Source organism: Acinetobacter sp. YH12251 (genome assembly GCF_013417465.1).
Lineage (GTDB): Bacteria > Pseudomonadota > Gammaproteobacteria > Pseudomonadales > Moraxellaceae > Acinetobacter > Acinetobacter amyesii.
In genome coordinates this window covers 1-57,671 of sequence record NZ_VPDZ01000005.1, presented here as the reverse complement: position 1 = coordinate 57,671, position 57,671 = coordinate 1, and the positions used below count along the sequence as shown (strand labels likewise).

The window sequence follows — 57,671 nt, the reverse complement described above, 5'->3', positions numbered from 1 at the left end:
AAACTTGGGTGAACATCTCACGGTGATGCTGCACAAGATTACTAATTAGGTCTTTATGGGTTGTACTGGTATTGAGCTCATGCTTAACACCATCTAACACGGTAAGTACTACTCGATCAGACAGTTCTTCCATCACCACACGATAATAAAACAAAGCTTTCTTTTGCCATGCCGATGGCACGATCTGATAACCCATTTCATATAGTCGATACGCAATCACGCCCGCACGAAATAAACGCAGGAAACGTAAATGCGGCACAATGGCTAAAATTTCGTACCAATGAATAAACGGGAAGAAGAACCAACGTTGATGGTGCTTGTTGATGATAGCAATCGCCCAACGTACCAACAATTCTACAATCAAAAAGATAATGAACCACGCTTCGGTAGTAATCACCCATGGATGTAAATGTTCACGGTAAAAACTCAGCACATCGGGCAGGTGGATACTGTTAAAGAACCAACTGCCAAGATTGCTCATGAGGAAAAAGTTCATGCACAGGCAGAACAAGTTAAAAACAATAATAAACACCATGAAAATGTCATAAATCAAAAACAGTTTGAATGACCAACTGTTTGGATTGACATGATGATATTTAGATTTCTTGTTTTGCGGCATGCTGTTCTGCGACATAAAACTTCTTCTTAATTATTCAGTAACTGAGTATTTAGCTTTCATACGAGTAATGAGTTGGTCTTTCTCCGTCCACAGCTCATCTACCCAATGCTGAAATTTTTCACGGAATTCTGCATCATCTTCATAGTTTCCGCCATGCACCCACGTTGGAATTTCAATTTTACGTAAATCCACGGCGATACGCGGAACTTCACCGAGCCAAAATTCGCCATAACCTGGTGCACCATTTGGATAGACGATGGTCATATCTACGAGAGCATCAACTTGATCCCCTAAAATATTGAGTGCCAGTGCTAAACCACCCGCTTTCGGCTTAAGAAGGTTTTGATACGGTGATTGCTGTTGCGCATGTTTTTCAGGGGTAAAGCGAGTGCCTTCCAAATAGTTCAGCAGGGTAAAAGGCTGGCTCAATAACTGTTCACAAGATTTACGCGCTTCTTCCATATCTCGATATTTAAGTTCAGGATTTTTCGCGATTTGTTCTTTGCTGTGTCGTTTCATCATTGGGAAGCCTAAAATTTTAAAAGCTTGTCCAACAAATGGAATGAAAATGAGTTCCCATTTGGTAAAGAAACGCGTCAGTGGCATACGAGTTAAACCAAAATATTGGTTGACTGTCGTATCGACCCAACTCTGATGGTTACAGGTCATGAGATAGCGACCATGCAAATTTAAGTCGAGGCCTTCATCGATGGTGATATCCCATTTTGTGTTGGGTAAAACGTGATCAATTAACCAGTTATTGACCGTGAGCCAACTGTTGGTAATTTTTATGTTGGTTTCATCAACCTTTTTTGATTTTTTAAAGAGTTTGATTAGACCAAGGGCTAAAACAGGAGGACCATGGAAAAAAGTACTGCCTGTCATAACAGAACCGACGGTAAGTCCTTTGCTAATTTTTTTTAGTGTCGGTTGCTTATTTGTTTGAGATGACATATAAAAAGTCCTAGCGGAAATTGTCCAAATAATGATTGATTCTAGTAAATATAGTTCGAGTTGATTAAATAAAAAAGGGCATCTGCAGAACTGTGAAGAAATTGTGATGGAATTAACAAATAAATCTCGTATTCATATTACAAATTGTAACTAAACGTTTTATTATTAACAAAAAATCAATGGTTCAGCCATTTGTTTTACTTCATCATTTCAACCATACAACAAAACACAAAGAAGGAGGCATGCAATGCGTGCACTAGTAATTTCGGCAGTAGTTGGGGCAATGGCACTTACTGGTTGTCAAAACATGGAATATGACAAAGCAGCAATCGGTACTGGTCTAGGTGCTCTTTTAGGCGCTGGTATTGCTTATTCTAATGCTGATAAAGACAAAATGGGTCAAGCAGCTGCAATTGGTGCTGTAGTTGGTGGTGGTGCAGGTCTTCTTCTTGATAAGAAAGAAAAACGTCTTAAACAAGAATTGGCTGGTACTGGTGTTGACGTAGGTCGTAATCCAGATGGTTCGATCAACCTTGTTATGCCATCAGTAACTTTCGCAACTAACTCTTCAACTATTCAATCTCAGTTCCAATCTGCATTGAATGATGTTGCTAAAGTATTGCGTGAAGACGGTACTGCAAACAAACTTGCAATCGTTGTACACGGTCACACAGATAACACTGGTACTGATGCGATCAACAACCCACTTTCTCAAAACCGTGCAAACTCAGTGAAAAACTACCTAGCGTCTCAAGGTATTTCTTCAACTCGTATTACTGCACGTGGTTACGGTTCAACTTCTCCAGTAGCGGATAACTCAACTGCTGCAGGTCGTGAACAAAACCGTCGCGTAGAAATCTCAGTTTACGAAACTAAATAAGTTTTAGTTCGAAACGAAAGGCCACCCTCGGGTGGCTTTTTTTATGGCATTTTTAATGACCGATAAAATACATTTTGCATTAGGCAAGATCGTTTCAGATGACTATAATCATCCTCGAATTAATAAGAGGAAAGACTATGTCACTGGCAAGTCAGTTGAACGACAAGCAACTTGAAGCAATGAAATACACTCAAGGACCCTTGTTAGTACTTGCAGGGGCAGGTTCAGGCAAAACATCGGTGATTACCCGTAAAATTGCCTACTTGGTGAAGCATTGTGGTATTCCTGCGCACCGTATCACCGCGATGACCTTTACCAACAAAGCTGCGCGTGAAATGAAAGAGCGTGTGACGAAGCTGATGAGCCGTGAAGAGGCAAAAGGGCTGTCGGTTTCTACATTCCATAACTTCGGGCTAAACATGCTCCGTTTGGAATTAAAAAATACACCGCTAAAAAATAACTTTTCAATTTTAGATGCAGATGACTGCAAACGCATTTTGATGGACTTAATGCATCGCGACAATTTATCCGGTGCAGAAAGTAAAGAGCTGATTGCCAAAGCCATGAAAATGATTTCAGATTGGAAAAACGATCTGATTCCACCTGAGCAAGCGCATACCACCTGTGAAACAGCAGAAGACGTTCAGTTTGCACATCTGTATCAACTGTATGAGCGTAATTTACGTGCCTACAATGCTGTGGATTTTGATGATTTGATTGTCATGCCGACGCGCTTATTACAAGAAAATGCAGAAGTGCGTGATCGTTGGCAGAATCGAATCCGCTATTTATTGGTCGACGAATATCAAGATACCAACACCGCGCAATATATTTTGGTGAAATTACTCGTGGGTGTCATGGGACAGTTCACCGCGGTAGGTGATGATGACCAATCGATTTATGCATGGCGTGGTGCTAAGCCTGAGAATATGGCTTTATTGAAGGAAGATTTCCGTAATCTGAAAGTGATTAAGCTTGAGCAAAACTATCGCTCGACCAGTCGTATTTTAAAAGCTGCCAATACAGTTATTGGCAATAACCCACATATTTTCGATAAAAAGCTTTGGTCAGATAAAGGCCATGGTGAAGTGATCCGCGTGATTACTTGTCGTAATGACGATGATGAATCAGAACGCGTCGTAAAAGACTTGATTACACACAAGCTGATGAACGGTAAAAATTGGAAAGACTACGCCATTTTATACCGTGGTAATTTCCAAGCGCGTGCTCTAGAGACACAGCTACGCCAAATGCAGATCCCGTATAAATTATCGGGTGGTCAGTCTTTCTTCGCTCGTGCTGAAATTAAGGACTTGATGAGCTACTTACGTTTGATCATCAACCCTGAAGATGACAGTGCATTTTTACGAATTATCAATACGCCAAAACGTGCGATTGGTCCTGTGACTTTGGAAAAGCTTGGCTTATTTGCGCAGGAAAGTAATTTATCCTTACTCAGTGCAGCAGGTGACCAGCGCTTAAGCATGGCGATTCCGAAAAAAGCCACAACCCAATTGGCCGAATTTGCGGACTTTATTTCGACCTTTACTCGTGAATTATTAGAAGATGATGAACCTGTTCCGATCATTCGTCGCATGATGATTGAAGCAGGTTATATCGACTATGTTAAAGAATCTGCAGCTACACCTGCACAGGAAAAAACCAAACTGGATAATATTGAAGTGCTATATAGCAGTATTCAAAGTTTGATAAACCGCGCTGAAGATGTAGATGAAAAGAACATTGAAAGTGTGATTCGTAAAATGGTGCTGCTCGATATGTTAGAACAGCAACAAGAAGAAGAAGACACCGATAAAGTCAATTTGTTAACACTTCATGCGTCGAAAGGTCTGGAATTTCCATTCGTTTATTTGATTGGTCTGGAAGAAGAAATTCTACCGCATAAAAACTCCATTGCTGCCGACACGGTTGAGGAAGAACGTCGACTGATGTATGTGGGGATTACTCGTGCACGTCAAGGTTTAACCATGACTCTTGCAGAGCAGCGTAAAGCCGGTGGTCAAATGCGACAAATGACACCAAGCCGTTTCTTGGACGAACTGCCACAAGATGAATTGGAGTGGTTAGGGCGCAAGAAAAAGCTGGCAGGGGATATCGATCCTAAACAGCAAGCACAGCATTATTTAGAAAATTTACGCGCGCTGATTAAGCGTTAAAGCTTAAAGCGTGGAATATTTTATTTATTTTTTGAAATTCGTTTTATTGAAACAGGAATGAACCATGAAAGTTCAAGTTAAAGTTCTCGACACACGTTTAGGTACGGAATGGCCAATGCCAACTTATGCAACAGCAGGTTCGGCAGGTCTAGATCTACGTGCATGTGTAGAAGAAACCACCGTGATTGAACCGGGTCAAACTGTTCTGGTAAAAACAGGCCTATCGATTTATATCGAAGATACGCAGTATGCAGGTTTAATTCTGCCACGTTCAGGCTTAGGTCATAAACACGGAATCGTGTTGGGTAACTTGGTTGGTTTGATTGATTCAGATTACCAAGGTGAATTGATGGTATCTGTTTGGAACCGTAGCCAAACTGCATTTAGCCTAGAGCCGGGTGAGCGTTTAGCACAATATGTTTTAGTGCCAGTTGTACAAGCTCAGTTTGATATTGTAGATGAGTTTGAAGCCACTGAACGTGGTGCAGGCGGTTTTGGTCATACAGGTAAAAACTAATCAGCGCGAGACTTTTGCTCCAGTGTGTTGACAAGTAAATGCCTACAATCAAGTAGCGAATAAAAAACCATCCTCGTGATGGTTTTTATTTATATCATTTTATTTAAATTTTAATTTATTCAAATTCAAATCTATATTTAGAGTATTTTGGATCTTATTAGGATTTTTAATTCTGATGAGTTTACTTGGTTTATATTTTAGGGGGTGAGGGTAAAGAATAATTAGAATTTTGTGTGTTGGTTTAAATTTGATCGATTTACTATATTTATACACATTTAAATAAATAATCAAAAATATTTGAAAAGTAAAATATTTAAGACTAAATGATAAATTGATATTTTTATTAATGTAAGGTATTGATTTAATTTTAAAAATAAATTATTGGATAAATGTGAGTGTAATTTTTAGATCAGTATTTAAATATTATTAATTGATTGTTAATTAAATTTGTTATAAAAAAGCTACACTTTTTTTCAGGATTTTATCCTTTAATTAAAAGCTTAAATTCTCAATAGAATTTTAGATTTTTTAATTAATAAAGATGTAATTAGAAGAACATAGTATGGGTTCACTGTTTAGTCACTTTCCGCAACATATTTTTCGTGCATATGACATTCGCGGGAAAATATCGCTCTTAAATGCTGATTTAGTTCAGTCAATTGCTTGTGGCTTAGTCAAACAATATTTAGATGTAGGGCAAAAGAGACTTGCCATTGGCTATGATGCGCGTTTAACCAGTCCAACCTATGCAAAAATAATTCAAAAAGTCTGCCATGAGGCTGGCCTTGAAGCGGAAATTATTGGCTGCTGCTCAAGCCCGATGTTGTATTTTATTGCGGGACAATTTCAAGGCAATGGCATTATGGTGACGGCGAGCCATAATCCAAAATCAGATAATGGTATCAAGTGGATTATCAAAGGTGAGCCACCTTGTCCAGAGATGATTCAACACGTTGCAGTCGAAGCACGAAATTGTTTTTCATCGGAACGTGTGCATTTGATGACTGAAATTGAGCCACACGAAATCAAGCCTGAATATTGTTTGGCCTATCAGAAATTTATTTTAGATGACATTCATTTACAGCAACCACTTAAAGTTGTGATCGATGGCATGCATGGTTCAGCTGGGCATTGTGCAGCCTTATTATTAAATAAATTAGGCTGTGAAGTTTTGGCATTACGTTGCCAAGCCGATGGACATTTCCCTGATCATGCTCCAGATCCATCACAGCTCAAACATTTAACTCACCTTCGCCAAGCTATAAAGCAACAACAAGCCGATATTGGCATTGCTTTAGATGGTGATGGTGATCGTTTAGTGCTGATTGATGAATCTGGCAAAGTGGTTTCTGCAGATCGATTATTGTGTTTATTTGCTGAAATTTGTTTGACTCAAAAACCACATGCAGAAGTGGTATTTGATGTGAAATGTTCAACAATGATTCGAGATACCGTGTGCGATTTAGATGCGCAGCCTGTCATGATTCGAACGGGCAGTAGTTTCTTGCGAAAATATATTTCCCAATCTAAAGGCAAAGCGGTTTTTGGCGGAGAGTACGCAGGGCATTATGTTTTTAATGACGGCCGCGGCGGCGGTTATGACGATGGTCTATATGCTGCACTAAGAGTTATAGAATATATTCAGGCTCAAGAACTGACATTGTCAGAAGCTTTGGCGAAATATCCGGAGCGCTTTAGTACCGAAGATTTATATGTCAGTACGCATCAGCATGATCCAGCGGAAGTTTTAAAGCAGGTTGAAGCCAATTCTGCGCGAATTCCGGCACAAATCAGTAAAATTGATGGAATACGCCTTGATTTTGATGATGGATTTGGCATCATTCGAGCATCGAATACAGGTGAGTATTTCACTTTACGCTTTGATGCCAACTCATCAGCACGCTTAAAAGAAATACGAGATCTGTTTGTTTCCATGTTAGTTGAGCACTATCCAGACATTGCTCATGACATTCCAGATGCTCAATAAGGAGAGGCAAATGCCACATCAACATACTGGCATCGACAAAGCACAAATCCTGACGGAAGCTTTGCCGTATATTCAACGTTTTGCGGGTAAGACGCTGGTAGTGAAGTATGGTGGTAATGCCATGACCGATCCTGAGCTTGAGAGTTCATTTGCACGTGATATCGTATTGCTGAAAACGGTTGGTCTAAACCCGATTGTGGTACATGGCGGTGGTCCACAAGTGGATTCATTCCTCAAACAATTAGGCCGTGAGTCTGATCGTATCGACGGTATGCGCGTGACTGATCCTGCAACGATGGAAGTTGTCGAGATGGTCTTGGGCGGCAGCGTGAACAAATCGATTGTGAACTTAATCAATAAACACGGTGGCCGTGCAATTGGTTTAACGGGTAAAGATGGTAATTTGATCCGTGCGCAAAAATTATTGATGGAAAAAACTGCCGAAGATGGTTCAGTAAAACAGATTGATTTAGGTCTAGTTGGCGAAGTGGTTGGTGTGAAAACTGACGTACTTGAAATGTTTACCCAAAGCGATTTTATTCCTGTGATTGCACCATTAGGTGTAGACGAAGACGGCAATACCTATAACATCAATGCTGACTTGGTTGCAGGTAAAGTGGCGGAAGCATTGGGTGCGGAAAAGCTAATTTTATTGACCAATATCACGGGTGTTTTAGACGAAAATAAAAATCTGCTGACTGGGTTAACAACCCAAGAAGTCGATCGTTTGATTGAAACTGGCGTGATCTATGGCGGCATGATTCCGAAAGTTGGCTGTGCATTAGATGCAGTCAAAGGTGGCGTAATCAGCGCACATATTGTTGATGGTCGTGTACCTCATGCAACATTACTTGAAATCTTTACAGATCATGGTGTGGGGACTTTAATCACCAATCGAACCAATGTGAAAAAAGCTTAAGATACTTAGCATTTTTTGATATAAAAAAGCCTCTTTTGAGGCTTTTTTATTATTTATCAGTTGGCTAAGTGACATTTGAAAAGATCAAATAAAGTATTTGCCCTGTTGGATTATAAAAACTCTTATAATGGCGCCGATTTTAGATTTACAACAACTAAAACTGTCATGCACAATAGAGAAATCATAGATTTACTGCAGAAATGATCGATATGTGCCAGCTGCTCGGAATGAATTGTGCGACTCCTACCGATATTACTTTTTCGTTTCGGGGATTTTCGCAGCGAGCAGGAATTACCTCAGATCATTGTGATGGCTTTGGTATCGCTTTTTTTGAAGATAAAGCATGTCGTTTATTTGTCGACAATCAATCTGCTGTAGAGTCTCCGATTGCTGAGCTGATCCGAAACTACCCGATTAAATCTCGCAATGTGATTGCACACATTCGTAAAGCGACACAAGGCAAAATTAATCTTGAAAACTCACATCCATTTAGTCGTGAATTGTGGGGCAGACAGTGGATTTTTGCGCATAATGGCGACCTGCATGGCTTTCAGCCCGAGCTCACGGGGCGCTTCACTCCCGTCGGCAATACCGACAGTGAATTGGCCTTTTGCTATTTGCTTGAGCAAATGGTGAAACGTTTTGGTTATACCGAACCAACACTCGATCAGGTGTTTGACCTGTTATTAGAAATCTCTCCGAAAATTGCGGAACATGGCACCTTTAATTTTTGTTTGTCGAATGGGCAGGCGCTATTTAGTTATGCGATTACCAAGCTGCATTGGTTGGTTCGAGAGTTCCCATTTCAACCTGCACAGTTGATTGATATTGATGTTGAAGTCGATTTTAGTGAAGTCACCACGCCTGAAGACCGTGTTGCCGTGATTACCACTGAACCCCTAACGCAAAACGAAGTTTGGACAGCATTTGAGCCGGGTGAAATGATTTTATTTCAACATGGCCGTCCGATACGTGCTGCAAAGACGGTTGTTGAACGTTTAGAACGTGAGCGGCTGGACCCATCTTTAAAACGCGTCACGCGTGCAGATCAGTATTAATTTTGAATGAAAGATATTCATTATAAAAATGAATATCTTACACTTTATTGAATTAAGGGTATTTTCTAAGATATTGAATTGATTAAAAAATATCTTAGCTTTATACTCGGGATTAAATAAAATAACATAATAAAAACAATTGATTACATTATAAATAGCAGTATTTCAATTAAAACCAACCTTTTTACTTCATTTTTATTTAAGTCCTTTAATTATATGATGAAATTTACGTGATAAGTCCTTCATATTTATAGGTGGTCGTAATGAAAATGAAATGGGTTCCAGAATACAATACTGGTATCGATGTGATTGACGATCAACACAAACGGATTCTTGACTACATCAATGAAATTGATGGCATTGACGCAAATACAGATCGTGATCGTGTAAAACAAATTCTGGAAAACATTATTGATTACACGCAATCACATTTTACCTTCGAAGAATCTTTACAAGAAGAAGCGGGTTATAAATATCGTGTGCCACATAAACGCGTACATGATTTATTTATTAAAAAAATTGAATCTTACCGCGACCGTTTTGAAATGGGGCATGCGATTGAAAATGAATTACATGAAGTGCTTTCAAAATGGCTGATTAACCATATTCAGCACGATGATGCTGATTATGTCGGTGCGGTTAAAGAAAATATGATGGGTATCATCAAAGAAAAAGAAAAGAAAAAAGGCAAAAATTGGTTTGCACGTTTCTTTTCATAACCTCAAAAAATGAAATAAAAACAATTAAAATCTAATAATATTATTTGCGCAGCAAATCACCTTTAAGGTGATTTGCTTTTTGTTTTTGATTTTCAAGGCACAGCAAGGCAAAATAGCGCTAGAATTTTCAAAGGAATTTGTCATGCAGGACAATGCGATGTCGAAATGGTTATCGCCACTGATGGCGTTCTGTTTATCTTTTATCATTATTGCAACTTTAGCACCGGTAACAGGTATTCAAATTGAACGTCAGCTAGATTTCTGGCTGTTGTGGCTAGGTACAATGCTTATTTTAGCTTTACCGCTATGTTATTTGGAAATTGCTTTAGCAAAACGTTCAAAAATTACAGCAGTTCAAGCACTGTCTTCGCTAACACGTGATGCGGATGCTTCACCCAAATGGCGTGTAGTCGGTTGGCTTGCCGTAGTATTTATTCCATTTTTAGCAGGTGCCATGCTTTCAGCCGCGTCGCAATATGTGGCAATTTTTACAGCTAATGGCTTTGCCTATAGCATTATTTTGGCTGTCCTTGCGGTCATTGCATTTGCATTGTCGTTTGTACCACGCCAATTTTTAGTGATTTTGACCGCTATTGGTGTGATTGCTGCAGTGGTCTTGGCGAATGTTATGGGAACGGCATTGCCAGAATGGAAAATGACTACACTCGAATTTAGTGAGTGGGGCAATGCAACTGTCTTGGCGCTCGTAGCAAGTGGTTTGGGGATGGGCTTGTACTGGCAGTCAAGTTTGCCAGCCGTGAAGCAACAAGAGATTGCAAGCAAAACGGTATTTCCAATTTGGATCGCTCAACTCTTGGCAGTGATTGCTTTTGCCTTTTTCGCAGCAAAAGCACAAGTACCTGCTTTAGCACTGGTTGTGGGTTTGGTTGCTGCTTCAGCATTGCTGATTCAAATGGCACGTGAACAATTACAACAACGCCAATTGGCCGTAGTGGTGCAATGGGCGATTTTATTGGTTGCGGTTTTTGTATGGGCACTGAGCACTGTTGTTCCAGTATTTAATATTGCCTTGTTGATTTGGGGCTTAATTATTTGTCTGATTTATGCGATTTTCGCAGGTTGGATTATGAAGATTAGTCATCTACGTAAGTCAATGAACTTCAGTCATGAAACCTTTTATAATATTTGGCGTATTGCCGTACGTATCGTAGTGCCCTTGTCAATAATATTGGCATTGGTGGCTGTGATTGGGCAGTTATTCTAATGACCGCTCAGTTACAAGTATGGGTCGCTTATGCGAGCGTGGAACAGCAGATATTAATTCCGCTGAGCTTTAATCCCGGTATGACGGTTGAAGATGCTATTGTGCAAAGTGGCATTCGAAAACAAGTGGATTTACCAGAAGTATTAACACTAGGAATCTTCGGGGCGCGTGTAAGCGATTCATCTCAGTTACTTGAAGCAGGTGATCGCGTCGAAATCTATCGTGCATTAACCATTAATCCGAAAGATATTCGTCGTAATCGCGCCAAGAAAAATCCCGTCGGCCGTTATTGTCGAGGCAATCGTTTCAAGCAATTGTACTTATAAAAAAAACCCCTAAATTTAGGGGTTTATTTTTATCTTAAAGCGACTATAGTGGTGGCGCAGTTAAAATCGCTTCTTTAGAACCTGGTAAGCCCGGTTGAGACTCTGGAATGGTTTCTAAGCCTTCAATTTTTTGAACGATACCGTTTTGGTCAAAGAAGATTTTTAAGTGTTGACCATGTGCAGCAGGAATCTTGGCTTTTTTAGCATATGTTCCTGGGGTATACTTATAAATGTAGTCCCAACGTAACGGATTCATTGGATCGGCAACAGTTGGACTACCTAGCAAAAAGCGAACTTGTTGGTGGCTCATTCCCACTTGAATTTTAGCCGCTTGTGCTTGAGTTAAAGGTGTACCTTGTGGAATATCAACTTTATAAACGCCCAAGGTTGAACAGCCTACGAGCAATGAAGTGACGAATAACGTCAGCATGATTTTTTGCATTTTGCTAAACTATCCCAAATTAATTATGATGCATTTGATCCAAGGATAGATCATACTGCATCTACACTTTGTTGCATATTCCAACTTTAATTTTGTTGAGAGACCTTTTTTCATGCCTATTTCAAATCAAGATTTACGTAAAGCTGGACTTAAAGTTACACTTCCACGAATTAAAATATTGGAATTGCTTGAAAATTCAAGACAACATCACTTAAGCGCAGAAGATATTTATAAGACTTTACTTGAACAGGGTGAAGATGTGGGTTTAGCAACTGTGTATCGCGTGTTAACACAGTTTGAAGCTGCAGGTATTATTCAACGCCATCATTTTGAAAACAATCATTCTGTTTTTGAGATTATGCAAGAAGATCACCATGACCATATTGTGTGTCAAAACTGCAATAAAGTGGTGGAATTTACTAATGATGTGATTGAGCATGAGCAACATCAAGTGGCAGAAAAATTTGGTTTCCAACTTACAGGTCACTCATTAAATCTTTATGGCTATTGTGATGCGCCTGAATGCCAAGAAGCATATCGTAAAAAATAATCCAATGCGGATGAGAATGAATAAAAAACAGACTTCATATGAAGTCTGTTTTTTATTTCCGAAAGCGTTTAAGCAAAATTAATGTTGACCATCAAAGGTAATATTTGAATTTGCACGCAGTAAATGCTCACCGCCTTCTTCAGACAATTTAATTTGTAGACGCAGGTCGTTCGGTGAATCGGCATGTTTGAGCGCATCTTTGTAGCTAATTTGCTTGGCTTTATAAAGGTCATATAAAGCTTGGTCAAAGGTTTGCATACCCAGTTCACGAGAACGCTTCATCAGGTCTTTAATTTCGTGCACTTCACCCTTACGGATTAAATCTGAAATTAAAGGTGAGTTGATCAAAATCTCAATGGCAGCACGACGTGAATTACCATCAATGGTTGGAATCAATTGCTGCGCAACCATTGCTTTTAAATTCAAAGACAAGTCCATGAACAGTTGACTATGACGATCCGCTTCAAAGAAGTGAATGATACGGTCGATGGCCTGGTTGGCGTTGTTGGCGTGCAGAGTAGCAAAAACCAAGTGACCCGTTTCAGCAAAGGCAATCGCATAGTCCATGGTTTCACGTGAACGAATCTCACCAATCAGAATCACGTCAGGTGCCTGACGTAGCGTATTCTTTAAGGCAACTTCGAAAGAGTCGGTATCAATACCCACTTCACGTTGGGTAATGATACAGCCTCGGTGTTGGTGTACAAATTCAATCGGGTCTTCAATTGTAATGATATGACCTTTGCTATTTTCATTACGATAGCCAATCAAAGATGCCAAAGAGGTTGATTTACCTGTACCCGTTGCACCTACGAAAATGATAATGCCACGCTTGGTCATCGCTAATTCTTTTAAAATCGGCGGTAATTTCAACTCATCCATCGTTGGAATAACGGTTTCGATACGACGCAGCACCATACCTGGCTGGTCACGTTGTTGAAAGGCGCTGACACGAAAACGAGCAGATTTACTGGTATTACTAATGGCAAAGTTACATTCGCGCGTTTCGGCAAATTCCTTACGCTGTTTGTCAGACATAATAGAATGTAAGATTTGACCGACAGTCGGGCCCGGTAGCTTAGTCGAGCCAATTGGCAAAATTTGCCCATTGATCTTAATCGAGGGTTCAACATCGGCTGTAATAAACAAATCCGATGCTTTTTTCTCCACCATATAATCAAGTAAGCCGTTAAAATCCATAACGATCGCCCCAGAAAAATAAAAAAATTACAAGAAAGATTCGGGTTGTTTCGCTGCAGTCCGTGCAGTTTGCGTACTAATAATGCCTTTTGCGACAAGGTTTTTTAAGCTTTGATCGAGTGTGGTCATACCGTAGTTAGCACCCGTTTGAATCGCAGAATACATTTGCGCGACTTTGTTTTCACGAATCAAGTTACGGATCGCAGGAATACCGATCATGATTTCATGCGCAGCCACACGACCGCCACCATTTTTCTTGAGTAGGGTTTGTGAAATTACGGCTTGAAGTGATTCGGATAACATGGCACGAACCATATCTTTTTCTTCAGCAGGGAATACGTCAATCACACGGTCAATGGTTTTTGCGGCAGAGGTTGTATGTAGTGTACCGAAGACCAAGTGACCGGTTTCAGCAGCTGTCAGCGCCAAACGAATGGTTTCAAGGTCACGCATCTCACCGACTAAGATAATATCCGGGTCTTCACGCAGTGCGGAACGAAGTGCTTCGTTAAAGCCGTGCGTATCACGGTGTACTTCACGTTGGTTGACCAAGCATTTTTTTGATTCGTGTACAAATTCGATCGGGTCTTCGACCGTTAAAATATGGTCATAACGGTTGTCGTTAATGTAATCAACCATCGCAGCAAGCGTGGTTGATTTACCCGAACCTGTTGGACCGGTCACCAATACGATGCCACGTGGATATTCACAAATATCTTTGAAGATTTGGCCCATGCCAAGATCTTCAATGGTTAGTACTTTTGAAGGAATGGTACGGAAAACGGCACCAGCACCACGGTTTTGGTTAAATGCGTTCACACGGAAACGAGCCACACCAGGTACTTCAAATGAAAAGTCAGTTTCTAATTTTTCTTCGTAATCACGACGCTGTTTATCGTTCATGATGTCGTAAACCAATTTGTGCACTTCTTTATGTTCAAGAGCAGGTAGGTTGATACGACGAACTTCACCATCCACACGAATCATCGGTGGCATACCAGAAGATAAATGTAAATCCGAAGCGTTATTTTTGGCAGCAAAGGCCAATAGTTCTGTAATGTCCATAAAATCCCCGAGATAAAAATTAAATCTTAATTATTTTGATAGAATAATAAGGCTTTCCCACAGCTTAACCAACACTTAGTTGCAGGGCAATGCAAAAAAAGATGAATGAAATGAGAACCCCGTCAATGAATAAACTTCAAGAAGCACGAAATCAAGTCTTGCAGCAAATTGAGCAGGCTTGCCAACTTGCGGGTCGACCACAGCAGTCGGTTGAATTGTTGGCTGTATCTAAGACGCATCCTACTGAAATGCTAAGAGAAATGTATACAACGGGGCAACGCTCATTTGGTGAAAATTATCTGCAAGAAGCGCTTGAAAAAATTGAGGTTTTGGCAGATTTAGAGATTGAATGGCATTTCATTGGTCATGTACAGCGCAATAAAACCAAACATTTGGCTTCAAACTTTGCTTGGGTGCATGGGGTAGACCGTTTGATTATTGCGGAGCGTTTATCAAGCCAGCGAGAAGCGACTCAAGCGCCTTTGAATATTTGCCTACAAGTCAATATTGACGCGCAAGATACGAAGGATGGCTGTCAGCCGAATGAAGTAGCAGATTTGGTCGCACAGATTTCTACGCTACCGAATTTACGCTTACGTGGACTGATGGTGATTCCTGCTCCAAACAATCCGCAAGCGTTTGCTGATGCCAAAATGCTCTTTGAACACGTCAAAGCACAGCATGCGAAACCTGAAGATTGGGATACATTAAGTATGGGGATGTCAGGCGATATGACTGATGCGATTGCTGCGGGTTCAACGATGGTTCGCGTGGGGACAGCATTGTTTGGCGCACGTGATTATTCAAAATAGGACAGAAGATTCAGCCTGCTTTCAAAAACTAGGCTTATAAAGTGTAAGCACAGCAGATAAATTTTCACAATAGATGAAACCTATGGGTTCAAAGTGAGCCTTTTAATTTGAACTTTCCATTAAAGTTGAGTACAAAATAATCAGGATGTTTTTGATATTGAAGTAATTCACACTTGGACAAATAGGGAAGTTCATGACGGCATATTATCAGTTGATTCAACGCGACGTAGATGCGCAAGGCTGTGTCACGGCACATTACCATTCGACCAATTTAGCACAAGGTGCATGGAATGCACATGAGCAACACATGGCACCAGCTACAGGCATTATTTGTGCTGAATTAGACCGTTTTTCACCACGTCATGATATGCGTATCGGGCGCATTAGCCTCGATATTTTGGGCTTAATTCCTGCTGGCGAGTTTGAAATAATCACGCAAGTGATTCGTCCGGGAAAAACTATTGAACTGATTGAATCTGAAATGCGGGCTCAGGGCAAAACCTGCATTGTGGCACGCACTTGGCGCATGATGACGCAAAATAGCCAGTCCGTGAAAGGTTTGGAGGATGCTGATGTGACTGGGCCAGAAACTGCGCCGATTTGGGACGGTATCCGTCAGTGGCCGGGGGGATATATTCAGTCGATTGAAGCAAGAAGCCATGGGCGCCGTGCAGGTCAAGGCATTGTGTGGCTGAGAACACAGCATGACATGGTTGAAGGTGAGCCGACTGCTGATTTTGTCCGTTTAATGGGCATGGTTGATACCGCCAATGGTATTGTTCCGCGTCAGGATTGGCCATTTGGCTGGGGCTTTCCAAATCTGGATCTACAAATCCATTTGCACCGTTTACCACAGGGACAGTGGTTAGGTCTGGAAACCGTGCAGCAGTATGGAACGGATGGTGTTGGTTTGAGTAGTTCTGTATTGCATGATGTCCATGGCCCATTTGGGCGTAGTGAACAGATTTTAACGCTACGTCCACTCGGGACGTAATGATCTAGAGAATCAAAAATTATAAAGCCTGCTTTAAGCAGGCTTTTTTTAAGATACGATTTGGATGGTGCTTGCACCTGCTCCGACAGGATTGACTTGAATTTGCACAGGGATTCGTTCGTGCATTTCTTGAATGTGAGAAATTAGCACGACTTTACGCCCTTGGTTTTGTAGCTGATCCAGAGCATTCATCACCATGTGCAGACTTGAAGCGTCTAGCGTACCAAATCCTTCGTCAATAAATAGGCTTTCAATTTTTGTTGTACCTGATGCCATGCTCGCAATGGCTAAGGATAAAGCGAGCGCGGTTAAGAAAGACTCACCGCCTGAAAGCGAAGAGACCGAGCGGGTTTCACCATCCATATCATGATCGACAATGGCTAGGCTTAATGAGTTTTCAAGGCGCTTTAAGGTATAGCGCTGTGAAAGCATCGCCAATTGCTGATTGGCATATTCAATTAAAATATCGAGGTTATATTGCTGTGCCAAATCACGGAATTTCTTGCCCGTTGCATCGCCCATTAAGCTCGAAATCTTATTCCAACGATGTTCCTCAGATTGGATCTGTTGAATCTGATCGGTAAATTGCTGCTGTTTTGCTACATTGCGTTGATGTACTTCGAGTTTGAGTTTCACTTCATCACGCTGTTCCATCACTTGGGTTATTTGTTCAACCAAACTTTGTAATTGTGAGAGTAGTGCTTCAAATTCGATTTCAGGCTGCAGCATTAAGTGCTGCTGTAGTTGCTCATCCAATGTTTTCTTAGCAGACTGAGCATCGCTATATGCACGTTCAGCCGAGCTAATTTGCTTTTTCAGTTGCAGCTCTTGCTCATGTGTAATTTCACTGAGCTGCTGTAACAAGGCGTCATTAAAATCAATATGCAGCGCTAACCACTGTTGAATACTCAACGCGGCTGCATTTTGTTGAGTTTGCAACTGTAGTTGCTGTGCTTGATATTTTTGCAGTGTTGCTTGTGCCGTATCAAAGGCTTGGCGTCGCTGCTCAAATTGTTGACGTACCGTATTAAACTGAGTCTGCAGCTGTTGTCGGTTTTGCTCAAACTGTAATAACCATTCATGCGGTTTTTCAACAGTTACTTGAGTCATGGTAAAAATAGCTTGGATTGCAAGATCGCTATTTTGTTTACCTTCTTCTAACAGTGTCGAAATGCGTTTTTCAGTTGCAGCAATATTCTCTAGACTGAATTTACTGCGCTGTTTTGCCTGTTCCAGCTGCTGTGTTATTTGATTCAGCTGAGCATTTAGTTCATTACGTTGTTTTAAGGTGTTAAGACGTTGCTGTAATTGAATATAAATTTCTTCAGCAGCGGTGCGGGTTGACTGCTGCCATGCGTATTTTTCAGTGTCATCCAATAAAGACAAAATAGGTTGAATATTTTGTTCCGCATGCTGTATTTCTGTCAGCTGCTTTGTCGTGTGCTGAATGTATTGAGTCAAAGTATGGCTGTTTTGCTGCGCCTGTTCATGGGTTTTTAAATCAGCTTCTGTTTGCTGCAAAGATTGCTGTGTTTGTGCAATATGATGCGTTATAGCCGTTTCAAGCAAGCTCAAATCTGAGTGCAAATCGTATGGAATATTCAGTGCATTAAGTGATTGCTCAAGCTGGGTTTGGGCATTGCTCTGTTGCGTGCTGATTGAGGTGAGTTGCTGTGCATTGGCTTCAAAGGCAGTGGACTGCTGTGTGCATTTTTTTTGCAGTTGCTGCCACAGATCAAACGTTATTTTTTCCTGCGCTAGTGCTTGCTGTTCCTGCTGTACTTGCAGTTTCAATAGTTCATGGGAAAGCACATCTTGGTTATATGTATAAGGGTGCTCGGTGCTGCCACAGACCAAACATGCTTCACCTGCAACCAGATTTGCTCTGAGCTGTTCAATATTTTCTGCATGCAGTAATCGCTGCTGCTGCAGTAAAGTTTGCAAATTCTCTCGAGCTGCTTTTTGTGCATGAAATTCAGTTTCAGCCATGCTGCATTGCTGCTGATTCTGTGTGAGATCACTTTGCAGTTGGTGCTGGTCTTGCAATTTTTGCTGATGTTCAACATGAATGGCGTGGTAATGCTGCCAATGACTCTTGGTGATATCTAATTGATTGATGCGATTTAATAAGTCTTCACGCGCTGTACGCAAGCCCGTAATTTTCGAGTTAAGTGCTTGGTCTTGCCCAAATTGCTGAATGAGCTGGTCAAGTTGCTGTTGTTTTTGTGCCACTTGTTGCGTGGCTTGAGCGACATCACCATATTGCTGCTCAAATTGCGCATAACTTTGAATAAAACGCTGTAAAGGGCTGAGATGTGCAGACAGTGCTTCATCCAAAATTTGAAAATGTGCTGTTTGCGAGAGTAGGGTATTTTGCTGCGCTATATTTTGTTCTAACTGCTGCTGTACTTGTAACAATTGCTGTTCGGCTTGAAGCAGCGGGGCATGCTGATCTTGCAGTTTTTTGAGTTCATCTTTTACAGCAATTAGCTGATCGCCTAGCACTCGGCGGTCGGCAATTCGCGCACGTACTAAATCAATTTGATCTTGATGATCAACTTCAAATTGGTGCTGCTGTTTTTGCTGTAGATCAAGTTGTTTAAATTGAGTTTTTTCATGATTAAACTTAATTTCAATTGCGCTGAACTGCTGCTGTGCTTGAGCCAATTGAGGCTGCAGCGTTGCTATTTCAGTACTTAAATTCTTGCGTTGAATGATGCTTGGACGGATTGAGGCGAATTTTTCCAGTTGCTGCAATTGCTGCTTCTGCGGCTGCAGTGCATCGAGTTGCTGCTGTTGAATAGCCAAATATTGCTCACGTTGCTGAATATCCGCAATCAGTTTATCTTTGTGTTGAAACCATTGCTGCTGTTTGAGCAATTGCTGCTTTTCACTTTCGAATTTTTGGTAAGACTCTGTATGACTTTGAAAATTCGCCGTGTATAAGGCAAGATCTTCATCCGATAAAATTTCAATATCACCGAGTCGAACTTCCAAAGCCTTACGCTGATTGGTAATTTGCTTGGTTTTTTCAAAGGCCAATTGACCAATTTTCCCGAAAATACTGGAATTGGTTAGATACTCCAATAGCTCGCCACGTTCATTATCACGCGCTTTTAAAAAAGCGGTCACTTCTGACTGAGCCAGTAAAACGGCACGGGTGAACTGTTCAAAACTGAGTTGAGTAATGCGTAAAATTTGGCTCTCAACCGCTTTGGTTTTATCCGCAACAACAGTGCCATCTGTTAAGCATTTCAGTGAGCGCTGTACGCTTTGCAATTTACCGTTTGGGTTTTCACGGGCACGTTTAATTTCCCAACGTGCAGAATAGACTTTTTGGTCTTGAGCAATAAAACTGAGCTCGGCAAAGCCTTGGCCTGTACCACGGCGCAAGACTGTTTGCGGTGAGTTGGTCGGCAGCTCTGAACCATCTACATCGATGAGTTTGCCATCGCTGTCTTTTAAGCGCGGCACACGGTTAAACAGCGCCAAACACATGGCATCTAAAATAGTCGATTTACCAGCACCTGTTTTACCAATAATTGCCACTAAGCCTGCACTTGCTAAGGGTTCAGATTCAAAATCAATAAAATGCTCACCCGCTAAAGATGCCAAGTTTTTAATGCGTATAGATAAAATTTTCATGGCAATTCCTTAAGTGTTCGCATCATCTTCAAGTGATTTTTGTGCTTCATCGACCAAACTTAAAAAATCTTTCATTACGGTGTCATCAGCACCGTAGCCCTGTTTTTCCCAAAGGTTTTGGAATAATTTTTCAGGCGTAGGCGGATCAAGGTTGATTGCGGCTTGCTGCGGATTATTTTGATCTGAATTTAAATAACGGCGGCTGATGCGCACCAAACGATAACGGTTTGGCGCTAGCGCTTCTTCAAATTGCTGTCGTAAATTCGGTGCAGGCGGAGTGTCGGTATGATATTCAATTTCGACATATTCACGCAGATCAATATCTTCAATTTCACCGCTCGGCAAAGCGGATAATTGTGCCAAAACTTCTGGAATTGTGCCTTTGATGCGATGCAATTGCACGCTGCGCGGAATCGCTAAGGACTCTATTTGAAAGCGTGATTCATCGCTTTGAGTCGGGTCAATACTGATATCAAGCACTTGATGCTTATAATTGATTTCACTAAATGACAGGGGAATCGGTGAGCCGCTATAACGGATATGAGTTTGTCCAACTTTTTGCGGTTTATGCAAATGCCCAAGAGCCACGTAGTCAATTACATCATCAAACAGGGCGGTTGAAATTGCTTCTTCATTGCCCATAATAATCGGGCGCTCTGAGTCTGACGTTTCACCGCCTTGCATGTGGGCATGGGACATTAAAATTAAGGCTTGATCTGGAGTTTTACGTGCATTGGCTTCAGCAATTAATTGTTGATGTACATAGGCAATGGCATTTTGACTATTGGTGGTTTGATCATTGAAACCGGTGATCTCGGCAGCACGTAGAAAAGGTAAAGTCAGGCACCATGCCACTACATTTTTGTGTTCATCATAAATCGGTACCAGCAGTCGGTCTAAATCGAGCTGACCTTCGGTATTTTTATGGACCACGCCTACAGCTTTGGCATGGTATTTTTCTAATAAGGGTTCAACTTGTTCAATACGATAGCCTGAGTCATGGTTGCCTGCGATCATCAGGGTTTGCATTTGCGGAGCTCGCTCATGTGCATCTGCTAGAAACTGATACAACTGTTTTTGCGCTCTGGAAGCGGGGTTGATCACATCAAAAACATCGCCTGCAATGAGCAGGGCATGTGGCTGTTTTTGTGCTATTTGTTCAAGCAGCCAATTGAGAAACTGTTCATGTTCGTAGTCACGTGAGTGGTTATAGAAAAATTGTCCTAAATGCCAATCAGAAGTATGAAAAAAACGAACAGTCATGCAAGCCCCAAAAATCAAAAAAATTGATTGGGCTCTAAAGTATCACAGATGGTCACGTTTTCGAGGGCGATTAATCATTCATACGTCAAACTAAGTCGTTCTCGACAAGTAGAAGCTCCCCAATCAAAAACCAAGTGTTTACTGTGCATTTGGATCGACTTGCACAAGGCCAAAGGTATTGTGGTCTGGGTCTAAGAAATAGCCTTGCCAACATTGACCGGGGATCGCAAATTTTTCCATGGCAATTTGGCCATCTTGTACCAGATTTTTCTTAGTGATTTGGTCGAAATCTTTAACTTCAAAACTACGAGTAAATGTATTGGTAATGCAATGCATCGGTGGAGTCTGTACAGAGCATTCTAAGAGGTCACCATGAAGTCTGGGGTTACTGATTAGGGAATCCTGTAACTCGTGTAAATGACCAACCAAAAACGGCAGAATAATAGACAACTTAACGCTTGGTATCAGAACTTTGAATTTCAAAATAGTAGGCTGGTTCATTGTTGTTATATTTTCTTTGATGGATTACACGTTTCAAATAGTAGAGATCTGAAATTAGGTTAAAAAATACCAAGAACTAGGAATATAAAATGTTGTTCTAATCCTGTATATAGGTGAATTATTGTACAGCGGGTATATTGCCTGCATTTGGGGTAGCAGGAGATGCAACATGCCAAATAATCCTTTTGATGAAGAAAAACTTGCAAATAATATGGTGTATAAGACTTTATTAGAGTCTACATTAGCCATTCCTTGGTGTATTGATTGGGACAGTAAAACATTTAGTTATATTGGACCGCAAATTGAAAGGTTACTCGGTTGGAAACAAAGTAGTTGGAAAACGGTAGATGATTGGGCATCACGTATGCACGAGGAAGACCGTAATTATGTACTGAATTATTGTGTTTCACAGTCGATGGCTGGTATAGATCATGAAGCAGATTATCGTGCACTTAAAGAAGATGGTTCATATCTTTGGATACGTGATGTTGTGCATGTCGTGCGTAAACCAAATGGTGATGTAGATTGTCTTGTCGGCTTTATGTTTGATATTTCCGAGCGGAAAAAACAAGAGGAACAACTACAAAAATTGCAACGTCAGCTCGAAGAATATTCATATAAAGATGGCTTAACTGGTATTGCAAATCGACGTTTGTTTGATGACTTTTACCAGCGTGAATGGTTAAACGCAATCCGCACGCAAAAGCCGCTGAGTTTAATTTTGATCGATTTAGATTATTTTAAACAATACAATGACTTGAATGGTCATGTGATTGGGGATACCTGTCTGCGTCAAATTGCTAAAAGTTTGGAATCTTGTTGTACACGACCTCGTGATTTAGTTGCGCGTTTTGGTGGCGAGGAATTTGCTTGGATTTTACCAGAGACCAATGAAGCCGCAGCAGCAGTGATGGCTGATAGAATTATGGATGCCGTGCGTGCTGCACGATTACCGCATAAAGCCTCAGCAGTGTCGGAACTCGTCACACTCAGCATGGGGGTAAAAACCATTATTCCCTCAGATCTGGATAATCCAATGCAATTTCTGGATCAAGTTGATAAAAACCTCTATATAGCCAAAAGACAGGGGCGTAATCGCTACTGTGCTGCATAACATAGATTTACAGTTGTGACTTATTTTAAAGTTGCATAGATTTTTCAGTCAGTCGATATTTTATCGGCTGATTTTTTTTGGGTGTAGAATATAAAAATTAAATGCTGAATACATAAGGCACAAAATAAAAGACCGACGATTCGAGTGATGATGAAATCGTCGGTCAAAAAATCGATTTCAAATTTAAGTGATGGCTGCTGTTCATACTTAAATTCAAAATGAAACTTATTGCTTTTAAAAAGGTCACCGAAACATTGTGGATGCCGTCCAAATCATCGGTTGCTACAGACCTTGTACCCTATATAACGTAGCTGATTACAGATTGGTTGACATGAAAATGAAAAAAAATGCTTTTTTTTTTATACTAGGTGTTAACTTCTTCTTGGGTTAGGGTCATGGTGTCTTTAACACGTTATTTTTTCTTGTTTTTTTTCATTTGTTTAATCATGACCTGTATTTGCGGTGTGATCGCTGCATTATTGCCACAGGGTGTAGGCGGTATTTTAACAGTCGTACCCTACCTGATTGCAATGATCGTGGTGTTATTTCGGTTTTTAAATAAAAATCAGAGAGCACCGACACAGGCAGAGCGTAAAAAATTTACCTTAGGTTTTAGCCTGATTTTTTGGTTATATAATTTTGGTTTTGTACTTTTGGGTATCGCAATTTTTTCAAGAAAAGATCCTGAAATTTGGCAAAATTTAATGCTCTATATTCAACATCCTCAGTTTATGAGTTTAATGGTGATCATGTTGTTACTGATGGCTATCCCTTTGTATTTAATCACCTATTGGTTTTATGGTCCGCAAGCACAGCGGATGGCTGCTCAAAAGTTTGGTGCATAAAGCTTGATCGTTTGGTGATCTTGTTCTATAGATAATAGTATTATTTCATATAGATAAGAACAAATTATGCATCAGCCCACAGTACTGATGACGGGTGGCAGCGGTTTTATTGGCACACATCTCATCAAGGCACTTTTAACTGCGGATTATAAAGTGATTGGGCTCAGTCGTAAGGCTGGGCGTATTTCTAAATCACCTCATTTAACTTGGGTACAGCAGCTCGATCAAATTCCTCATGACAGAATTGATTATGTGATTAATCTTGCAGGTGAAAGTATCGGCAAAGGTCGCTGGACAGAGACGCGTAAACAGCAATTATTAGAAAGTCGGGTCAAAACCACGGAAGCGCTGTATCAATATTTACGTAAACGTAAAATTTTTCCGAAATGCATTATTTCAGGTTCGGCTGTTGGCTATTATGGTATTGATATTGAAGAACAATGGACAAAAGTGTGCGATGAAAATGCTGCACCACAAGCCATTTTTATGTCAGAGCTATGCCAAAGTTGGGAGCAAGTCACACGCCAATTTCCTGAACAAAATACCATTATCACACGACTAGGTGTGGTCTTGGCTGAAGGTGGCGGAATCTTACCGGAAATGCTGCGACCGATTCAGTTCAATTTGGTCAACAAAATAGGTTCCGGTCGGCAGCCTTTTGTGTGGATACATATACAAGATGTGATCCGAAGTATGCTGTTTTTAATGAAACAAGCAGAGAAAAAATATGGGTTGCTTGAACCCACGCTAATCGATCCGCATATTTTTAATTTGGTTGCGCCGGAAAAAACGACGCAGGCTCAGTTTGCGCAGATTGCAGCACGTCAATTAGCCAAAAAGCCGTGGCTCAATGTGCCTGCAACTATCTTTAAAATTTTATTGGGTGAGCAATCGCAATTAATTTTAAATGGTCAATTGGTTCAGCCAGCCGCATTATTACAGCAAGGCTTTGAGTTTAAATTTCCGACGTTAAAAGAAGCCTTACAGGATTTATTGGCTTAGTTGAAATTGGCCTATTGACCATTAGTCGACGCTTAATAACGCATCTTGAAACAGGCGACTCGGACTATAGTGGTCTGCATTGAATGAAGGCGTTTCCCCAGTCATCAGTTCAGCCAATAACTGAGCTGAAGCTGGTCCCATGCATAAACCATTTCTAAAATGCCCAAAATTTGCCCAAAGATTGTCGAAATTTGGCATCTGCCCAATATATGGAATCCCTTCAGGCGAAGATGGGCGCAGGCCAGCCCAAGATTTCACAATCGGAAAGTTGGCAAGCTCTGGCACCATGTCAAAGCACGATTCTTGAATATGCTGTAAGGTTGCATCTGTGGTCTGAGTATCAAAACCACATTGGCGCATACTTGAGCCGCAAACCACATGACCATCTTGGCGTGGAATCAAGTACATGACTTTATTCATGCACATGGTCGGCAACCAGTTCTGCGGGGTTTTAAAAAGAAGCATTTGTCCCTGCACGGGTTGTACGGGTATCTCAATGTCTAGTTGTTCACTCCATGCGGCTGACCAAGCGCCCGTGGCAATAACGAATTGATCAGCTGTATGTTGTTTGCCATCTGCGGTGGTGATGGACTGGATACGATTGTCCGAACGGTTTAATTGGCGGATAGGGCAATGTTCATGAATGATCACTTTGGGATGCTGCTGTAAATAAGCCGTTAATGACTGCAAAAGTCGTGGATTACGGATGTTGGCTAATTGCGAAAAATAAATGCCATGTGCAAAGCGTGCTGAAATGTGAGGATTAATCTGCTCAATTTGCTCGGATTGTAAATATTCCGCCTGTTGCATTGGGTCTTGGTGCAAACGCGCATAATCTAAGCCAATTTCAAAATCATCTTCATCAAAAATCAACATGCCAGTTTCATGAATTTCAAAATCAATCCCAGTCATAGGTTTTAATTTTTCATTCCATTTTTGGTAGCTCTGCTTGCCATAACGTGCGAGCGCATTGACTTCATTGGGATATCGCCAAGGATACATCGGGGAGAGGATGCCACCACCAGCCCAAGATGCGGCAGAACCTGTGCGTTGTTGGTCGAAAATCGTCACCGTACAACCGCGTTCAACGAGTTCCAATGCGCTGAGTAAACCACTAATACCCGCCCCAATAATGGCAATATTCATGTTCTTTTAACCGATGAATGTATGAGTTTGATCTTAACTTCAGCAACGCCGAAGTTTTTCTTCCAAGACTGTTTTTTAAATTTTACAGATATAAAAAAGCCTTCCTGAACGTTACCATTTCAGGAAGGCTTTGCAGGTTATTTCATGTCTTTCAACATGAGTGCTGCATCTTCAGCAAAGTAAGTCCAGATCCCATCTGCACCTGCACGGCGGCAGCTCATAAGCGATTCGATAATCACGTTTTCAGACAGCCAACCATTTTGAATGGCACCTGCCAACATGGCGTATTCGCCACTCACTTGATAGACAAATGTTGGAACACCGAAATTATCTTTGACTTCACGGACGATATCTAAATACGGCATACCCGGTTTTACAATCACCATGTCGGCGCCTTCTTGAATATCGAGTGCGATTTCATGTAAAGCTTCAGCACGGTTACCGATGTCCATTTGGTAATTGTATTTATTGCCACCTTTGAGGTTGCTTGAAGAACCTACCGCATCACGGAATGGCCCGTAAAAGCTAGACGCATATTTTGCAGAATAAGCCATGATGTTGGTATAGATAAGGCCATTGGCTTCAAGGGCTTGGCGAATTGCACCGATACGACCATCCATCATGTCACTTGGTGCAACCACATCTGCACCCGCTTCAGCATGGCTGAGTGCTTGTTTAATTAAGCATTCAACGGTTTCATCATTCAGTACATAGCCGGTATCATCAATGATACCGTCTTGACCATGTGTGGTGTATGGGTCGAGCGCACCATCAGTGATGAGAACCATTTCTGGTAGTTCTTTTTTTAATAAGCGGATGGTGCTTTGGACTAAGCCATCTTCATGCCAAGCTGCTTCAGCCGTTAAACTTTTATCTTCCTGTGGTGTAACTGGGAACAAAGCTAATTTTGAAACACCCAATTCGAGTAAACGTTCTGCCTTTTTTAGTAACAAGTCAGCAGATAGACGCTGTACGTTTGGCATGCTTGGAATATCTTGAGTTTGTTGCTGGCCTGGCAACACAAATACTGGATAAATGAGATGATCAGTCGTCAGTTGAGTTTCACGCACCATAGCGCGAAGCTGGTCATTTTTACGAATGCGACGCATGCGAGTGGCAGGAAAAGCTGGACGATTGAACGTATAGGTCATAACAATCTCATTGATCAGTATTAAACTTTGACTATTGTAGACGCATAATGAGGGTTTGGCGCACCCCGTATTATTTTTTTATTCAATGACAGCGATTCGAGTAGGCTATGACAGATGTAAATAAGAGTTGGACCGGTAATATTGACCTAAACTCGAAGAATGAAATCGATACTTTATTAAATAACATTGCTCAAGCATTTAACAGCTCCCCATTTTTTGTACACAATGCCATGAAAATGACGGTGATAGATGGTCAGATCGAAGCACGTGTGGACATGGCCAGTAATCTAATAGGAAATGTCGCATTCCAAATTTTACATGGTGGTGTTGCGGCAACTTTACTCGACAGTATCGGTGGTATCTCTGCGATGGCAGAATTGTATAAAAAGGCCACAGCTGAAGATCTAGTAGAAACGAGTAAAAAGGTATCTCGCTTAGCGACCGTCGATATGCGTGTGGATTATTTGGCGCCAGGACGTGGACAGTATTTCGTTGCACGAGCTGAAACCTTACGTTTAGGCCGTAAGGGTTGCACTATGCGTATGACCATGGTCAATGATGAAGGTAAAGCGATTGCAACGGCGATTGCATCGTATGCTTATTAAGCCATTTTTAAGTTAACACATTCAAAATGATGAAAAAATAAAGTCCAGTATTGGCAGCAGGGCATGATTTTATCCTGTTGCCGACGAAAAAAAGACTGACGAGTTACATTTTCTATTCTCAGGATATGATTTTTTAGCTTTAAAATGCCGGAAAATTGAAGAAGATAGACTTTCTCACGACACCATTATCTGACAGCAAAGTTGACATGCTTTGCAAAGCTCATGATGCCATGACCAAGTCTGCTAGATTTAGGACAAATCTATGACAGATACCGTTAGTAACCTGCCAGAAACCCCATCTACAGAGCAGCCCACCGATCAGGAATTAAAAGCACGCAGAAAAAAAGGCCTTGGTATAGTGGCTGTATTGATCGTGATTGCTTTGGTGATGTATTTGATTTGGTCAATATTTCTAAATCATTCCGTCAGTACCGATAATGCCTATGTCGGTGCAGAAACAGCGTCGATTACCTCGATGGTCACGGGGCAAGTGGCAGAGGTTTTGGTGAGTGATACGCAGCAAGTGAAAAAAGGCGATGTGCTTGTTCGTATTGAGGCTCGTGATGCTGAAATTGCCTTAGCTCAAGCTCAGGCTGAATTACTTAAAGCAAAACGCCAATACAAACAAACTGCGGCGAATAGTAGTTCTTTAAACTCACAAATCTTTGTCAGTGATGATGCAATTCATAGTGCAAGCGCACAAGTCGCCAAGGCACAAGCCGATCTGAATAAAGCACAAGATGAATTACAACGTCGTCAACAATTGGCTGCTTCAGGTGCGATTTCTAAAGAAGAATTAAGCACAGCGCAGAGTGCTGTGAATACCGCTAAAGCCAGTTTTGATGTGGCACAAGCAGGACTCGCTCAAGCCAAATCTAGTCAAAAAGCGGCACAAAGTAATAAAGCTGCAAATGATGCATTAATTCAAGACAGCAATGAAAATTCAACCCCAGATGTTTTAGTTGCACAAGCACGTCTACAACAAGCTCAGTTGGACTTAGAACGTACACAAATTAAAGCACCTTTTGATGGTGTAGTGACACGTCGCAATATTCAAGTTGGGCAACGCATTGCACCGGGAACGTCATTAATGATGGTGGTGCCTGTCTCTCAGTTATATGTCGATGCCAACTTTAAAGAAAGCCAATTGGCAGGGGTGCAAGCGGGGCAAAAAGTTGAACTGACGTCTGATCTGTATGGTGACAAAGTTAAATTTAATGGCATAGTCACTGGTTTTTCTGGTGGCACAGGTTCAGCATTTACCTTGATTCCAGCACAAAATGCCACAGGAAACTGGATTAAAGTGGTTCAGCGTTTACCTGTGAGGATACGTTTAGATCCAAAAGAGTTGGCAGAACACCCACTACGTGTGGGGCTGTCTATGGAAGCGACGATTGACTTGAAATCGAAGTAATTGCCTATGAATCAGCAAATGCAAATGACTGACCTGAAAGGTGGTCGTCTGATTCTCGCTGCCTTGGTCTTGGCATTGGCGAACTTTATGGTTGTGCTCGATATGACCATTGCCAATGTTTCAGTGCCGCATATTACCGGTAGCCTTGCAGTGTCAGCATCCCAAGGGACATGGGTCATTACCTCTTATGCCGTGGCAGAAGCGATTTGTGTGCCATTAACCGGTTGGCTCGCTGGACGCTTTGGTTCTGTACGGGTTTTTGTGATCAGCCTGTTTGGCTTTACGGTATTTTCGATACTGTGTGGTTTATCGACCAGTTTGGAAATGTTGGTGTTTTGCCGAATTGGGCAAGGTTTGTTTGGTGGCCCAATTATGCCACTGAGCCAAACGTTGTTAATGCGCATTTTCCCTCCTGAAAAGCAATCGCAAGCCATGGGGATGTGGGCAATGACCACTGTGGTTGGCCCCATTTTAGGTCCAATTTTGGGTGGTACGATCAGTGATAATTTATCTTGGCATTGGATTTTCTTTATCAATATTCCTGTCGGGATCGGTTGTGCTATCGCAGCGATGCGCTTACTGAAAACGGCTGAAACACCTACACAGAAATTGAAAATTGACCGCGGTGGTTTACTGCTGTTGGTGTTGTGGATCGGTGCCTTGCAATTGATGTTGGACTTGGGCCATGAGCGAGATTGGTTTAATAATCCATTTATCGTGGTGCTGGCACTGACGGCATTTGTCGGGTTGATCGTTTTTACGATTTGGGAGCTGACTGAACGGCATCCTGTGGTGAATATACTGCTGTTTAAGTACAGAAGTTTTACCATTTCGGTCTTGGCTTTGGCCTTTGGTTTTGGTGCCTTTTTTGGCAGTATTGTCCTGATTCCGCAGTGGTTACAGATCAACTTGGGCTATACCGCAACGTGGGCAGGTTATCTCACGGCAACGATGGGCGTCGGTAGTCTGACCATGTCGCCAATTGTTGCGAAGCTTGCAACCAAATACGATCAACGTGCTTTGTCGAGTTTTGGTTTAAGTATTTTGGGCGGAGTCACCCTTATGCGCGCCTTTTGGACCACGGATGCGGACTTTATGGCTTTGGCTTTACCGCAAATATTACAAGGTTTTGCCGTGCCATTTTTCTTTATTCCTTTGTCCAATATGGCCTTGGCATCGGTACTGCCACAAGACATGGCATCTGCAGCAGGTTTGATGAACTTCTTAAGAACCATGGCAGGGGCAATTGGAGCCTCGATTGCAGTAACCATTTGGGATGATCACACCAAAGTCGCACGCAGTGAAATGGTCAGTAATTTACATGTTACTGAGGTACAAAACACCTTGGTGAATCATGGAATGAGTTCAGAAGCTGCTTTGGGATATATCTCCAGTTTGGTGGATAAGGAAGCCTTAACGCTTTCAGCCAATCATGTGTTTTTAGTTCTGGCAGGTGTCTTCATATTCGCTGCACTGATCATTTGGCTCTGTCCACGACCTAAAGCAGGTGTGGGTGGCGGTCATGCACATTAAATAACATCAAGTATAAAAAACCGCTCATTCGAGCGGTTTTTTATTGCATACGGCATTGATTGGAAAAAATTAAAGGTCCGAGCGCGCCCGTTTAAGTGCAGATTGCCACTGAGCCAAATGAAATTCACGTTGATCAGCATTCATTTTTGGTTCAAAAGCACGTTCTAATTGCCATGATGCGGCAATTTCATCAAGATTTGAAAACACACCCGCTTTGAGTCCGGCCATCGCGGCAGCACCCCATGCAGTTGATTCTAAAAGTTTAGGACGCAGTACAGGCACATTTAAGATATCGGCCTGAAATTGCATCAGCATATCATTGCTACTGGCACCGCCATCGACCCGGAGTTCTTTAAGTGGACTAGACAGGTCTGACTGCATGGCGGTCAATACATCCGACACTTGAAAGGCAATGGCCTCTAAGGCGGCACGAGCTATGTGGGATTTATTGGTACCTCGTGACATTCCACAGAGGAGGGCGCGGGCATCACTATCCCAATGTGGAGCGCCTAGCCCAGTAAAGGCAGGAACCAGAACCACGCCATCGGTGTGTTCAACTTGGCACGCAAGTTTTTCAACATCACTGCTTTTTTGAATAATCCCTAAACCGTCTCTTAGCCATTGCACGATAGCGCCAGCCATAAATACACTGCCTTCAAGTGCATAATGGGTTTGACCTTGAGCTTGCCATGCAAGGGTCGAGAGTAATTTATTGTGGCTATATTGAACTTCGGTGCCAGTGTTAAAGAGCATGAAACAGCCTGTACCATAGGTGTTTTTTGCTGTTCCTGCTTCAAAGCATGACTGTCCAAATAGCGCAGATTGCTGGTCACCTAAGATGCCGGTAATGGGAATGTTTGCGCCAAGTAAACCTGTAGCGGTATCTGCAATATATTCATCTGAACTGATGATTTTAGGAAGGACCGACAGGGGAATATCGAATAATTCTAAGAGTTCTTCATCCCAAGCTTGTTGCTGTAAGTTCATTAGCATGGTTCGTGAGGCATTGCTGGCTTCAATCACATGCTCTGCACCTTGCGTCAGGTTCCACACCAACCAACTGTCAATCGTGCCAAAAGCCACATGACCTTGCTCTGCGAGTTCACGTAGACCTTGAGTGTGCTCTAATAACCAAACCAATTTGCCAGCACTAAAATAGGGATCGATACGTAAACCGGTCTTTTTGTGAATGAGGTCATTGAGGTTTTGTTGGGTCTGTTGTCCACACCACTCGGTTGCACGGCGGTCTTGCCAAACAATTGCAGGAGCAAGCGGTTGACCTGTGCGTTTATCCCAAACCACAGTGGTTTCACGCTGATTGGTCAGTCCAATGGCTTTAATATCTTTTGCGAGGATACGAGCAGAAGCGAGTGCTTGTTGCACGACGGCAATTTGTGTACTCCAAATTTCTTGAGCATCTTGCTCCACCCAACCCGAATGCGGGGTTTGAATATGGGTTTCCCGTTGAGCTGTAGCTTGAACTTGTCCATGTTCGTTAAAAATGATCGCACGACTTGAAGTCGTTCCTTGATCGAGTGCCAATAAAAAGCTCATATATTTTTCTTTTGCGGTCTTGAAAAATAAAATATTAACGCAATTATGTAATTAAGCGCAGATCAATGTGTAATTGTTTCGAAATTGCATCGCAATTTTTTGAAGTTATGCTATGATAACGCTACTTTGGGGATGTTTCTGGCTTCGACGCTGGTGATGAAACTCATAGATGCATGTCGAGAGCGCATTTTCTCTCGTAAATCAAATTTGCATATTTTAGTCGCAAACGACGAAACTTACGCTCTAGCTGCCTAAGGGCAGCTTGTCCGCATCCCTGAATACTTGTGGTTAGGGGTCCCGACTGAAGCGAACGCACACAAGTCCGTATAAGATCAAGCCTTGGGGTCTTATACTAAATCTTAAAGGATCGCGATTTGTACCCTGTTCGTCGGGTCACAAAGAGCTAAATCAATAGACGATATCTAAGCATGTAGTATTCTCGAGCGTAGTGCTGGCGGACGCGGGTTCAACTCCCGCCATCTCCACCAAATTCCTAAAAAAGCCTTTAAGCTTAATGTTTAAAGGCTTTTTTTATTGGCTGTATTGCCTTTCTCTTAAGCAGTGCACCTCAATTTTTGCCTTTTAAGGGTAATTATTGGAACAATTTATCCATTTAATTTTTAGTCTAGATAATGGGTATATAGATCAACTCATTGATACGAAATACAGAAAAGCATAGGCCCAAGATAAGTATTACCGTCTGTCAGATGAAAATGGCTCATCACTATTGATCATACCCATTGAACAAAAATAAAGAAATGCATGCTATACCGTTCATGGTGAACGTAAGTCGGACTCATTCAGTCTATATCCTGAGGGAGAGTTTAAAGAAAGCAAGAGAGCTTGCCCTTGAACTGAAATAAATGTATTACAAGTCAGTCTATTACAAATATATCAAGCTTTTTTTTAAAGTAGTCGTTGAGAATCAAAGAATAAATAGTCATGATCTAAAAATGATAATCTGCTTTATTCAACACTCTTGAGATAACAGTGCAATCTTTAATCCCTTAGGAAAATTCGGTTCAAATTGGATGGTATAAGCATATTTTTTCAGCATTATTTTGACCAAAGATAAGCCCAGTCCATGACCTTTCTGCTGAGCCGATTTACGCCAAAAACGTTGCCCTAAGTAACGAATATCTTCGGCATTTAAATGTGGACCGTTATCTTGAATGTGTAAAGTGTTTTTCTGCATACTCACGTTAATCACATCAGCATTTGCATGTAATAGTGCATTTTCAAGCAGATTTTTAAGAACAGAATACAAGACAAATTGAGGTAATGCCAAATTACCAAGACTGTGCCAATCAACCTGAATTTTAGCTATTACTTTAGGATAAATCAGTGCTAAATCATCGAGTACTTTTGCAATAATAGGCTGTACCTGAATGCTTGCTTTGATCTGTTCAATAGATTGATCGGTATTCGATAACATCAGTAATTGCTCAAGTAAATCAGCATAGCGACGGACACTTTGATTTGCTTGATCCAGGCTATATTGCAATTTCATATTGCCGTCCGTTTTCGCCATCAGTTGTGCCAATTGCACATTGGTTTTAATTGCGGTTAAAGGACTCCGTAATTCATGCGCAGCGTATGCACTAAAGACTTTTTCATTTTCAAGACTTTGATGCAGTTTATGGACTAAGCGATTTGCATTTTGCACAAAAGGGTAGACCTCTGAGGGCATGGTATTGGCATCTAAGCTCGTTAAATATTGGCTTGCCTCATTGAGCGAAAAATTAGACTGACTTAAATCGCTTGCAACCTGATCCAAGGCTTTAAATTCCCGACGAATAATCAAAACAATTAAGCCGATACACAACAGTAATGACAAGATCAGCGGAATTAAGACCGATTGCAAAATCTGTTTTAGCAAAGACTCCCGCAAAAACATACGCTCTGCAGCCACCACTTGAATCTCACCACGGCGTAACACATAACTGCGCCATTGCGTCTCACCTTGTTGCCAAGTACTAAAACCAACTGCTTGCTGACTTAAATCTTTCGGTGCACCGCGTGTTTTGGCAATGACATGCTGTCCTACACTGATGTCAGAGCTAAATAATGATACTTCGCAAGCGATCAATGGTTCTTGGTCTGTGGAATGAAGTTGTTGAGCTAAGGCAGACTCATCCAAGCTTTGCAGTGGTAATTGTTGAATCAGTCGTGCCACCATTTGTGCGGAAGCATGTAGACGTTGATCTAGGGTGTCCTGTAGACGTTTTTGTAAGTCGAGATACAGCCAAACAAATACCACACTCCATAAGCCGATCATCACAGCCAAAAGACTACTGACCAAGCGCCATTTTAAGCTGTGTGATTTTTGCATGGGATTGACTCAGGAATTTTAAACATATAGCCGACGCCCCGAATGGTCTGGATATAGTCCGCATTCAATTTTTGCCGTAAATGATAAATATGGACATTCAGGGCATTACTTTCAATGCTATCTTGAAAGCCGTATAACTTATCTAACAGCACTTCATTTTTAAGCACTTGATTTGGATGGCTCATCAAGGTTTCAAGCAAACTGTATTCACGTCGTGAAAGCTGAATCATTTGATCTTGATAATGGACTTCTTGAGTGTCTTTATTGAGCATTAAGTGGTCAAATTGAATGACATTTGATGAAAAACCGCGGTGACGTCGGGTGAGTGCATGAACCCGTGCAATTAGTTCATCCAGTTCAAAAGGCTTGGTCAAATAGTCATCGGCACCGACATTTAATGCCTCAACACATTGCTGGGTCTGTAACCGTGCAGTTAAAACCAAAACAGGAACATGAATGTGATCTCTGCGCCATGATCGCAGTAAGTCTAAACCATCTTGATCCGGTAGGCCTAAATCCAGCAAACATAAATCGACTGCACTGTGGCGGATAAAATAATCCGCATCACGCGCATGACTCACATGTTCTACTGAAATATTTAAAAAATCCAAAGTGGCACAAATACTTGAGGCAATATATGGATCATCTTCAACCAAAACAACAAACATAGCGTTTTCCTGACTTCCTGCCTGTATTTTATAAATGATTTATCTTGTTAATGCTCCCTTAATTTATGCTTTCGCATAATCAACCAAAATAGATTTATGTCGGGTATTAAAGTCATCTATGCGTATAGGGTTAGTAGGGTTGTGTGGAATATTCAGCATTTTGAGTATGCAAAGTGCATCCGCTGATTTTTTACCCCCTGATCAATCATTTGCTTTTCAGGCTGTATCGACAGCGCAAGACCAAGCCAGCTTCACGTGGCGTATTGCTGATGGTTATTATCTGTATCATGATCAGCTTAAAGTCATTGAAAATGGCAAAGCATTATCACTGCAACTGCCTCGTCCACAGCAAAAAGATGACCCCAATTTCGGCATGACCGACGTACATTATGGTCAAGTGCAAGCGACTGTCGCCATGCAACCCAATCAAAGCTATAAAATTGAATGGCAAGGCTGTGCCGAAAGTGGCTTATGTTATCCAGTACAGCGTACAACCATTCACACCGATGCCGATGGATTATTGCCTGAAAGCAGGCTGAGTCAGCAAAGTACAACGCAAAAGAAATTATTAGATGTAGTCACATCGTCGTCATTACCCAATACTGCAATGCCTGCAGATCCACAGGCGAAAAACACTGAAACTGTAACAGTTGTAACGCCAGCAAATACAGCAGAAGTCAAAGAGGATGAAAATGGTTTAAGTCCCTCTTCTGAAGTGACTGCTTTAACAGAACCTAGCGAAGCAAGTGCGCCAGAGCTAGATGATGCCTTGATGATGCTGGCAAGTTCTGAATCTGTGACTACAACGAATGCTGAACAGCGTACGAAGCAGGCCGATTGGAACAATGATCAGTACTTCTTTCACTTACTTTCAACAGACAATATTGCACTGAATCTGATCATTTTTTTAGGTTTAGGTGTATTGCTCGCATTCTTACCATGTTCCTTACCACTGATTCCGATCTTATCCAGTATTTTAGTGCAACGTCATCGTGGCTATCGTGCTGGCATGATTGCAGGTGTCTTTGTGGTCGGAATGGCATTGGTTTATGCCTTGATGGGTTTAGCTGTGGCAGGACTTGGCTATAACTTCCAACGTTGGTTACAAAGTCCCATCTTTATTGGGTTATTTGCGGTCATGTTTGTGCTGTTTGCACTAAATTTATTTGGCGTATTCCAGTTGTCTTTACCACAAGGTGTATTACAGCGTTTAGATCAATGGCAACAACGACAAAAAGGTGGAACCTTATGGGGTTCATTCATTATGGGCATGATCTCTGCGCTAATTGTCGGACCCTGTATGAGTGCGCCATTGGCAGGGGCTTTGCTGTTTGTTGCGCAATTGCCTGAACCGTGGATGGGGGCTAGTTACCTGTTTATTCTAGGTCTAGGTGTGGGCTTACCATTGTTGATTGCCTGTGTGTTTGGTGCACAGTACTTACCCAAACCGGGCGTGTGGATGGATCGTCTGAAATTCACTTTCGGTTTTGTCATGCTGTTGTTGGCGGTGTATTTCCTGCGTCCTTTACTACCTAGTGTGGTTTATTTGATGTTGATGGGACTCTTATTCATCAGTATCACCGTTTACATTTTATGGAAGATACGTCCACATATTTCACAAATGCCGACGCAATTGCTGTTCATTGTTATGAGCTTAGCTACTGCAATATCCGGTGGATGGTATATCACGCAAGCATGGTCACAACTGAGTACGACACAAGCCACATCATTAGTCGCATGGCAAAAAGTACGTACACAAGCCGAGCTTGAACAGGCACTCAATCAAGTCAAAGGACAAGCAGTACTCATCGATGTGTATGCCGATTGGTGTGTGGCTTGTCAGCCGATTGAAAAAGAGGTGTTGCCTCGTGCCGATGTACAAACAGCTTTAGATACTGTTGCTCGAATCAAATTCGATTTAACTGAATATGAAGCAAGTCAGGATGTCATACTAAAACAATGGCAAATTTTAGGGCCACCGACCTTAATTTTCTTAGATACAGAGCATCAGGAACAGCGCAATCTACGTTTGACGGGTACCTTTAGTGCAGCGCAACTCTTGAGCCGATTAAACCGAGGTACACCGCCATGATCTCAAGCGAAGCACTGCATCTTGGACCATTCATGTTGCCATGGGGATTGTTATGTTTGGTGTTGGCTTTGCTGGTCACTGCCATGGTTGGACGAAAAATCGGGCAACAAGCACAGTGGTCAACCGAAATCCAACAGCGTTTTCAAGATTCGATTTGGAGCAGTGTTTGGATCGGATTAATAGGTGCACGCCTAGTCTTTATTGGATTGAATCTGGAATCTTATCTCGCATCGCCAATTGATATTCTGAAAATTCAAGATAAAGGTTTTCATCTAATAGGCGGTGTGCTGACAGGAAGTGCGTGGTTTTGGTGGAAAAACTCAGCCATGACAAAAAAAGCCAAGGCCATTTTATTACTGATCTTTGTCCTGCTTATGGGGGCAGGATGGACAGTACAAAAAATCATGCATCAAGATAGCCATTATCCAAATTTGAGTTTTCCAAGTCTGAACCTAGCCAGTCAAGGTCGGTCAGAAATGATTGCGCTAAAACAATTTCAAGGTCAGCCGACGGTTGTGAATCTATGGGCGAGTTGGTGTCCGCCGTGTCATCGTGAAATGCCCGTATTACAGCGTGCGCAGGATCAATATCCTGAGGTGCATTTTGTCATGCTCAATCAAGGTGAAGAGGTCGATACCGTCCGTACTTATCTCACAAAACATCACTTCAGTTTTAAACACGTTCTGCTAGATGTGCAGGGTGAAATGCCACAAGCAGTGAACAGTTTAGGTTTACCCACTACCTTATTTTTCAATGCACAAGGTCAGTTGATTGCGCGTCATCAAGGCGAACTCAGTCAAGCGATGTTGCAACAATACTTAAAGAAAATGAATCCATAAATTGATCATAGGATATGCGTCATGAATACTTTACTTAAAACCAGTTTAGTTATCGGAACACTGTTGACGGTGGCATGTGGTGTCAGTGCCAATCCGAATGCCATTAAAAAACAACTCGAAAAAGAAGGCTTTCAATTTGTCAAACAAATTCCTGCACCTGCAGGTTTAACGGGTTGGGTGGGGCATGAAGACCAATATTCCAATACCATTTTTATTTCCAATGATGGCAAGTATTACATCAAAGGCGAGTTGTTTGATGCCCAAGGAAATAGTCTTTCCAATAGCCAAATTGAAACGCATATGAAAAAAGCCATTTTGGATGATGTATGGAAAACATTAGAAGATTCAACATGGATTCAAGATGGCAAAACCGATGCGCCACGTATTGTCTATGTATTCTCAGATCCCAATTGCCCGTATTGCCATAAATTTTGGCAAGAAGCACGTCCTTGGGTAGAGTCAGGCAAGGTTCAATTACGTCATATTCAAGTGGGTGTGATTCGTGATGAAAGCCGTGCTCAGGTGGCAACTTTACTCATGTCAAAAAATCCAACAGCCGTATTTAATGACATTAATATCAATCGTGGCAAAAATCGTCTTAAACCAGCTGAAAATATTCCTTTAGAGATTGCAGAAAAAATTGATTTTAACCAAAGCTTAATGGGCAAATATGGTTTCTTCTCAACACCATCCATTGCTTGGCGTGACAGCAAGGGGAACTTCAAGTCTGCACAAGGGATGCCGAGTGATCTCAAAGAAATCTTTGAAAAATAAGGAAAATAGATGCTCACCAAGCCAACACAACAGCGCGTCTAAGATCATGCTAAGCTCAACGTCAACGACTTAAACATCAGGGGGCGCAATGTCAAATTTACAAGATCCACGCGTATTGTTCGCTTTGGAACGTACAGCATTGGCATGGAACCGCAGTGGTTTAGCCCTGATAGCCTTTGGTTTTGTGATTGAAAAATCAAATGTATTGCTACAACTACTGCACCCTGAGGAATATCAGCACAAAATTATCTATGGACAGTGGCTTGGCATTGCCGTGATTGTGTTTGGTTTATTGGTGAACTTTGCCTCAATTTTGCAATATCGTCGAGGATTAAGCTCATTAACCGAACAGGAATTTATTGAGGATTATCATACACAACATCCCGTGTGGCTGAATTTATTGACCATGCTGACTGGGTTTTTGCTGATCATCTCATTTTGGATTTACTAAACTTGGCTGAGCTTCCATACAAAAGCATGCACAAAAATGTTTATTCCTGACAGTACAATTGATACAGCGTTTGCATAATACCCAGCACTTTAGGGTCTGCCAATTGATAAAAAATTTGTTTGCCTTCACGACGTGTCGAGACAATTTTATTGTTCCGTAAAACGGTCAATTGTTGTGATAGGGTCGGCTGATGAATATCAGTACATTCCTCAATTTGCTGAACATTTAATTCGCCATTGATCAACACACATAAAATTTTTAAACGGTCCGGATTTGATAACACTTTCAAACAATTGGAAACGGTATCAACCTGCGTAAATTCAATTTTTAAGTTATCGATTGCGATGTTCATAACGTCTAACCCGAATCATAAAAAGCAAAAAGAGCAAAGTATGTCGAGATAATAACATAAAATGGCTTGATTAATATACAAAGATATATAATATAAGTTTGAATATTGTTTATGGCGCGTTAACTATGCATGATTTTGTGACAGCGTTTCTTGGTGGTGCTCTGTTGGGTATAGCAGTGGTGGGTTATTTGTATGTCCATGGGCGTATTGCAGGCATCAGTGGCTTGATTGCGCAGGTACTGAATCCACAGACGATTTTTAAAACGCCTGCAGTGTGGTTTCTTTCAGGCTTGATCATCACGCCATTTATTTATGGTCTTTTTGTACAACCAGAGATTATCGTGTCTGCTAGCCCAATAATGATGATTATTGCTGGTTTACTAGTGGGTTTTGGTACCCGCTTAGGTTCTGGTTGTACCAGTGGTCACGGTATTTGTGGGATCAGCCGATTATCTAAACGTTCCATCATTGCAACTATGACCTTTATGTTTGCAGGCTTTATTGCTGTATATGTCGTTCGTCACTTGATTGGAGCATTCTAAAATGAAAAACTTTTTAGCTTTTGTATTTGGTTCGCTTTTTTCAGTGGGTTTGATGTTCTCTGGCATGTCTAATCCGCAAAAAGTGATCGATTTTTTAGACATATTTGGTAATTGGGATGCAAGCCTTGCCTTTGTAATGATGGGGGCAATTGCTGTGGCATTTATTCCATTCCAAAAAGCGGTACGTAGCAGTGCACCAACCACAGTATTTAATGAGCAGATTGATTTACCAAGTAACAATAAAATTGATTCAAAGCTTATTATCGGTGCCTTAATATTTGGTGCAGGATGGGGGATTGCCGGCATTTGCCCAGCGCCAAGTTTCACCTTAATTGGCTTAGGGCATTATCAAGTTTTATATTTTATAGTGGCGATGCTTGCAGGCGTGTTGATTCACCGTAAATGGTCAGGAGCTTAACTATGCAACAACCGATTGTTCAGGATTTTTTTGATCAAGCGACCAATACATTTAGTTATGTGGTGAGTGATCCGGTAACCAAGCGCTGCGCTATCATTGACAGTGTTTTGGACTATGATGCGGCTTCGGCAACCACCTCGACCACCCATGCTGATGAAATCATTGCATATGTCAAAGTACAAGATTTAAAAGTAGATTGGATTTTGGAAACCCATGTGCATGCCGATCATTTGACTGCAGCACAGTATTTAAAATCTGTACTCGGTGGCAAAATTGCCATGAGTCATCACATTGCCTTGGTGCAAGAAACCTTTAGTGCCATTTATAATTTAGATATCAAGCAGTTTAATGCTCAACAACCATTTGATTATTTATTTGATGATCATGAGCATTTTCATATTGGTGAGCTAGAGGTATATAACATCCCGACACCAGGTCATACGCCTGCATGTTTAAGTTATGTAGTGGGTGATGCAGTTTTTGTCGGTGATACTTTATTTATGCCAGATTATGGCACAGCACGTTGTGATTTTCCGCGTGGTAGTGCAGATACCTTATTTGATTCGGTGCAAAAACTGTATCAATTGCCAGCGTCCACCCGGGTGTTCTTATGCCATGACTATTTGCCAAAAACGCGTGATGAATATCACTGCCAAACCGATATTCAAACGCAAAAAGAGCACAATATTCATATTCATGAGGGAACTACAAAATCTGAATTTGTGCAGATGCGTCATGAGCGGGATGCAACATTAAGTATGCCTAAACTGATTTTGCCGTCGATTCAAATCAATATGAAAGCGGGTCAATTTCCCGAATCTGAAGAAAATGGGGTGTCGTATTTAAAGTTACCGCTTAATTTTTTTAAAACCTAAAAATATTGTATTTCAAATTATTAAAGACTTATTTATGTCTTTATCTTAAAAATTCATATTTATATCTTTAAAGTGAATATTCACTTTAAAGATCTTGGTATTTTAGGTATATTATATTCTATAAAGCTGACTTGTATGATCGGATTTCAAGCCAGCACTGCCTTTTAAGTATTTTTGCTTTCGTTGGCATCTGTTGAGAGAATATGTTGCTAAGACAGAGTGGAATGTTTTTTGCAATTTTAACTTTAATTTTGCAAATCGCAGTATATTTACAACCACTATTACCCGAAGAATTTCAAATTGCTCCGGTATGTCTCTCTATTACACATAATTTACTGTCCCCAGAAAAGCACAAACACGTACATGAGACGTATAACGAACTTGTTCATCATCTAACCCACGATCATAATCACGACGATCACAATGGACATAACCATCAATGCCAATACTGTACCGTCTATGGTGATGTTGTCCTACCTTTTGATTTTGAGATTGTTGAAATCATCGATAAGATTCAAGTCCGTCTAAGTTTCTATAAAGATGCTTTCCGACATGTATATTTCTCACTGCAAAGGCTTTACTTACTTCCACAAGGTAGGGCACCTCCACACACACTTTAAATCCTAATCAGACCAACAATTTGAATTGTTGATTTACCTCGGTATTTAAAGAGTGATTTTATGAAACTTTATATTTTTGCATCGTTTAGCGGATGCGAACAGAATCGGTTCGCCTATATCATTAGGCTAAAACAATTGATCAAATCCCAACAGATTCACAACAGTCTGCGTCATCGTACTGATCTATCTTTCCTAAAGCAGTCCCGAAATTATGGGCCGTTAGTGGTTCACCGCATAATTCCACAATAAGGTGATAGACATGGATTTAGGTTTGACAGCACTTGAATTGGCGCGAATTCAATTCGCTTTTACAGTTTCTTTTCATATTATTTTCCCTGCAATTTCCATTGGGCTAGCAAGTTTTCTTGCGGTCTTAGAATGGCGTTGGCTTAAAACACAAGATCCCGTTTACCGTGATCTGTTCCAATTTTGGATCAAGGTGTTTGCATTGTCTTTCGGAATGGGAGTGGTTTCAGGGGTAGTCATGAGCTACCAATTTGGCACCAACTGGAGTGAATTCTCTCGTATTGCGGGTAGTGTCACTGGCCCCTTACTCAGTTATGAGGTCTTGAGTGCCTTCTTCTTAGAAGCGGGTTTCCTAGGCATTATGCTGTTTGGGTGGGGAAGAGTGGGTCCTAAAACCCATTTCTTTGCCACACTGATGGTGGCAATTGGCACCTGTATTTCCATGTTTTGGATTTTATCTTCCAATAGCTGGATGCAAACTCCACAAGGCTTTAGCTTTGAAAATGGCATTATAGTGCCGCAAGATTGGTTTGCTATCGTTTTTAACCCATCATTCCCATATCGCTTAGCGCATATGGCTCTAGCAGCATTCCTTGTATCTGGCTTATTGGTCGCTGCTACTGCAGCATGGCACTTACTCAAAGGTCGCCGTGATGCCTTAGTAAAAAAATCATTTTCTATGGCGATGTGGATGATTCTCGCACTTGCACCTTTACAGGTATTTGTGGGGGATATGCATGGTCTAAATACTTTAGAACATCAACCTGCGAAACTTGCTGCAATTGAAGGACATTGGGAAACTAATAAAGATCATGGCATGCCGTTATATTTGTTCGGTATTCCTGATATGGAGGCGGAAGAAACCAAGTATGCAATTGGCATTCCGAACCTTGGTAGTCTGATCATGACGCACACCTTAGAGGGAGAGGTGAAAGGCTTAAAAGAATTTGCCCCTGAAGATCGACCAAACTCGCTCATAGTATTTTGGAGCTTCCGCATTATGGTCGGTATGGGAGTCTTGATGATTTTGCTTGCTCTGATGGGTGTATGGTTGCGTAAAACTGGGAAATTTTATGAGTCAAAATGGCTCCACAAATTTGCCTTATGTATGGGACCTTCAGGCTTTATTGCCTTGCTTGCTGGTTGGTTTACCACAGAAGTCGGTCGTCAACCTTGGGTCGTGTATGGCGTACTGCGTACCAAAGATGCCTTGTCACCAGTATCGGCAGAACAAGTCGGTTTAACCTTAATAATCTTTGTGATTGTCTACTGCGTCGTATTTGGTATTGGGATTTATTACATGCTCAAATTGATGGTTAAAGGACCACAGTTCATTCATTCTCAAGCCCATAGCGATGGTGAGGTCATTCGTGCATCAAATCGTCCAATGAGTACGATTGATGAGTCGCTTGAAGTACAACCACAGGAGAAAAACCATGATTGATTTATCCTTAATTTGGGTAGTAATCATTGCTGTGGGTGTGCTGATTTATGTGGTACTCGATGGCTTTGATTTAGGGATTGGTATCCTTTTTCCTTTAGTAAAAGATCGCCAAGAACGCGATGTGATGATGAATACCGTTGCACCAGTTTGGGATGGCAATGAAACATGGATGGTTTTAGGTGGTGCAGGCTTATTTGCGGCATTTCCATTGGTGTATTCGACTGTACTCTCTGCGCTGTATATGCCGATTATCTTAATGGTCATCTCGCTGATTTTCCGTGGAGTCGCCTTTGAGTTTCGTTTTAAAGCGAACCGAACCAAACATTTATGGGATCAAGCGTTTATTTGGGGCTCGATCTTGGCATCATTCTTCCAAGGTATGATTTTAGGTGCTTATATCCAAGGGATTGAAACCACCAATGGTATTTATAGTGGTGGCGGATTGGATTGGCTGACCCCATTTTCAATTTTTACTGGGATTGCTGTAGTGGTGCTGTATGCCACCTTAGGCTGTGGTTGGCTGATTTTTAAAACTGATGCACGTGTTCAAAATCATATGTTTAGCCTCATGCCAAAACTGATTATCGCCTTATTTGTGATTTTTGCTGCAGTGAGTATTTACACCCCATTGGTACATGCAGAGATTGCAAATCGTTGGTTTAGCTTGCCGCAACTGTACTATTTTAGCCCTGTGCCGATTTTAGTATTGATCTTCACATTATTGGCTTTACGTGCCTGTAAAAGACGTCAGGAATTTGCGCCATTTATTTATACACTTGTCTTAGTTGTGCTGGCATATACAGGGTTCTTAATCAGTCTATGGCCAAATATCATCCCACCATCCGTCACCATTTGGCAGGCAGCAGCACCGCAAAGCAGTCAATTGTTCGCCTTGATTGGAGCATTGGTGCTGATACCGATTATTTTGTTCTATACCGCACTGTCGTATTGGGTGTTCCGTGACAAAGTTCGTGTCGGCGATGATGGCTATCATTAAGGAGAATCATCATGAAACTGAATCAAGCAGGCTGGTTTATTGTGCTATGGCTTGGTGGTGTCTTGAGTTTGGCGCTTGTCGCAGGGTTCTTTAGACTGCTGGTGCAGTGGGCTTACTAGAACCTATTCCTTAAATCTGAATCCACTATCTTGCCGGGTAAGATAGTGGATTTTTTTGAGGGACTAAAGGTGAATTGAGTAGGTAGAATATGACAATTTAAAGTGTCGAAATACATAAAATATATTTTTTATATTCAATACTTCTTTTGAATGATTTTTCTGTTTTTTTTGCTTCTATATTGTTAAAACTAACATGAAGCATTGAAAAAATCTTAAGGAGCGTGAGTGGAACTTAAACAGCTCAAATATTTCATCACCATTGTAGAATCTGGAAGTTTAGGCAAAGCTGCACAGAAACTTGAGGTTGGCACATCGGCACTCAGTCAACAAATTGCAAAACTTGAAGATGAACTTTGTACACGTTTATTACAGCGAAATTCTACAGGTGTGACGCCCACGCCAGCGGGTTTAGCATTTTTTAAGCAAGCTCAACTTTCTCTACGTCATGTGCAATATGCCATTGAGGCGGCGCACTCATCTCGTCTGACGGGTCATGTCAGCGTTGGATTTTCACCCAGTATAGCGTCAGTTTTGGGCATACCATTTATGCAGCTCATGTCAGAGCGTTATCCTGATATTAAAATTCATTTAGTTGAAAGTCTCTCGGGAAATTTAACCAATTTAGTCAACTCAAGACAGCTCGACATTGCCATTATTTTTACCCAAGATGTCGATGCCAATTGGGCAGTACAACCGTTATTAAAAGAACAAATGTTTCTTATGGCAAATCGTTCTTTACTGAAAGAGTATGGCTTTGAACACTGCATTGAAAATGGAAAAATTGATTTAGAAAATGTGAATCGTTTGCCTCTGGTATTACCAAGCCAACGACATGGTTTACGTAAATTCATAGATCAAAAGGTTGAGGGGCTAGACGTAAATTATGAAGTTGATGGTTTACACTTACTCATGAACTGTGTCAGCAACTTAAATATGGCGACCATTCAACCTGTCAGTGCACATTTTGATTATCTCAAATCAGATATTTGTTTACTCAAAGTAGTCGAACCAGTGCTGGATCGAATTAATTATCTTATTAGTATTGCTGAAGAAGAGCTTTCTCCTGCAAGTCTCGCGACCAAAGTAGCCATTAAAATTTGTGTTAAGCAGTTGATCAATAAAGGATTATGGTCAAGTGCAGAGCTATTAGACTTTTAGCCTATTTAATTTTACTAAACACCTATTTAAAAGTTGCCTATCACAGCGCTAGGCAGTTTTGGTCTTAAATTACATCAAATTCGAAAGGGAAGACATCGAATGCATGATGTAATTGTAATTGGCGGTGGGAATGCCGCTTTATGTGCAGCATTGACAGCAAGGGAGGCTGGCGCTTCAGTTTTATTGTTAGAAGCAGCACCAAAGGAATGGCGCGGTGGAAATTCACAACATACCCGTAACCTGCGTTGTATGCATGAAGAACCTCAAGATGTGTTAGTCGATGCCTATCCAGAAGAAGAATATTGGCAGGACTTACTCAAAGTAACTGCAGGTAAAACCAATGAGCATTTAGCGCGTTTAGTGATTCGCACGACGGCAACTTGCCGTAATTGGATGCGTCAACATGGGGTAAATTTTCAACCACCGTTATCAGGTGCCTTACATGTAGCACGGACCAATGCATTTTTTATGGGTGGTGGTAAAGCTTTGGTGAATGCCTATTTTAGAAGTGCAAAAGATTTAGGGGTCGAGATTCGCTACAACACAAAAATCAATGAACTGATTATTGAAGATGGGACATTTATTGCTGCAATTGCTGAAGATGGCACGCGTTTTGACGGCACTTCATGTGTATTAGCTGCAGGTGGATTTGAATCCAATCGCGAATGGTTAAAAGAAGCGTGGGGACAAAATGAAAATGGAGAATGGCCTGCAGATCATTTCATTATACGAGGCACACGTTTTAACCAAGGCAACTTATTAAAGTTCATGATTGATCAGGGTGCAGATATTATTGGCGACCCATCTCAATCACATTGTGTCGCAGTTGATGCGCGCGCCCCGTTGTACGACGGCGGCATTTGCACCCGTATTGACTGTGTTTCACTCGGCATCGTGGTCAATAAAAATGCGCAACGTTTTTATGATGAAGGCGAAGATTTCTGGCCGAAACGTTATGCCATTTGGGGGCGTTTAGTTGCAAAACAGCCAAGTCAGATTGCGTATTCAATTATTGATTCAAAATCGGTTGGGCGTTTTATGCCACCTGTTTTTGAAGGTACTAAGGCAGATACGATCGAAGAATTGGCAGAAAAATTAAATCTAGATGTTGCAACTTTAGTTCAAACCGTGAAGGACTATAACCAAGCCTGTGTGGCGGGTGAGTTTAATCACACTGTACTGGATAATTGCCATACTGAGAATTTAACGCCCGCAAAAACACATTGGGCTGTTCCTTTAAACCAACCGCCATATTATGCCTACGCATTACGTCCAGGCATTACTTTCACCTATCTGGGCTTAAAAGTCGAAGATGATGCCGCTGTACGCTTTAAAAATGTCGCGAGTCCAAATCTATTTGTTGCAGGCGAAATGATGGCAGGCAATGTACTTGGGCAAGGCTATACAGCCGGTGTAGGTATGTCGATCGGAACGACATTTGGTCGGATTGCAGGAAAAAATGCGGCTCAAGCTGCATTTAAACTGGGAGTTTAAAGAATGAATGCAAATGTTAAAAACTTAATACCAGTTGTGCAGCTCACGGATCATGAACAGCAAGTAAAACAGGCTTTACAGATTTGTAATGCATGTCGTTACTGCGAAACATTCTGTGCGGTTTTCCCTGCAATGACCAAAAGACTAGAGTTTACTCAAGCCGATATTCATTACATGGCAAATTTATGTCACAACTGTGGCGCATGTTTACATGCCTGTCAGTATGCGCCTCCGCATGAATTTGGCGTCAATATTCCTCAAGCCATGGCACAAGTCCGCCTAGAAACCTATCAAGAATTTGCAGTTCCTGCATCTTTTGGTGCGATTTATAAAAAGACCGGAATTCCGCTAGTTTCTGCGATGTCGGTATTTTTTGCATTACTGATGCTCTTGGGTGTTTGGCTCAATGGCACCAATATCTTTGGTCAATATCAAGGGAATTTTTATGCAATTTTTCCGCATAACTTTCTTGCCGTGTTATTTGGCTCTGTGTTTATTTTGGCTTTTGTACTTTTGGGTTTGGGAATTGCAAAATTTTGGAAACAAACCTCAAAAATTATTCCAGAGGGCGTTGCACAACCTGATATTTTTCAAGCGTCAAAAAATGTCCTGACCTTAAAATATTTAGATGGTGGACATGGTAAAGGTTGTAATGAGGAAGATGATCGTTATACGCAAATTCGCCGAGTTTTCCATCACTTTACGATGTATGGATTTTTACTTTGCTTTATGGCAACCAGTGTCGCGACGATGTATCACTACTTTTTAGGCTTAGAAGCACCGTATGCCTACACCAGTTTACCGGTGATTTTAGGTACATTGGGCGGTATTGGTCTGATCATTGGACCGATCGGGCTGCTACATCTCAATATTAAACGACATCCGATGCATGGTGATGCAAAACAAAAACCTATGGACCGTGGTTTTATCTTCCTTTTATTGCTGATCAGCATTACAGGTCTGGCGTTATTGGTATTTCGCGATAGTTCCGCAATGGCTCTCTTGCTGATTGTTCATCTTGCAACCGTTATGACTTTCTTCTTGACGATCCCTTTTGGTAAGTTTGCGCACGGCTTTTACCGAAGTGCCGCATTACTAAAATTTGCCGTCGAAGAACGTGTCGCAAAACTTAAAACGAATTCAAAAACCAAGTAAGCACCCAAACCACAACCGGACCATGGAGGTCGATGATGGCTATAGGTAAGAAAATTGAATTTTTAAATGGACTACAACGTTATAAGGATATTTTAACAATGAAGAAATTAAAATGGTTAGCCGTCGCTTGCACCAGTATTGCTGTCGTTGGCTGCGGCACAGGCAATGCATCAAAAGATCCTGGTCATCCAAAACGTGCAGAATGTATTGCACCTGCAAAGCCGGGTGGTGGTTTTGATATGACCTGTAAGCTGATCCAATCCGGCTTTAAAGAAACAGAAGTATTAAAAGATCCGATGCGTGTGACCTATATGCCAGGCGGCGTTGGGGCTGTTGCTTACAATAAAATCGTGAATAATGATCCAGCAAATAACAATGCGGTCATCGCATTTTCAACTGGTTCTTTACTGAATTTGGCTCAAGGTAAATTTGGTAATTTTACTGAGAAGGATGTGAAGTGGCTTTCGGGTGTAGCTGTTGATTACGGTTTAGTGGCAGTGCATAAGGATTCGCCATTAAAAACACTGGATGATCTGATGAAGGCGCTAAAAGAAAATCCAAAAGGGATCAGTTTTGGTGGTGCTGGCAGTGTGGGTGGTCAAGATTGGATGCAAACGGCAATTTTGGCTAAAAAGGCTGGGGTAAATCCTGCCAACTTGAGTTTTGTAGCTCTCGAAGGCGGTGGCGAAGTATTAACAGCCTTGTTAGGTCAACATATTCAAGTGGGCGTGGGGAATGTGAGTGAAATTGGCTCGCATCTCGAAGCGGGTAATATCCGTGTTCTAGCAGTGTTTTCTGATAAACGTTTAGCGGGTAAATTTTCTAAGTTATTAACTGCGAAGGAACAAGGCTACGACTTGGAATGGCCTGTGATTCGTGGTTTCTACATGGGACCAAAGGTCAGTGATGAGGCATATGCTTGGTGGAAAAATGCCTTTGATAAAATGATGACCAATCAGAAATTTGATGCCGTTCGAGAAAATCAGGATCTGTTGCCATTTGAATTAACAGGTGAAGAAATTAGTGCTTATGTCTATAAGCAAACGGCTGAAATGCGTCAATTATCAGAAGAATATAAATTATCAAAATAACAAATACGCTGAGTTGAATGCCTTTTCAACTCAGTTTTTTGTTTTCGAGGATAGATGATGAAATCTGAACGGATTCTTACGGCCATCATTGCGGTCTGCGGTTTTTTCTTATTAATTTACGCATGCAATTTTGAAGCGCCGATTTCCTACGACCCTGTAGGACCGAAAGCCTTTCCAATTTTACTGATGGGTTTAATTACAGTGAGTGCCATTTATTTGACTGTGCGCCCAGCCATGATGTTTGAACCTGTTGAACTAGGTTGGACTAAGCATTTAATCGGCAAACTTGTTCTATGTACATTGGCATTGTCACTGTATGCGCTTTGCTTCGAATGGTTGGGATTTATCGCAGCAACGCTACTGATGACCATCGCGGTTGGGAAACTTTTTAACGGGAAAACAGTACCAGTTGTTATTACGGGTTTGGTGCTGAGTATGAGTACCTACTATCTGTTTGACCGTGTTTTGGATGTGCCATTGCCACTAGGCTTCTTGGGTTAGGGATGACAACGACATGGACATATTTAATTTCTTAATGACAGGTTTTGAAGTTGCCTTACAACCACAAAACTTACTCATTGCTTTTATTGGTGCATTTATTGGAACGATTGTCGGACTGTTGCCGGGATTGGGTCCAATCAATGGTGTTGCCATCTTATTACCTTTTGCCTATGCCTTAGGATTACCCGTTGATAGTGCTTTAATTTTATTGGCAGCTGTTTATCTCGGTTGTGAATATGGTGGACGAATTTCTGCAATTTTGCTGAATGTACCGGGCGATGCGGGTGCAATTATGACCACTTTAGATGGTTATCCTTTGGCTCAGCAAGGTAAGGCAGGTATTGCTTTATCCCTTTCATCTGTTAGCTCATTTATAGGTAGTACGATTGCCTTTATTGGGATTGTTTTATTTGCTCCGATTTTGGCACGATGGGCGGTTTCCTTTGGACCAGCGGAATACTTTGCCTTGATGGTTTTTGCAATTGTGTGCTTGACCGGTTTAGTGAGTACGCAACCATTTAAAACGTTAATCATGGCGCTGATCGGTCTGGCAATTTCGACCGTGGGTATGGATGCGATTACTGGTGTTTATCGTTTTACATTTGATAGTGTGGGTTTAAGTGACGGCATTGCCTTTACAACTGTGGTGATTGGTTTATTTAGTATCAGTGAAATTTTACTGCTGCTTGAACGGACCACGATGGGCAAAGTGGTTTTAGAACAAGGAAAACGCTCATTATTTAATGTCAAAGAGTTTCTGAGTGCTTTAGCCACCATGATTCGTGGATCCTTGATTGGGTTTTTCTCAGGGATTTTACCGGGTGCGGGTGCCAGTGTGGCGAGTGCCATGGCGTATACCACTGAACGGAAAATGGCGGGTGACAGTAGTAAATTTGGTAAAGGTGATCTACGTGGTTTGGCCGCGCCAGAAAGTGCTAATAACGCGGCAGCATGTGGTTCTTTTGTCCCAATGTTGACTTTAGGTGTGCCGGGTTCTGGAACAACTGCAGTCATGATGGGTGCTTTGACCATGTATAACATTACCCCAGGTCCGCAATTATTTACGGAGCAGCCTGTATTGGTTTGGGCATTGATTGCATCCTTAATGGTGGGAAATATTATCTTATTGGTATTGAACTTACCTTTAGTTGGCTTCTTTGCGCGTTTACTTTCGATTCCAAGCTATATTTTGATTCCTATTATTGCAACCGTCAGCTTTGTTGGGGTATTTGCAATTCATAGCACTGTTTTCGATCTTGTGCTTTGTATGGGGCTCGGTATTGTTGGATATATCCTTCGAAAATTTGATTTTCCATTGGCACCTCTGATTCTTGGTTTTGTACTGGGTGAATTGATGGAGTCAAATCTACGACGTGCACTCTCCATTTCTCAAGGTGAGCTCAGTATTCTGTGGAGCAGTAACATCAGTATGGGACTATGGGTCATGTCAGCACTGTTGTTGATCTTGCCAATCGTCCGTAAATATCTATTCATTAAGAAGCAAAAAGCTTAAATGGAGAAGCAATGGTCAGCGAGTCTGACCATTGCTGTTAGATCATATGGAAATCATAAAATTAAATGCCAAAGGATTGGTATGCGCACTGATCGGTGCGCTCATCGCAAATTTACTTCATCTCCCTTTACCGTGGTTGCTCGGGCCATTACTCGCGGCTTTATTGTTTGGTTGTATAGGCCAACCACTCACATGTTCACCGCATTGGCGTAAAGTGGGACAAGTCATTATTGGTATGGTTTTGGGACTATATTTTACCCCAGCGCTAGTCCATGCTATTTCTGCCTATTGGATATTTATCGTACTCGGCATCTTATGGTCATTGATTTTGGGAACACTTATCGCAGGATTACAATATCGTATCAATGGTTTAGATTGGGCAACGGCGTGGTTTTCTTCTGCAATCGGCAGTGCCAGTGAAATGGTGAATATCGCAGAACATCATCATGCGCAAGTGGATAAAGTCGTTGCTGCACATAGTTTAAGAATCGTGGCACTTGTGGTGCTTGTACCAATCGTTTTAGCAGCATTATTTGATATTCATTGGGTGAGTCTAGACCCACACATCATTGATCACTTTGGAATTGTCCAAATTCTTCTTTTATTTGCTCTAGCCTGCTTGATTGCGCAAATATTTCAAAAATTCAACGTATTAAATGCATGGGTTCTCGGACCATTAGTTATGGTGGGATTACTTTCATTTTTCGGAGTATTGGAACTAAAATTTCCGACGTGGTTTACGGCCTTTGGACAAATATGTATAGGCTGGTCATTAGGGACAAAGTTTCCTTTTGGCTTTTTAAAAAGCCATAAAAAATTTATCGCTATGACGACCATTTTAAATTTGTTGGCATTAGGATTATCCATTCTTTTTGCATTGTTCTTGATGTATATCAGTCATGCTAATGGGAAGATTTTAGTTTTAGGCTTATCTCCCGGCGGCATTGCAGAAATGTCTTTAATGGCAAAAGCCCTTGGATTAGCTGTGCCTATCGTGGTTGCATTTCAACTATCACGCCTGATTTTTGTGATATTGACGACCAATTATTTTTATCAATTGAGCAAAAAAATATTTTTTAAAACAACAGATAAGCCTTAATTATCCCCAATTCAATCTTTGATTCAGATGAATTAAAAAGAATACTTTCTATAGCTTGGCATTTAAATACAGCGGAGTAGAAGTTAGAAAAATATGAGATTAATGAAAGATAGTTGAAAAATGGTTTTAAATAATGGCTTGAAAATGAAGATGAGCAAGAGGGATCAATTTGATTCAGGACTGCTCTAGTCAGTCCCTTATTATTTTAATGCCGTTTTAGATCAGTAAATTTTAAATTTCATTATTATGCAAAATTCGAAGATTTAAAGATTTAACGTCAAAATTAAATTTCGCGCCAAACATCATTCTTATCTTTGAATGAAATCATAAAGTTAAATTTGTCATCATTACTTACCAAAAGGCCTTCTGGCGTTTGCATAATCACTTTTAAAACGGTACCAGTTTCAAAAAACAAAGGACTGCAATTTTCTTTATTTAATGTAATTGGTTTGAGTAATTCAACAATTGCACTTTCCATTTTACTTCCCCAAGCATAGGTTGTTAATTGAACTTAGCATATTATTGGTGAAGAAACATGTTTTGTAAATGACGTGAGCTCCATCGCAGAAAATATTTTAGAGATTTCCATAACTTAAGTTTAAATAATGGTTAAATAAATTATGGTTTTTTAATCTGTTGATATCAAAAAAAATTTTAAAATATGACAAACTTTTTAACAGTAATTATATGTCCTAAGATGTGTTTTTTGTTCCACAAACAATGACCAGATCATCAAAAGGGCATGATCAATAATGAATTTAAGGTGAACTTCAGTTTTCATCCTTAAGCTAACCGAAAGATGTGTCGTCTTGTATTTGATTGTTAAATTTCAGATTAAACAGCGTTAAATATTCAATCTGAACAAGAAAATTAATGAAATAAAACTTATTATCAGCAACTCAATCTAAAAACAAAGATTCAGGGAAATGTAGGACCAATGTTTAAATCTTTTTTTCCAAATCCAAAATGGTTTTTTGGATCATTCCTTATATGGTTCGTGATCAATATTGTCTTGTGGTATAGCGGTGGCAATAGTTGGGGTACGATGTTTGGTTTAGCTGCAAATTATCATCAAGCAGAGCTGCCTATTGGTATTAGCCGATTTTGGAGCCCCAAATTTTTATGGTTCTATGCTTGGTTTTTTGTAGCAACGGCACTCTTTGCAGCCTTTTGGAAGATTAAATCAGATAATCCTTGGCAACGATGGTCTGTGTGGGGAACCGCATTTATCCTGTTTAATGTTTGGTTTAGTGTGGAATGTAATGTCGTAATCAATGCTTGGTATAACCCATTCTATGATCTGATCCAGAAGATGCTTTCAGGTGGTGGGGGCGAAGTGGCGACGCTATATTCAGAGACGCTGACTTTTCTCTATGTGGCCATGGTGTATGTCACACTGGCGGTATTGAACCTGTTTTTCGTCAGTCATTATGTTTTTCGTTGGCGTACCGCGATGAATGACTTTTATACAGCGCATTGGAAAAAACTGAGAACCATCGAAGGTGCCTCACAGCGTATTCAAGAAGATACGATGCGTTTTGCGAGAACCACAGAGGGACTTGGGGTTAGCTTGGTTGAATCGGTGATGACCTTAATTGCATTTCTACCTGTGTTGTTAACTTTATCAACACATGTAAAGAAATTACCTGTCGTGGGGGAAATCACCTATGCATTAGTTTGGGCGGCAGTCCTTTGGGCAGTATTAGGGACGGTTATTTTAATGCTTGTGGGTTATAAACTACCGGGTTTGGAGTTTAATAATCAAAAAGTCGAAGCAGCATATCGTAAAGAATTAGTTTATGGTGAAGATCATGCAGATCGAGCAGACCCTCTCACATTAAAAGAATTATTTGGTAAAGTCCGATTTAATTATTTTAGACTATATTTTCACTATACTTATTTCAACCTAGTTCGTATTTGGTATATGCAGCTTGATAATATTTATGGGTTCTTTGTATTGTTTCCAAGTATTGCAGCGGGAACAATCACGCTCGGTATATTAATGCAAATTTTAAATGTCTTTGGGCGTGTACGTGATTCTTTCCAATACCTAATTTCTTCGTGGACAACCATTATTGAACTGATTTCTATTTATAAGCGTTTAAGAGCATTTGAAGAAACAATTAATAATTAATTTTTAATCTTAAAAATGACCTGTAATTAATTACAGGTTTTTTTTATGGTTTTAATTAATGAGAATTATAAATAAAATCAATAAATTAAAGAGGTTAGATCTTATTTCATGATTTTATAAAAAAAATGTAAATAAAAATACTTATTATGTAATTTTGGTAATTTTACGTATGTTTATTGTATCCATATCGATGATTAATTTATAAAAATTACATTTTTGTTGAATTTTATCACATTTTATTTGCTTTTTTTTACATTTAAAGTGCAAACAAAATCACATTTTTTTTAGTGTTGGTGTGTGTTTGTGTGCAAATTCATTCTTTCTGTTTGGCGTGAAGCATCTTAACAATGCGATAAAGAAAAAAACTTTAATATTTTTTTTAACTTTGCTGAACTGTTATATGTCCATTCACATGCCTTTTGATTAATAAGATAAAGCTTGTGGTTAAAAAAATTTTTTAAATCATAAATATATAAATAAACCAGAGGGTAATTGTCATGTTACAAGTCCAAGTTGTATCAAAAGAACATCATTCTGTTTTAGAAAACATACAAACGAGTAATATTTTATTAAAGGAGGCTTCTGTTGTTGTTATACATACTTCAAAAGAAAATGTTTTAAGTATGGAGAGAAGTGGAAATACTTTAATTATAAAAATGAAAGACGGACAGCAACTAATAATTGAGAATTACTTTACAGATAATCCAAATGAAAACAATGTTGTACTAGAAGAAGATGATAAATTATATCTATTAGAAACAAATCCAAATGAAGCTGGATTATTTGAAATTAACTATAATCCGATCGATGAAATTAATCCTTTACTCTATTCAGATTCAACAGTTGGTTTATGGACGTGGTTAGTTCCTTTAGTTACTGCTGGAGGCATTTTAGCTTGGGCAAATAATGATTCAGATAGTTCATCGGGTTCGGGCAACTCAAATCAAGCACTCGATGCGGCAGAAAAAGCGGTAAAAGCAGCAGAAGATGCAAATAAAGCCGCAAAGGATGCTTTGACCGATGCACAAGCGGATGGATTAATTACCCCTGAAGAAAAGACCAAGCTTGAGCAAGCACTTGCCGATGCCAAAGCCGCTGAGGATGCTGCTCAGAAAGCTGTTGACGCATTAAAAGACAGTACTGAAAAAGACGACTTACAAGATCGTCTCGATAACTTAACGGATATCGTGATTCCACCTGTGACCGATGCAAATGGTAATGGCATTGATGATACGGTGGATGCTCAAATTGCCGATGCAGAAGCGGCAGTAAAAGCCGCAGAAGATGCGTATCAAGCCGCAGAAGATGCATTAAAAGAAGCCAATGCAAATGGTTTAATCACCCCAACCGAAAAAGCCGAACTTGAAGAAGCCCTCAAAGCGGCACAAGACGCCAAAGACGCAGCGCAAGATGCAGTCGATGCTTTACCGTCTGCACCAGCAGCCGTGCAAGATGCCAAAGATGGTTTGCAAGACCGTATTGATGCGTTGACGGATATCACCATTCCAGCAGTGAATGATGCGAATGGAAACGGCGTAGATGACAGCACAGAAAATCCAGTTGATTTAGCCACAGATCTGGTAGAAGCAGCAGAAGATGCGTATCAAGCAGCCGAAGATGCACTCACTGATGCCAATACAGATGGTTTAATCACCCCTGAAGAAAAAGCTGCTTTAGAAGATGCCTTAAAAGATGCACAAGATGCTAAAGATGCAGCACAAAATGCAGTGGATGCCTTGCCAGACAGTACGGACAAAGATGCACTGCAAGATCGAATTGATGCCTTAACGGATATCGAGATTCCAGCGGTCACTGATACCGATGGCAATGGTATTGATGATGCAGTTGATGCACAAATTGCCGATGCCGAAGCGGCAGTAAAAGCCGCAGAAGATGCGTACCAAGCCGCAGAAGATGCATTAGAAGAAGCCAATGCAAATGGTTTAATCACCCCAACCGAAAAAGCCGAACTTGAAGAAGCCCTCAAAGCGGCACAAGACGCCAAAGACGCAGCGCAAGATGCAGTCGATGCTTTACCGTCTGCACCAGCAGCCGTGCAAGATGCCAAAGATGGTTTGCAAGACCGTATTGATGCGTTGACGGATATCACCATTCCAGCAGTGAATGATGCGAATGGAAACGGCGTAGATGACAGCACAGAAAATCCAGTTGATTTAGCCACAGATCTGGTAGAAGCAGCAGAAGATGCGTATCAAGCAGCCGAAGATGCACTCACTGATGCCAATACAGATGGTTTAATCACCCCTGAAGAAAAAGCTGCTTTAGAAGATGCCTTAAAAGATGCACAAGATGCTAAAGATGCAGCACAAAATGCAGTGGATGCCTTGCCAGACAGTACGGACAAAGATGCACTGCAAGATCGAATTGATGCCTTAACGGATATCGAGATTCCAGCAGTCACCGATGCAGATGGCAATGGTATTGATGATGCGGTGGATGCAGCCGAAGCGGCAGTAAAAGCTGCGGAAGAAGCATATGCAGATGCGCAGACCGCGATCAGCAATGCAGATACAGATGGC

52 protein-coding genes, 1 other RNA gene and 1 pseudogene (1 of these 54 running past the window's edge) are annotated in these 57,671 nt (G+C 41.0%); 39 read left to right on the top strand and 15 right to left on the bottom strand.

Features of this window, described 5'->3' with window-relative positions; translation table 11 throughout:
• A protein-coding gene (locus FTV27_RS05410; protein ID WP_373687145.1) for a preprotein translocase subunit SecA crosses the window boundary here: on the bottom strand, nucleotides 1–634 show its 5' portion. It extends 431 nt beyond the left edge of the window; 634 of the gene's 1,065 nt are visible here — the first part of the coding sequence; the start codon lies at nucleotides 632–634; its stop codon lies off the left edge, out of view.
• Nucleotides 635–649: 15 nt separating this feature from the next.
• Nucleotides 650–1,573 (bottom strand): acyltransferase, encoded by a 924-nt coding sequence (locus FTV27_RS05405; protein ID WP_180077392.1) that lies wholly within the window; start codon nucleotides 1,571–1,573, stop codon nucleotides 650–652.
• 247 nt (nucleotides 1,574–1,820) lie between these two features.
• Here FTV27_RS05405 and FTV27_RS05400 point away from each other — a divergent pair, with 247 nt between their 5' ends.
• The 9 genes from FTV27_RS05400 to FTV27_RS05360 all read left to right on the top strand — a co-directional run bounded on the left by FTV27_RS05400 (nucleotide 1,821) and on the right by FTV27_RS05360 (nucleotide 11,381).
• Nucleotides 1,821–2,453, top strand: coding sequence for an OmpA family protein (locus FTV27_RS05400; protein WP_078193108.1), 633 nt, complete (start codon nucleotides 1,821–1,823; stop codon nucleotides 2,451–2,453).
• A 137-nt stretch (nucleotides 2,454–2,590) separates the two neighbouring features.
• Nucleotides 2,591–4,630, top strand: coding sequence for a UvrD-helicase domain-containing protein (locus FTV27_RS05395; RefSeq protein WP_078193107.1), 2,040 nt, complete (start codon nucleotides 2,591–2,593; stop codon nucleotides 4,628–4,630).
• Between the two features lie 64 nt (nucleotides 4,631–4,694).
• The gene (gene dut, locus FTV27_RS05390; protein WP_078193106.1) at nucleotides 4,695–5,147 is read left to right on the top strand and encodes a dUTP diphosphatase; all 453 of its coding nucleotides are present in this window, start codon (nucleotides 4,695–4,697) and stop codon (nucleotides 5,145–5,147) included.
• 562 nt (nucleotides 5,148–5,709) lie between these two features.
• Nucleotides 5,710–7,134, top strand: coding sequence for a phosphomannomutase/phosphoglucomutase (locus FTV27_RS05385; RefSeq protein ID WP_180077390.1), 1,425 nt, complete (start codon nucleotides 5,710–5,712; stop codon nucleotides 7,132–7,134).
• A gap of 10 nt (nucleotides 7,135–7,144) precedes the next feature.
• On the top strand, nucleotides 7,145–8,053 hold the full coding sequence (argB, locus tag FTV27_RS05380; protein WP_078190033.1) for an acetylglutamate kinase: 909 nt from the start codon (nucleotides 7,145–7,147) through the stop codon (nucleotides 8,051–8,053).
• A gap of 209 nt (nucleotides 8,054–8,262) precedes the next feature.
• The gene (locus FTV27_RS05375) at nucleotides 8,263–9,111 is read left to right on the top strand and encodes a class II glutamine amidotransferase (protein ID WP_180077489.1); all 849 of its coding nucleotides are present in this window, start codon (nucleotides 8,263–8,265) and stop codon (nucleotides 9,109–9,111) included.
• A gap of 263 nt (nucleotides 9,112–9,374) precedes the next feature.
• On the top strand, nucleotides 9,375–9,830 hold the full coding sequence (locus tag FTV27_RS05370) for a bacteriohemerythrin (protein WP_078190032.1): 456 nt from the start codon (nucleotides 9,375–9,377) through the stop codon (nucleotides 9,828–9,830).
• Between the two features lie 142 nt (nucleotides 9,831–9,972).
• A complete protein-coding gene (locus FTV27_RS05365; protein WP_180077388.1) occupies nucleotides 9,973–11,055 on the top strand; it encodes a hypothetical protein in 1,083 nt (360 codons plus the stop codon).
• A complete protein-coding gene (locus FTV27_RS05360) occupies nucleotides 11,055–11,381 on the top strand; it encodes an RnfH family protein (RefSeq protein ID WP_180077386.1) in 327 nt (108 codons plus the stop codon). Before FTV27_RS05365 ends, FTV27_RS05360 begins: the two co-directional genes overlap by 1 nt.
• A 43-nt stretch (nucleotides 11,382–11,424) precedes the next feature.
• Here the strand turns inward: FTV27_RS05360 and FTV27_RS05355 are convergent, their stop codons facing one another.
• Nucleotides 11,425–11,823 (bottom strand): outer membrane protein assembly factor BamE, encoded by a 399-nt coding sequence (locus FTV27_RS05355; RefSeq protein ID WP_078193102.1) that lies wholly within the window; start codon nucleotides 11,821–11,823, stop codon nucleotides 11,425–11,427.
• Nucleotides 11,824–11,935: 112 nt separating this feature from the next.
• Between FTV27_RS05355 and fur the strand changes: the two genes are divergently transcribed.
• A complete protein-coding gene (gene fur / locus FTV27_RS05350) occupies nucleotides 11,936–12,373 on the top strand; it encodes a ferric iron uptake transcriptional regulator (RefSeq protein WP_078193101.1) in 438 nt (145 codons plus the stop codon).
• Between the two features lie 78 nt (nucleotides 12,374–12,451).
• On the opposite strand, the gene FTV27_RS05345 is transcribed toward fur, so the two are convergent.
• Nucleotides 12,452–13,573, bottom strand: a complete 1,122-nt coding sequence (locus FTV27_RS05345) for a PilT/PilU family type 4a pilus ATPase (RefSeq protein ID WP_180077385.1) — start codon at nucleotides 13,571–13,573, stop codon at nucleotides 12,452–12,454.
• Between the two features lie 27 nt (nucleotides 13,574–13,600).
• On the bottom strand, nucleotides 13,601–14,638 hold the full coding sequence (locus tag FTV27_RS05340) for a type IV pilus twitching motility protein PilT (RefSeq protein WP_078190026.1): 1,038 nt from the start codon (nucleotides 14,636–14,638) through the stop codon (nucleotides 13,601–13,603).
• 125 nt (nucleotides 14,639–14,763) lie between these two features.
• Here FTV27_RS05340 and FTV27_RS05335 point away from each other — a divergent pair, with 125 nt between their 5' ends.
• Together FTV27_RS05335 and FTV27_RS05330 are read left to right on the top strand one after the other, a co-directional pair.
• Nucleotides 14,764–15,450 carry a YggS family pyridoxal phosphate-dependent enzyme gene (locus tag FTV27_RS05335; RefSeq protein ID WP_180077383.1) on the top strand — a complete coding sequence of 229 codons (687 nt, stop codon included), beginning with the start codon at nucleotides 14,764–14,766 and terminating at the stop codon, nucleotides 15,448–15,450.
• Between the two features lie 193 nt (nucleotides 15,451–15,643).
• Nucleotides 15,644–16,444 (top strand): thioesterase family protein, encoded by an 801-nt coding sequence (locus tag FTV27_RS05330; protein ID WP_180077381.1) that lies wholly within the window; start codon nucleotides 15,644–15,646, stop codon nucleotides 16,442–16,444.
• Nucleotides 16,445–16,492: 48 nt separating this feature from the next.
• On the opposite strand, the gene FTV27_RS05325 is transcribed toward FTV27_RS05330, so the two are convergent.
• The 3 genes and pseudogenes from FTV27_RS05325 to FTV27_RS05315 form a co-directional block, all read right to left on the bottom strand.
• Nucleotides 16,493–20,089, bottom strand: coding sequence for an AAA family ATPase (locus FTV27_RS05325; protein ID WP_180077379.1), 3,597 nt, complete (start codon nucleotides 20,087–20,089; stop codon nucleotides 16,493–16,495).
• Nucleotides 20,090–20,098: 9 nt separating this feature from the next.
• Entirely contained in the window at nucleotides 20,099–21,352 is a 1,254-nt protein-coding gene (locus tag FTV27_RS05320; protein WP_180077377.1) for an exonuclease SbcCD subunit D, read from the bottom strand.
• Between the two features lie 138 nt (nucleotides 21,353–21,490).
• A pseudogene (locus tag FTV27_RS05315) lies at nucleotides 21,491–21,878 on the bottom strand (VOC family protein).
• Nucleotides 21,879–22,022: 144 nt separating this feature from the next.
• On the opposite strand from FTV27_RS05315, the gene FTV27_RS05310 reads away from it, so the two are divergent.
• From FTV27_RS05310 to FTV27_RS05300, 3 genes are all read left to right on the top strand, one after another.
• Nucleotides 22,023–22,967, top strand: a complete 945-nt coding sequence (locus FTV27_RS05310; RefSeq protein ID WP_180077375.1) for a GGDEF domain-containing protein — start codon at nucleotides 22,023–22,025, stop codon at nucleotides 22,965–22,967.
• A 395-nt stretch (nucleotides 22,968–23,362) separates the two neighbouring features.
• Nucleotides 23,363–23,812 carry an ABZJ_00895 family protein gene (locus FTV27_RS05305; protein ID WP_180077373.1) on the top strand — a complete coding sequence of 150 codons (450 nt, stop codon included), beginning with the start codon at nucleotides 23,363–23,365 and terminating at the stop codon, nucleotides 23,810–23,812.
• Between the two features lie 66 nt (nucleotides 23,813–23,878).
• Entirely contained in the window at nucleotides 23,879–24,814 is a 936-nt protein-coding gene (locus FTV27_RS05300; protein WP_180077371.1) for a TIGR01777 family oxidoreductase, read from the top strand.
• A 21-nt stretch (nucleotides 24,815–24,835) separates the two neighbouring features.
• On the opposite strand, the gene thiO is transcribed toward FTV27_RS05300, so the two are convergent.
• Both thiO and hemB read right to left on the bottom strand, forming a co-directional pair.
• Nucleotides 24,836–25,960 (bottom strand): glycine oxidase ThiO, encoded by a 1,125-nt coding sequence (gene thiO / locus FTV27_RS05295; RefSeq protein ID WP_180077369.1) that lies wholly within the window; start codon nucleotides 25,958–25,960, stop codon nucleotides 24,836–24,838.
• 137 nt (nucleotides 25,961–26,097) lie between these two features.
• On the bottom strand, nucleotides 26,098–27,111 hold the full coding sequence (hemB, locus tag FTV27_RS05290) for a porphobilinogen synthase (RefSeq protein WP_180077368.1): 1,014 nt from the start codon (nucleotides 27,109–27,111) through the stop codon (nucleotides 26,098–26,100).
• Nucleotides 27,112–27,218: 107 nt separating this feature from the next.
• Here hemB and FTV27_RS05285 point away from each other — a divergent pair, with 107 nt between their 5' ends.
• The 3 genes from FTV27_RS05285 to FTV27_RS05275 all read left to right on the top strand — a co-directional run bounded on the left by FTV27_RS05285 (nucleotide 27,219) and on the right by FTV27_RS05275 (nucleotide 30,663).
• Nucleotides 27,219–27,716: a thioesterase family protein gene (locus FTV27_RS05285; RefSeq protein ID WP_111885257.1), complete on the top strand. Its 498-nt coding sequence runs from the start codon at nucleotides 27,219–27,221 to the stop codon at nucleotides 27,714–27,716.
• A 262-nt stretch (nucleotides 27,717–27,978) separates the two neighbouring features.
• Nucleotides 27,979–29,130 carry an efflux RND transporter periplasmic adaptor subunit gene (locus FTV27_RS05280; RefSeq protein WP_180077366.1) on the top strand — a complete coding sequence of 384 codons (1,152 nt, stop codon included), beginning with the start codon at nucleotides 27,979–27,981 and terminating at the stop codon, nucleotides 29,128–29,130.
• Nucleotides 29,131–29,136: 6 nt separating this feature from the next.
• Nucleotides 29,137–30,663 carry a DHA2 family efflux MFS transporter permease subunit gene (locus FTV27_RS05275; protein WP_180077364.1) on the top strand — a complete coding sequence of 509 codons (1,527 nt, stop codon included), beginning with the start codon at nucleotides 29,137–29,139 and terminating at the stop codon, nucleotides 30,661–30,663.
• 69 nt (nucleotides 30,664–30,732) lie between these two features.
• On the opposite strand, the gene glpK is transcribed toward FTV27_RS05275, so the two are convergent.
• Complete coding sequence (glpK, locus tag FTV27_RS05270) at nucleotides 30,733–32,217, bottom strand: glycerol kinase GlpK (protein WP_180077362.1); 1,485 nt, start codon at nucleotides 32,215–32,217, stop codon at nucleotides 30,733–30,735.
• A 128-nt stretch (nucleotides 32,218–32,345) separates the two neighbouring features.
• On the opposite strand from glpK, the gene ssrA reads away from it, so the two are divergent.
• Nucleotides 32,346–32,705: a transfer-messenger RNA gene (gene ssrA, locus FTV27_RS05265) on the top strand.
• Nucleotides 32,706–33,187: 482 nt separating this feature from the next.
• Here the strand turns inward: ssrA and FTV27_RS05260 are convergent.
• Together FTV27_RS05260 and FTV27_RS05255 are read right to left on the bottom strand one after the other, a co-directional pair.
• Nucleotides 33,188–34,549, bottom strand: coding sequence for an ATP-binding protein (locus FTV27_RS05260; RefSeq protein WP_180077360.1), 1,362 nt, complete (start codon nucleotides 34,547–34,549; stop codon nucleotides 33,188–33,190).
• Nucleotides 34,528–35,217: a response regulator transcription factor gene (locus tag FTV27_RS05255; RefSeq protein ID WP_180077358.1), complete on the bottom strand. Its 690-nt coding sequence runs from the start codon at nucleotides 35,215–35,217 to the stop codon at nucleotides 34,528–34,530. Before FTV27_RS05255 ends, FTV27_RS05260 begins: the two co-directional genes overlap by 22 nt.
• Before the next feature lie 166 nt (nucleotides 35,218–35,383).
• Between FTV27_RS05255 and dsbD the strand changes: the two genes are divergently transcribed.
• The 4 genes from dsbD (at nucleotide 35,384) to FTV27_RS05235 (ending at nucleotide 39,373) form a co-directional block, all read left to right on the top strand.
• Nucleotides 35,384–37,309, top strand: coding sequence for a protein-disulfide reductase DsbD (gene dsbD / locus FTV27_RS05250; RefSeq protein ID WP_257229968.1), 1,926 nt, complete (start codon nucleotides 35,384–35,386; stop codon nucleotides 37,307–37,309).
• Entirely contained in the window at nucleotides 37,306–38,148 is an 843-nt protein-coding gene (locus FTV27_RS05245; protein WP_180077354.1) for a TlpA disulfide reductase family protein, read from the top strand. Before dsbD ends, FTV27_RS05245 begins: the two co-directional genes overlap by 4 nt.
• Nucleotides 38,149–38,169: 21 nt before the next feature.
• Nucleotides 38,170–38,922, top strand: coding sequence for a thiol:disulfide interchange protein DsbG (dsbG, locus tag FTV27_RS05240; protein WP_180077352.1), 753 nt, complete (start codon nucleotides 38,170–38,172; stop codon nucleotides 38,920–38,922).
• 88 nt (nucleotides 38,923–39,010) lie between these two features.
• The gene (locus tag FTV27_RS05235; protein ID WP_180035492.1) at nucleotides 39,011–39,373 is read left to right on the top strand and encodes a YidH family protein; all 363 of its coding nucleotides are present in this window, start codon (nucleotides 39,011–39,013) and stop codon (nucleotides 39,371–39,373) included.
• A 40-nt stretch (nucleotides 39,374–39,413) separates the two neighbouring features.
• On the opposite strand, the gene FTV27_RS05230 is transcribed toward FTV27_RS05235, so the two are convergent.
• A complete protein-coding gene (locus FTV27_RS05230; protein ID WP_120367942.1) occupies nucleotides 39,414–39,725 on the bottom strand; it encodes a metalloregulator ArsR/SmtB family transcription factor in 312 nt (103 codons plus the stop codon).
• A 125-nt stretch (nucleotides 39,726–39,850) separates the two neighbouring features.
• On the opposite strand from FTV27_RS05230, the gene FTV27_RS05225 reads away from it, so the two are divergent.
• From FTV27_RS05225 to FTV27_RS05165, 14 genes are all read left to right on the top strand, one after another.
• Nucleotides 39,851–40,267 carry a YeeE/YedE family protein gene (locus FTV27_RS05225; RefSeq protein ID WP_180035493.1) on the top strand — a complete coding sequence of 139 codons (417 nt, stop codon included), beginning with the start codon at nucleotides 39,851–39,853 and terminating at the stop codon, nucleotides 40,265–40,267.
• Between the two features lies 1 nt (nucleotide 40,268).
• Nucleotides 40,269–40,685: a DUF6691 family protein gene (locus FTV27_RS05220; RefSeq protein WP_078193079.1), complete on the top strand. Its 417-nt coding sequence runs from the start codon at nucleotides 40,269–40,271 to the stop codon at nucleotides 40,683–40,685.
• Between the two features lie 2 nt (nucleotides 40,686–40,687).
• Nucleotides 40,688–41,560 (top strand): MBL fold metallo-hydrolase, encoded by an 873-nt coding sequence (locus FTV27_RS05215; RefSeq protein ID WP_180077350.1) that lies wholly within the window; start codon nucleotides 40,688–40,690, stop codon nucleotides 41,558–41,560.
• 206 nt (nucleotides 41,561–41,766) lie between these two features.
• Entirely contained in the window at nucleotides 41,767–42,180 is a 414-nt protein-coding gene (locus tag FTV27_RS17155; protein ID WP_257229976.1) for a DUF2946 domain-containing protein, read from the top strand.
• Nucleotides 42,181–42,439: 259 nt separating this feature from the next.
• Nucleotides 42,440–43,870, top strand: coding sequence for a cytochrome ubiquinol oxidase subunit I (locus FTV27_RS05210; protein WP_180077348.1), 1,431 nt, complete (start codon nucleotides 42,440–42,442; stop codon nucleotides 43,868–43,870).
• Complete coding sequence (gene cydB, locus FTV27_RS05205) at nucleotides 43,863–44,867, top strand: cytochrome d ubiquinol oxidase subunit II (protein ID WP_078193076.1); 1,005 nt, start codon at nucleotides 43,863–43,865, stop codon at nucleotides 44,865–44,867. Before FTV27_RS05210 ends, cydB begins: the two co-directional genes overlap by 8 nt.
• An 11-nt stretch (nucleotides 44,868–44,878) precedes the next feature.
• Nucleotides 44,879–44,986 carry a DUF2474 family protein gene (locus FTV27_RS05200; RefSeq protein ID WP_111886050.1) on the top strand — a complete coding sequence of 36 codons (108 nt, stop codon included), beginning with the start codon at nucleotides 44,879–44,881 and terminating at the stop codon, nucleotides 44,984–44,986.
• 225 nt (nucleotides 44,987–45,211) lie between these two features.
• Nucleotides 45,212–46,144 carry a LysR family transcriptional regulator gene (locus FTV27_RS05195; RefSeq protein WP_180077346.1) on the top strand — a complete coding sequence of 311 codons (933 nt, stop codon included), beginning with the start codon at nucleotides 45,212–45,214 and terminating at the stop codon, nucleotides 46,142–46,144.
• 99 nt (nucleotides 46,145–46,243) lie between these two features.
• Nucleotides 46,244–47,638 (top strand): FAD-dependent tricarballylate dehydrogenase TcuA, encoded by a 1,395-nt coding sequence (tcuA, locus tag FTV27_RS05190; RefSeq protein WP_180077344.1) that lies wholly within the window; start codon nucleotides 46,244–46,246, stop codon nucleotides 47,636–47,638.
• 3 nt (nucleotides 47,639–47,641) lie between these two features.
• A complete protein-coding gene (gene tcuB / locus FTV27_RS05185; protein WP_180077342.1) occupies nucleotides 47,642–48,793 on the top strand; it encodes a tricarballylate utilization 4Fe-4S protein TcuB in 1,152 nt (383 codons plus the stop codon).
• Between the two features lie 35 nt (nucleotides 48,794–48,828).
• Nucleotides 48,829–49,884, top strand: coding sequence for a tripartite tricarboxylate transporter substrate binding protein (locus FTV27_RS05180; RefSeq protein WP_180077340.1), 1,056 nt, complete (start codon nucleotides 48,829–48,831; stop codon nucleotides 49,882–49,884).
• A 54-nt stretch (nucleotides 49,885–49,938) separates the two neighbouring features.
• Complete coding sequence (locus FTV27_RS05175; RefSeq protein ID WP_180024036.1) at nucleotides 49,939–50,385, top strand: tripartite tricarboxylate transporter TctB family protein; 447 nt, start codon at nucleotides 49,939–49,941, stop codon at nucleotides 50,383–50,385.
• 13 nt (nucleotides 50,386–50,398) lie between these two features.
• Nucleotides 50,399–51,898: a tripartite tricarboxylate transporter permease gene (locus FTV27_RS05170; protein WP_180077338.1), complete on the top strand. Its 1,500-nt coding sequence runs from the start codon at nucleotides 50,399–50,401 to the stop codon at nucleotides 51,896–51,898.
• 46 nt (nucleotides 51,899–51,944) lie between these two features.
• Nucleotides 51,945–52,997: an AbrB family transcriptional regulator gene (locus FTV27_RS05165; protein WP_180077336.1), complete on the top strand. Its 1,053-nt coding sequence runs from the start codon at nucleotides 51,945–51,947 to the stop codon at nucleotides 52,995–52,997.
• A 283-nt stretch (nucleotides 52,998–53,280) separates the two neighbouring features.
• Here FTV27_RS05165 and FTV27_RS05160 read toward each other — a convergent pair whose 3' ends face one another.
• The gene (locus FTV27_RS05160) at nucleotides 53,281–53,475 is read right to left on the bottom strand and encodes a hypothetical protein (protein ID WP_180077334.1); all 195 of its coding nucleotides are present in this window, start codon (nucleotides 53,473–53,475) and stop codon (nucleotides 53,281–53,283) included.
• Between the two features lie 459 nt (nucleotides 53,476–53,934).
• Here FTV27_RS05160 and sbmA point away from each other — a divergent pair, with 459 nt between their 5' ends.
• Both sbmA and FTV27_RS05150 read left to right on the top strand, forming a co-directional pair.
• Nucleotides 53,935–55,131 (top strand): peptide antibiotic transporter SbmA, encoded by a 1,197-nt coding sequence (gene sbmA / locus FTV27_RS05155; RefSeq protein ID WP_180077332.1) that lies wholly within the window; start codon nucleotides 53,935–53,937, stop codon nucleotides 55,129–55,131.
• A gap of 497 nt (nucleotides 55,132–55,628) precedes the next feature.
• On the top strand, nucleotides 55,629–57,671 hold a 2,043-nt coding region (locus tag FTV27_RS05150; RefSeq protein WP_180077330.1), incomplete at its 3' end, for a BapA prefix-like domain-containing protein.

Excerpts from the sequence above, each read along its gene's own strand:
- FTV27_RS05255 (WP_180077358.1), bottom strand. The coding sequence starts at position 35,217 with ATGTTTGTTGTTTTGGTTGAAGATGATCCATATATTGCCTCAAGTATT.
- tcuB (WP_180077342.1), top strand. The coding sequence starts at position 47,642 with ATGAATGCAAATGTTAAAAACTTAATACCAGTTGTGCAGCTCACGGAT.
- FTV27_RS05200 (WP_111886050.1), top strand. The coding sequence starts at position 44,879 with ATGAAACTGAATCAAGCAGGCTGGTTTATTGTGCTATGGCTTGGTGGT.
- dut (WP_078193106.1), top strand. The coding sequence starts at position 4,695 with ATGAAAGTTCAAGTTAAAGTTCTCGACACACGTTTAGGTACGGAATGG.
- FTV27_RS05340 (WP_078190026.1), bottom strand. The coding sequence starts at position 14,638 with ATGGACATTACAGAACTATTGGCCTTTGCTGCCAAAAATAACGCTTCG.
- FTV27_RS05325 (WP_180077379.1), bottom strand. The coding sequence starts at position 20,089 with ATGAAAATTTTATCTATACGCATTAAAAACTTGGCATCTTTAGCGGGT.
- FTV27_RS05235 (WP_180035492.1), top strand. The coding sequence starts at position 39,011 with ATGTCAAATTTACAAGATCCACGCGTATTGTTCGCTTTGGAACGTACA.
- FTV27_RS05285 (WP_111885257.1), top strand. The coding sequence starts at position 27,219 with ATGACAGATGTAAATAAGAGTTGGACCGGTAATATTGACCTAAACTCG.
- FTV27_RS05320 (WP_180077377.1), bottom strand. The coding sequence starts at position 21,352 with ATGACTGTTCGTTTTTTTCATACTTCTGATTGGCATTTAGGACAATTT.
- FTV27_RS05160 (WP_180077334.1), bottom strand. The coding sequence starts at position 53,475 with ATGGAAAGTGCAATTGTTGAATTACTCAAACCAATTACATTAAATAAA.
- FTV27_RS05355 (WP_078193102.1), bottom strand. The coding sequence starts at position 11,823 with ATGCAAAAAATCATGCTGACGTTATTCGTCACTTCATTGCTCGTAGGC.
- FTV27_RS05165 (WP_180077336.1), top strand. The coding sequence starts at position 51,945 with ATGGAAATCATAAAATTAAATGCCAAAGGATTGGTATGCGCACTGATC.
- cydB (WP_078193076.1), top strand. The coding sequence starts at position 43,863 with ATGATTGATTTATCCTTAATTTGGGTAGTAATCATTGCTGTGGGTGTG.
- FTV27_RS05300 (WP_180077371.1), top strand. The coding sequence starts at position 23,879 with ATGCATCAGCCCACAGTACTGATGACGGGTGGCAGCGGTTTTATTGGC.
- FTV27_RS05335 (WP_180077383.1), top strand. The coding sequence starts at position 14,764 with ATGAATAAACTTCAAGAAGCACGAAATCAAGTCTTGCAGCAAATTGAG.
- FTV27_RS05405 (WP_180077392.1), bottom strand. The coding sequence starts at position 1,573 with ATGTCATCTCAAACAAATAAGCAACCGACACTAAAAAAAATTAGCAAA.
- FTV27_RS05180 (WP_180077340.1), top strand. The coding sequence starts at position 48,829 with ATGGCTATAGGTAAGAAAATTGAATTTTTAAATGGACTACAACGTTAT.
- FTV27_RS05175 (WP_180024036.1), top strand. The coding sequence starts at position 49,939 with ATGATGAAATCTGAACGGATTCTTACGGCCATCATTGCGGTCTGCGGT.
- FTV27_RS05225 (WP_180035493.1), top strand. The coding sequence starts at position 39,851 with ATGCATGATTTTGTGACAGCGTTTCTTGGTGGTGCTCTGTTGGGTATA.
- dsbD (WP_257229968.1), top strand. The coding sequence starts at position 35,384 with ATGCAAAGTGCATCCGCTGATTTTTTACCCCCTGATCAATCATTTGCT.
- FTV27_RS05210 (WP_180077348.1), top strand. The coding sequence starts at position 42,440 with ATGGATTTAGGTTTGACAGCACTTGAATTGGCGCGAATTCAATTCGCT.
- FTV27_RS05330 (WP_180077381.1), top strand. The coding sequence starts at position 15,644 with ATGACGGCATATTATCAGTTGATTCAACGCGACGTAGATGCGCAAGGC.
- FTV27_RS05385 (WP_180077390.1), top strand. The coding sequence starts at position 5,710 with ATGGGTTCACTGTTTAGTCACTTTCCGCAACATATTTTTCGTGCATAT.
- FTV27_RS05230 (WP_120367942.1), bottom strand. The coding sequence starts at position 39,725 with ATGAACATCGCAATCGATAACTTAAAAATTGAATTTACGCAGGTTGAT.
- FTV27_RS05215 (WP_180077350.1), top strand. The coding sequence starts at position 40,688 with ATGCAACAACCGATTGTTCAGGATTTTTTTGATCAAGCGACCAATACA.
- tcuA (WP_180077344.1), top strand. The coding sequence starts at position 46,244 with ATGCATGATGTAATTGTAATTGGCGGTGGGAATGCCGCTTTATGTGCA.
- FTV27_RS05245 (WP_180077354.1), top strand. The coding sequence starts at position 37,306 with ATGATCTCAAGCGAAGCACTGCATCTTGGACCATTCATGTTGCCATGG.
- FTV27_RS05375 (WP_180077489.1), top strand. The coding sequence starts at position 8,263 with ATGTGCCAGCTGCTCGGAATGAATTGTGCGACTCCTACCGATATTACT.
- glpK (WP_180077362.1), bottom strand. The coding sequence starts at position 32,217 with ATGAGCTTTTTATTGGCACTCGATCAAGGAACGACTTCAAGTCGTGCG.
- FTV27_RS05365 (WP_180077388.1), top strand. The coding sequence starts at position 9,973 with ATGCAGGACAATGCGATGTCGAAATGGTTATCGCCACTGATGGCGTTC.
- FTV27_RS05395 (WP_078193107.1), top strand. The coding sequence starts at position 2,591 with ATGTCACTGGCAAGTCAGTTGAACGACAAGCAACTTGAAGCAATGAAA.
- argB (WP_078190033.1), top strand. The coding sequence starts at position 7,145 with ATGCCACATCAACATACTGGCATCGACAAAGCACAAATCCTGACGGAA.
- thiO (WP_180077369.1), bottom strand. The coding sequence starts at position 25,960 with ATGAATATTGCCATTATTGGGGCGGGTATTAGTGGTTTACTCAGCGCA.
- FTV27_RS05310 (WP_180077375.1), top strand. The coding sequence starts at position 22,023 with ATGCCAAATAATCCTTTTGATGAAGAAAAACTTGCAAATAATATGGTG.
- FTV27_RS05345 (WP_180077385.1), bottom strand. The coding sequence starts at position 13,573 with ATGGATTTTAACGGCTTACTTGATTATATGGTGGAGAAAAAAGCATCG.
- dsbG (WP_180077352.1), top strand. The coding sequence starts at position 38,170 with ATGAATACTTTACTTAAAACCAGTTTAGTTATCGGAACACTGTTGACG.
- FTV27_RS05170 (WP_180077338.1), top strand. The coding sequence starts at position 50,399 with ATGGACATATTTAATTTCTTAATGACAGGTTTTGAAGTTGCCTTACAA.
- FTV27_RS05260 (WP_180077360.1), bottom strand. The coding sequence starts at position 34,549 with ATGCAAAAATCACACAGCTTAAAATGGCGCTTGGTCAGTAGTCTTTTG.
- FTV27_RS05220 (WP_078193079.1), top strand. The coding sequence starts at position 40,269 with ATGAAAAACTTTTTAGCTTTTGTATTTGGTTCGCTTTTTTCAGTGGGT.
- FTV27_RS05275 (WP_180077364.1), top strand. The coding sequence starts at position 29,137 with ATGAATCAGCAAATGCAAATGACTGACCTGAAAGGTGGTCGTCTGATT.
- FTV27_RS05305 (WP_180077373.1), top strand. The coding sequence starts at position 23,363 with ATGGTGTCTTTAACACGTTATTTTTTCTTGTTTTTTTTCATTTGTTTA.
- FTV27_RS05360 (WP_180077386.1), top strand. The coding sequence starts at position 11,055 with ATGACCGCTCAGTTACAAGTATGGGTCGCTTATGCGAGCGTGGAACAG.
- fur (WP_078193101.1), top strand. The coding sequence starts at position 11,936 with ATGCCTATTTCAAATCAAGATTTACGTAAAGCTGGACTTAAAGTTACA.
- FTV27_RS05400 (WP_078193108.1), top strand. The coding sequence starts at position 1,821 with ATGCGTGCACTAGTAATTTCGGCAGTAGTTGGGGCAATGGCACTTACT.
- hemB (WP_180077368.1), bottom strand. The coding sequence starts at position 27,111 with ATGACCTATACGTTCAATCGTCCAGCTTTTCCTGCCACTCGCATGCGT.
- sbmA (WP_180077332.1), top strand. The coding sequence starts at position 53,935 with ATGTTTAAATCTTTTTTTCCAAATCCAAAATGGTTTTTTGGATCATTC.
- FTV27_RS05280 (WP_180077366.1), top strand. The coding sequence starts at position 27,979 with ATGACAGATACCGTTAGTAACCTGCCAGAAACCCCATCTACAGAGCAG.
- FTV27_RS05370 (WP_078190032.1), top strand. The coding sequence starts at position 9,375 with ATGAAAATGAAATGGGTTCCAGAATACAATACTGGTATCGATGTGATT.